Genomic DNA, 55,147 nt, shown 5'->3' on the forward strand with positions numbered 1-55,147 from the left:
TCACCCGGCCGGCCATCGCGCTTCTGGTCGCGACCGCGCGCAAGACCTACGCCTCCGCCCCCGAAGATGAGGCCGGGTTCGCCCGCGAGATGGCCGAACGGCCCGTCGCCGAACACACCGACGCCGCCAACCAGCAGCACTACGAACTGCCGGCCCGGTTCTTCCAGCTCTGCCTCGGCGCGCACCGGAAATACTCAAGCTGCTTCTACGAGACGACGGACGCCTCGCTTGACGATGCGGAGGCGTCAGCCCTGCGTCTGACCTGCGAACACGCGGACCTGAAGGACGGTCAGGCGATTCTGGAGCTCGGCTGCGGCTGGGGCTCGCTGTCGCTGTGGATGGCCGAACACTACCCCGCCTCGACCATCACGGCCGTGTCGAACTCCCGCAGCCAGAAGGACTTCATCGACACCGAGGCGGCCGCGCGCGGCCTGACAAACCTGACCATCGTCACCGCCGACATGAACGTCTTCGATATCGACCGGACCTTTGACCGGATCGTGTCGGTGGAGATGTTCGAGCATATGGCCAATTGGCGCGCCCTGCTGACCCGTGCGCAGACCTGGCTGAAACCGGACGGCCGGATGTTCCTGCACGTCTTCAGCCACATCGACGCGCCCTACCGGTTCGAGGTCTCCGACGACGCAGACTTCATCGCCCAGCATTTCTTCACCGGCGGCGTGATGCCCAGCCACAACCTGATCCGGCAGTACGCCGACCTGTTCGAGGTCGAACAGGACTGGCGCTGGAGCGGGACCCACTATCAGCGCACGGCCGACGACTGGCTGGACAATTTCGACAACAACGTCGACGAGATCCGGGGTCTGATGAAGGATGTCTACGGCGTCGACCACGCTCTGTGGATGCGACGCTGGCGCCGCTTCTTCATGGCGACGGCCGGCCTGTTCGGTGACAGTGATGGAACGGTCTGGGGCGTCAGCCACTACCGCCTGAAGGGGGTCTGAACCGATGCGTTATCTCGCTGCTTTCGGCACGTCGGCCGTCGTCATGCTGGCGCTCGACGCCGTCTGGCTGACGGTCATGGGCGACCGCCTCTATCGCCCCGTGCTGGGCGACTGGATGAGGGAATCCTTCCTCCTGCCGCCGGCGATCGCCTTTTACGTCCTGTTCCTGTCCGGCGTGACCTACCTGGCGACCGTTCCGGCGCTCCAGCAGGGTTCATGGAAGCGCGCCGCGATCAACGGCGCCGTCTTCGGCCTGGTCGCCTATGCCACCTATGACCTGACAAACCAGGCGACCCTGACCCGCTGGTCGATGACGATCACCCTGGTCGACATGACCTGGGGCACCTTCCTGGCGACCACCGCGGCTCTGGCCGGCTATTTCGGGTCGCGCTGGATGGTGCGCTGAGTTTCATCGTCAAGCTGCCTGGCAGCCTGTCATCGTGATCTGGCTATTCAGGGGGAAAAGGCGGGCGTTGGACTGACATCGCCGCCCGCACTCAGGTTTCGTCTGCGATGACCGCCGTGCTCTCGATCTCTACCCGCGCCGCGTCCTCGATCAGGCCCTTGACCTCGACAACCGCCATGGCCGGATAGTGGGGTCCGATCAGCTCGCGCCAGATCGCGCCGACCTCGCGTAACGCCGACAGATACTCACCCTTGTCGACGACGTACCAGGTCATGCGGACAATATCCTGAGGCCCCGCCCCGGCCTCGGCCAGGACCGCCAGGGTGTTGACCAGGGTCTGACGCACCTGGGGCACGAACCCGCCGTCCGGAAACACCCCCTCGGGCGTCCAGCCGATCTGGCCGGCGACAAACACCATCCGGCCCTCGGCGGCGACACCGTTGGAATAACCCCTGGGCCGGGGCCAGCCTTCGGGGAGCAGAGCGCGGTTCATGCGGCGGTCTCCAGAAAGGGCGCGATGCCGGCGCGCAATTCGTCGGGCCAGGGTTCGGGTTTTAGCGAGGCACCCACGAAGACGAGGGTCTGGGTCGCCTCGAAGCGAAGCGCATCGCCGGCATGAAACCGGTGGCGCAGGCTACAGGACGCGCCGCCCAGCCGGGTCGCGGTCAGGGTGGCGGTCAGGGCGTCTTCCAGCCGCGACGGGGCGATGAACCGGGCCTCGATGGCCGCCGTCGGAACGCTGACGCCCCGGTCCATGTGCAGCTCACGGAAGGAAACGCCGAGCGCCTGGGCGAACCAGTCCTCGACCACGCCGTTCAACATCTCGAAATAGCGCGGGAAGAAGACGATGCCCGCCGCGTCGCAGTCGGCGAACCGAACACGGCGCTCAACCGAGAAAACCTGACCGATCATGCCGTATCCTTCAGCCGGAAGCGTTGCAGCTTGCCGGTCTGGGTCTTGGGCAGGCTCTCCACGAAGTCCAGCGCACGTGGGTATTTGTAGGGGGCGATGACGCCTTTCACGAAAGTCTGGAGTTCCGCGCGCAATTCCGGGGACGGATCGATGCCGAAGTTCAGAACGACGAAGGCCTTGCAGATCTGGCCGCGTTCCTCGTCCGGCGCGCCGATCACGGCGGCCTCGGCCACGGCGGGGTGGCGCAGCAAGGCGTTCTCCACCTCGGGCGCGCCGATATTGTAGCCGGACGAGACGATCATGTCGTCGGCCCGGGCGACGAACCAGAAATAGCCGTCCGTATCCAGATGATAGATATCGCCGGTCAGGTTCCAGCCGTCCCGGACATAGTCCGCCTGGCGGTCGTCATCGAGATAGCGGCAACCGGTCGGACCGCGCACAGCGAGGCGGCCGGTCCCGCCGGGCGGGACCGGCTTGCCGTCGGCGTCGATGATACGGGCCTCATAGCCCGGCACAGCCTTGCCGGTCGCGCCGGGGCGAATGTCGTCGCCGCTCGCCGAGATGAAGACGTGGATCATCTCGGTCGAGCCGATGCCGTCGATGATGCGGACACCGGTCGCCTCATGCCAGGCGTCGGAGGTTGCGGCGGGCAGGGCCTCACCGGCGGAGACGCAGGTGCGGAGGCTCGACAGGTCGTGGTCGCCGGCCAGCTTCAGCAGGGCCCGGTAGCCGGTCGGGGCGGTGAGCAGGGCCCTGGCCCTGCAGCGCGCGACCGTCTCGGCCAGCGCGTCGAAGCCGGGCCGGTCGGGGAAGGCGGTCGCGGCGCCCACGGCGGCCGGGAAGACCACCAGCCCGCCGAGGCCGAAGGTGAAGGCGATCGGCGGCGTGCCGACCACGATATCGTCCCTCGTCAGTCCGACGATATGGCGGCCGAAAGTGTCGGCCATGGCGAGAATGTCGCGGTGGAAATGGACGCAGCCCTTGGGCTTGCCCGTCGTGCCAGAGGTGAAGGCGATCAGGGCGGGATCGTCGGCGGCCGTATCGACGGCGGTGAAACTGATGCCAGGCGGCAGGGCCTGCGCGGCGGTCTGCAGCGCGGCGGAGTCCATCACGCGCGTCAGCAACGGGGCGAGGGCGCACGCCTCGGCAACCACGTCACTGAACATCTGATAGACCAGGGCATGGCTGACCCGGGCCTTGTCGATGACGGTGGCCAGTTCGGTCGCCCGGAGCATCGGCATGGTGGCGACCACGACGCCGCCGGCTTTCAGGATCGCGAACCAGGCCATCACGGTCCAGGAACTGTTGGGGCCGTGCAGCAGGACGCGGTTGCCGGGCACCAGGTCCATGTCATCGATCAGCACCCGCGCCATCCGGTCCGAGATGGCGTCCACCCGGCTCCAGGAAAACTCGTGGTCGAAATCGATCAGGGCGCGGGCGTCGGGACTCGCAGCGGCGATGGCCCGGCGCAGCAGTTCGACGCCGGCGTTGAGTCGCTCGGGATAGACGAGTTCCGGCAGGTCGAAGATGAGGTCGGGCCGCTGGTCAGCCGGCGGCATGTGGTCGATGACGAACCGGTCGATGTGTCCGCTGGCCCCCATCAGACGCCTCCACCCATCCCGGCGAGAACCTGCCGTGCGATGACGATCTTCTGCACCTCCGACGCGCCCTCATAGATGCGCAGGGCGCGGATCTCGCGATACAACCGCTCGACCGGATGGCCGGAGACGACACCGAGGCCGCCGAACAGCTGTACCGCCGCGTCGATGACCTGCTGGGCCTCGTCAGTGGCGTAGAGTTTGGCCATGGCCGCCTCGCGGGTGACCCGCGGCGCGCCCTGATCCTTCAGCCAGGCGGCGCGATAGATCAGCAGGGCCGAGGCGTCGATCTTCAGCGCCATATCCGCCAGCGCAGCCTGGACCAGTTGCAGGTCGCTCATCGGCGCACCGAACAGCCGGCGGCTGCTGGCACGGCCGGCCGCCTCGTCGAAGGCGCGGCGCGAGAAGCCCAGCGCCGCCGCGGCGACCGTCGAGCGGAACACGTCCAGGGTCGCCATGGCGATGCGGAACCCCTCGCCCGGCGCGCCGAGGATGCGGTCGCCGTCGATGCGGCAGGCGGTGAACCGGATCGTCGCCAGGGGGTGGGCCGCCATCAGCGGGATGCGCTCCACGACCTCGAACCCCGGTGTGTCGGCATCGACGACGAAGGCGCTGAGGCCCCGCGCCCCTTCCCCTTCACCGGTCCGGGCGAACACAACATAGCGGTCGGCCAGACCGCCGTTAGAGATGAAGGTCTTCACCCCGTCCAGCACCCAGCCGTTCCCGTCGCGACGTGCAGTGGTGGACAGTGCCGCCACGTCCGAACCGGCATCGGGCTCCGACAGGGCGAAGGCGGCGATGGTCTCGCCCGCCGCCACGCCGGGCAGCCAGCGGGCCTTCTGATCGTCGGTTCCAAACAGGCTGATCGGGCCGGAGCCCAAACCCTGCATGGCGAAGACGAAATCGGCCAGACCCGAGCGTCGGGCGAGGGTCTCGCGGGTCAGGCACAGGGTGCGCACGTCCAGTTTGCCGTCCGCGTCGGGCACGGCATTGCGCAACCAGCCGCCGTCGGCCAGCGCCTTCAGTATCCTGCGGCAATCTCCGTCCAGATCATGATCGCCGTGCAGATGCAGCGCGTCGCCGTTGGCCTCGGCCCAGGCCTCGATGTCGGCGGCGAAGGCGCGGTGGCGGTCATCGAAGAACGGCCAGTCGAGAAAGGTGCGGTCCGCCATGGTCAGTTCCCCTCGAACACCGGCTCGCGCTTGGCGGCGAAGGCCTCGTAGGCGCGGCGGAAGTCGTTGGTCTGCATGCAGATGGCCTGGGCCTGGGCCTCGGACTCGATGGCGGCGTCCAGGCTCATGTCCCATTCGATGTTGAGCTGGTTCTTGGTCATGCCATGGGCGAACGTCGGTCCTCTCGCCAGAGCCAGCGCCAGTTCCAGGGCCGTCGGCATCAAGGCCTCCGTCTCGACGATGCGGTTGTGGAAGCCCCAGCGTTCGCCCTCTTCGGCGGACATGACGCGGCCGGTGAACAGCAGCTCCGACGCCCGCCCCTGGCCCACCTGGCGGGGCAGGATAGCGCAGGCTCCCATGTCGCAGCCGGCCAGGCCGACCCGGGTGAACAGGAAGGCGGTCCTGGTCTTCGGTGTGGCGATGCGCAGGTCCGAGGCCATGGCCATGATCGCCCCGGCCCCGACGCAGACCCCGTCCAGGGCCGCGATGATCGGCTGGGGGCAGCCGCGCATGGCCTTGACCAGATCGCCGGTCATTCGGGTGAAGGTCAGCAGGGCCGGCATGTCCATTTCGGTCAGCGGACCGATGATTTCATGCACGTCGCCACCGGAGGAGAAATTCCCGCCCGCGCCGGTGACGATGACGACCTTGCAGTCGTCGGCATGGACCAGGGCGCGGAACAGGTCGCGCATCTCGGCATAGGACTCGAACGTGAGCGGATTCTTCCGCTCAGGCCGGTTCAGGGTCAGGGTCCCTACCCTGTCGTCATCGACGGACCACAGAAAATGCTCGGGCCGATAGTCGCGCGCCTTCATCGGTTCAGATCCTCAGGGGTGACGGCGTGGAGCGAGTGTTTGGCGCGCTCCAGCAGATGGGTCAGGTCTTCGGCCTCGGCCTCGCTCAGATCGGCGAACAGGGTCTCGATCCAGCGTTCGTGCGCGGCGGCCATCAGGGCGAAGCGCGATCGGCCGAGCGGCGTCAGCCGGAGCCGCTGCACCCGCCGGTCCGGCCCATCCATGGCCTCGATCAGCCCGTCGGCTCTCAGCCGCACCGCCAGGCCGGTGACATTGCCGTTGGACACCATCAGCTTGCGCGAGGCCTCGCCCATGGTCAGGCCGGTCGCGCCCGCGCGGTCCAGCGCCGACAGCAGATCGAAGCGCGGCAGGGTCGAGCCGAACTCATCCCTCAGCCGCTGGGACACACGTTGTTCGATCGCCGTCGAGCAGGTCAACATCCGCAGCCACAGCCTCAGCGACCGCTTGCCGTCCGGCGCGCCGCCCAGTCTGTCAGGCAGGGGGGCGGCGGCGCTCACAGTTCGCCTCCGGCCACCGGCAGGGCCACGCCGTTGACGCCGGACGCCGCCTCGCCGCAGAGCCAGACGATCGTCGCGGCGACTTCGTCGGGCGTGATCAGCCGGCCCTGGGGGTTGGAGGCGGCCAGCGCCGCGCGCGCCTCCTCCCCGGTCCGCCCGGTCTTGCCGACGATGGCGTCCACGGACCGCGCCACCAGAGCGGTATCGGTGAACCCCGGGCAGACCGCGTTGACGGTGACGCCCTTGCTCGCGACCTCCAGCGCGAGCGCGCGGGTCAGGCCGACCAGCCCATGCTTGGCCGCCACATAGGCGGAGACATAGGCGTAGCCCTTCAGGCCCGCGGTCGAGGCGACGTTGACGATCCGGCCCTGGCGGCGCGTCAGCATGCCGGGCAGGACCAGTCGCGCGGCCTCGGCGGGGGCCTCCAGGTTGAGGGCCAGCATGGCGCGCAGATCGGCGGCGCCGGTTTTCAGGAACGGCGCAGAGGACGCCCCGCCGGCGTTGTTGATCAGGATGTCGACCGGACCGAACCGGTCCCGCCCGGCCTCGATGGCGGCGGCCAGGGCTTCGGCGTCGGTCACGTCGGCCGGGGCGGCGAATGCGGCGTCGCCGATACGGTCTGCGCTCTCGCTCAATCGTCCGGTATGGCGACCGATCAAGGTGACCCGGCACCCCGCCTCGACCAGCCGTTCGGCGGTCGCCCGTCCGATGCCGGATCCGGCGCCCGTCACCACCGCATGGCGTCCGTCCAGCGCGGCGCTCATACCGGACCCGCCTGCGACTGACGTTCCAGGTTCCGGGCCAGCTGGGCGAACCCTGCGCGGTACTGGACCGGCGGCTGGATGCCGCGCCAGCCCAGCTCGGCGGCGGCGCGCAGGCTCCACGACGGATCGGCCAGATGCGGCCGGGCCAGGGCGCACAGGTCGGCGCGGCCGGCGGCCAGGATGCTGTTGACGTGGTCGGTTTCGTAGATGTTGCCGACGGCCATGGTCGCCACCCCCGCCTCGTTGCGGATGCGGTCGCTGAACGGGGTCTGGAACATGCGGCCATAGACCGGCACCGAGTCCGGCGAGGTCTGGCCCGCCGACACATCGATCAGGTCGCAGCCGGCCTCGGCGAAGGCGCGGGCGATGGCGACGGAATCCTGCGGCGTCAGCCCGTCCTCGACCCAGTCCGTCGCCGACAGACGGACCGACATCGGCCTGTCTTCGGGCCAGGCCGCGCGCATGGCGGCGAAGACCTCCAGCGGAAACCGCAGCCGGTTCTCGACCGACCCGCCGTAGTCGTCCGCGCGGTGGTTCGACACGGGCGTCAGGAAGGACGACAGCAGATAGCCGTGGGCGCAGTGCAGTTCGACCATGTCGAACCCGGCGTCCCCGGCCCAGCCGACGGCACGGACGAAGTCGTCACGCACGCGGTCCATGTCGTCGCGGGTCATCTCGCGCGGCGTCTGATCCCCGTCCGACCAGGCGATGGCCGAAGGTGCGATCAGGGGCCAGCCGTCTTCGACCAGCGGCTGGTCGGCGCGCGGTCCCCAGGGGCGTTCGACCGATCCCTTGCGACCGGCATGGGCGAGTTGCAGCGCGATGCGCGAGCCCTGCGCGTGCACGAAATCGACGATACGCTTCCAGGCGTCGCGGTGCTCGGGCCGATACAAACCGGCGCATCCCGGCGTGATGCGCGCGTCGGCGGAGACGTCTGTCATCTCGGTGAAGACCAGACCCGCCCCGCCGAGTGCCCGGCCGCCCAGGTGCACGAGATGGAAATCACCCACCAGGCCGTCCTCGGCCGAATACATGCACATGGGCGAGACCACCACGCGATTGGGCAGGGTGAGGCCGCGCAGGGTCAGAGGTGCGAACATCGGCGGCGGCGGATCCTTGCCCGGATCCGCGCCGGCCGTCTCGGCGAACCAGCGCTCGACGCCGGTCAGGAAGGTCTTGTCCCGCAGACGCAGGTTCTCGTGGCTGACCCTCTGGCTGCGCGTCAGCAGGCTGTAGGCGAATTGAAGCGGCTCCAGACCGACGTAGCGGTCCACCGTCTCAAACCATTCGGTGGAGTTGCGCGCCGCGCTCTGCAGCTTCAGGACCTCGACGCGCCGTTCGGCGTCATAGGCGTCGAGGCGGGCGTCGAGGTCGCCCGGTTCAGTCAGGGCCTGGGCCAGACGGATGGCGTCCTCGAACGCCAGCTTCGTGCCCGAGCCGATCGAGAAATGCGCCGTGTGGGCGGCGTCACCCAGCAGCACGACATTGCCGTCGCGCCATCTGGAACAGGCCACGCGCGGGAAGTTCAGCCAGGCCGAGCCACGCAGGTGTCTCGCATTGCTCATCAGCGCATGACCGCCCAGCCAGTCGGCGAACAGCGCCTCGGCCGCGCGGCAGGTCTGGTCCTGATCCATCGTCTCGAAGCCGAGGCCGCGCCAGGTCGCATCGGCGCATTCGACGATGAAGGTCGAGGCACCGGGCTCGAACTGATAGGCGTGGGCCCAGATCCAGCCATGCGGCGTCCGGACGAAGGCGAAGGTGAAGGCGTCGAACGCCTGGGTCGTGCCCAGCCAGATGTATTTGTTGGTCCGCACTTCGATATCGAGGCCGAACACCCCGGGCGTTTCATTGCGGACCCGGCTGTTCAACCCGTCGGCGGCCACGACCACGTCGACGTCCAGCGCGCGAACATCCTCAACCTCGCTCTGGAACCGCAGATCGACGCCCAGCGACCGGGCCCGGTCCTGCAGGATCGTCAGCAGCCGCTGCCGGCCGATGCCTGCGAAGCCATGGCCGCCCGAGCGGACGGTCTGGCCGTGGATATGCACGTCGATGTCGTCCCAGTGGACAAAGGCGGCCTCGATCACGGCGGCGGTTTCGGGGTCGTTGGCCTTCAGATTGGCCAGGGTCTGGTCGGAAAACACCACGCCCCAGCCAAAGGTGTCGTCCGGCCGGTTGCGCTCATGCACCACCACGTCCAGCAAGGGGTCGCACAGCTTCAGCGAGATGGCGAGGTAGAGCCCTCCGGGCCCGGCCCCGACGATGGCGATGCGTTTGACGACTTGGCGCGACGACATATTTTAAGCTTAAAATGGATTGGCGGCGGCGTCCATACCCCGACCCCGTCAGCGGACAGGCCCCCGAACGAGGGGCGGATGAGTGAACAACCTCCTGCGGCGGTGACCGACCCGGGACGCGATCGACCTCCGCGTTAACGTCACATCCACGGCCCCTGTGCAGGATGGTGGCTATGACCAGCGCCATCGATATCGGCCGTGCGACGGCGCTTTCCGACGCCGGCGAGAACGCCGCGCGGCTCGACGCGCCGGGCCTTCAGGCTCTCGCCGCCCGGTCCGTGACCAGATCGAAGGCCGACGGGGCCGCCCGACGCGGACCCTTTCGTCCCGAGGTCTGGCTGAACGCCCGCCAGCGTCACGCCTCCCGTCTGGCCGTCCACTGGTTCCGCAGCGCTGACGTCGCCGCCGTGTCGATCATCACGGTCGCCATGGTCTGCGCCATGACGCCCGGCGGCCTGCTCGCTGCGCCGCTGTCGGCCGTCCTGCCGCTGCTCGTCGGCGCCGTGATCGTGCTCGGCCTGATGCGGTCTCTCGGCCTGTACCGGTTTGCACGGGGTCAGAAGGCACCCCTGCATCTGGCCGCCGTCGCCGGTCTCGCCTTGACCGGAGGCGTCACGGCCGTCGTGCTGGATGCCGTCCTCGCGGGCGGAGCGATCCTGTCCGCCTACATCATCTGGACCGCCCTGGTGACCGTCAGCCTCTATGTCCTGCACATGGGCTGGAGCGACCTCGTCGCCGGCTGGCGCGCCAGGGGGGCGTTGACGCCGAACATCGTCCTGGTCGGTGCCACCCGTCACGCCGAGACCCTGATCAAGGATGCGCTTCAGCGCCGGGACATCAATGTGCTCGGCGTGTTCGACGACCGTCTGGCCCGCTCGCCCGACAGTGTGGTCGGCGTGCCGGTGCTGGGCGACGCCGAAGCCCTGATGACTCACCGGATGACGCCCTACGTCGATCGGATCGTCCTCGCCATCGACCCGCGGGCCGAGAAGCGCGTCCGCGAACTGACTGCCCGCCTGTCCGCCCTCCCGAACGAAGTCACCCTGCTGGTCGATCCGGTCGACGAGCGTGAACGCAGCGCCGCTCTCGACCGGCTGGCGAGCGCGCCCCTGGCCTCGCTCGACGGTCGCGTCGACGACGACCGGCGCGCCTTCAACAAGCGCATCCAGGACATCATCATCGGCACGGTCGCCCTGATCCTTCTGGCCCCCGTGATGGCCCTGACGGCGCTCGCCATCCGCCTCGACAGCCCCGGCCCCATCTTCTTCCGCCAGCGTCGCCACGGCTTCATCCACGAAGAGATCGTGGTCTGGAAATTCCGCTCGATGCGCCAGGAGGCCGCCGACGCGACCGCCAGCCGTCAGGTCACCACCGATGACGACCGCGTCACCCGCGTCGGCAAGCTGATCCGCTCGACCAGCCTCGACGAACTGCCTCAGATCTTCAACGTCCTGAAGGGCGAGATGTCTCTGGTCGGGCCCCGCCCCCATGCCATCGGCATGAAGACCGGCGCGGTCGAAAGCGCCCGCCTCGTCGCCGAATACGCCCACCGTCACCGCATGAAGCCCGGCATGACCGGCTGGGCCGCCATCAAGGGCTCGCGCGGCCCGCTCCACTCCGCCCAGGACGTGCGCCGCCGGGTTCAGCTCGATATCGAATACATCGAGCGTCAGTCCGTGTGGCTCGACCTCTGGATCATGTTTGTCACCATCCCTGTCCTGCTCGGCGACCGCGCGGCGGTGCGCTGATGTTCTGGCGCGGCGTATGGGGCTATCTGCCCGCCAACATCATCCAGGGCCTGGTCGGGTTCGGGGCCATCGTCGTCTTCACCCGCCTGCTGTCGGCCGAGGATTTCGGCCGCTACGCCATCGCCTTCTCGATCATGACCCTGGTCCATGTCATGATCTTCAGCTGGCTGGAAGCCGCCATGGCCCGCTTCTGGGCCGCCGAGGAAGGCCAGTCGCTGGCCGACCACTTCCTCACCCTCTACCGAACCGCCGCCGTCATGAGCCTGGCCGCCCTGCCCCTCGCGGGCCTGCTGCTCTGGGTCACGCCCATCGGCCCGGGACTGAAGCTGGCCATCGCGGCGGGTCTGGTCGGCATCCCCATCCGCTGCCTCGCCAAGCTGGCACAGGAGCGGTTCCGGGCCTCGGGCGAGGTGACCAAGTCGGCCGGGATGGATATCGCCGTCACGCTCGGCGGCTTCGCCATCGGGGCCGTCTGCGCCTTCCAGGGAGTCGGCGCGGCCTCGCCGCTGATCGGCCTCGCCGTCGGCCCCCTGCTGGTTCTGCCCTTCGTCCTGCCCAACGAACTGAAACAGGCGCGCGGCGGGGTCCTCTATCGCGACCGCTTGGGGTCCTACGCCCGCTACGGCTACCCGATCGCGGCGGGTCTCGGCCTGTCGCTGATCATGGCCTCGACCGACCGGTTCCTGCTCGAGATCTACATGGGTCCGGCCGCGGTCGGCGCCTATCACGCGGGCTACAGCCTCGCGAACCGCACCCTCGACGTCCTGTTCATCTGGCTGGGCGCGGCCGGCACGCCCGCCCTGATCATGGCGTGGGAGCGCGGCAGCCGTGAGGCCTTCATGAAGGCCGCCCGTGAACAGGCCTCGACCTTCATCCTGATCGGCCTGCCTGCCGCCGTCGGCGTGGCGCTCGTCGCACGCCCGCTCGCCGACTTCATGATCGGCGAGGACCTGCGCTCCGTCGCCGCCTCGGTCACGCCGTGGATCGCCCTGTCGGCCCTGCTGTCCGGCTCGACCGCCTACTACCTCAGCCAGTCCTTCGTTCTGGGCCGCCGCACCGACAGGCTCCTGCTGACCCTGTGCATCCCGGCAGGCTCGAACGTGATCCTCAACCTGATCCTCGTCCCCACCATGGGCGTTCACGGTGCGGCGATCGCCACGGCGACCAGTTTCGGCATCGGCGTCCTCGCCTCCATCGGCATGGGGCGCTCCATCGTCGCCATGCCCATCCCCTGGGACACCCTGATCCGCTGCAGCATCGCCTCCGCCGCCATGGCCGCCGCCGTCCTGCCGCTGCCGGCCCTCGGCGGCGTCGCCGAACTGGTCCTCAAGGCCGGGGTCGGCGCGATCGTCTACGGCGTCGTCGTCATGGTCCTGAATGCCGCCGGGGTCCGCGACCTCGCCTCCCGCCTGATCGGCGCCCGCCTGACCCGGAGAGCGACCGCATGAGCCGTCCCGTCATCACCGACAACGCAAAGCGACGCGGCGCAAGGCCCGCCGTCTCGGTCCTGATCCCCTTCCTGCGCGACGACCCGTCCGAACTGCTCCAGCTGCTCGACGAGGAGGCCGGCGCCGTCGACCGCGCCGTCGAGATCATTGTCATGGACGACGGCACCAACGACCCCGACCTGACCGCCCGCCTGCAAGCCCGGATCAGGGCCATGGCCCTCCCCGCCCGCCTGATCACCCTCAAGACCAACGAGGGTCGGTCAAAGGGCCGCAACCGCCTGGCCACAGCGGCGCGCGCGGGCTCGCTGCTGTTCCTCGACAGTGACATGCGTCCCGACCACCGCCGTTTCCTGTGGACCTGGGCCGAGCTCGTCGCGCGCGAGGACCCGGCCGTGGCGTTCGGCGGCTTCTCCCTGTTGCAGGCCCCGACCGACGCCCGCTTCCAGGTCCACCGCTCCATGGCCGCAAAGAGCGATTGCGTCCCCTACCAGGAGCGCGCCCGGACGCCTGAGAAATATGTCTTCACCTCCAACCTCCTGGTCCGTCGCGACGTCTTCGAGGCCGAGACCTTCGATGCCGAATTCTCCGGCTGGGGCTGGGAGGACGTCGAATGGGCCATGCGCGTCTCGCGCCGCTTCACCGTCGTCCACGTCGACAATCCGGCCACCCACATGGGTCTGGACACGGTCGAGGCCCTGGCCGGGAAATACGAACAGTCCGCCGGCAATTTCGCCCGCGTCGTCGCCAGACACCCTGACATCGTCGGGACCTATCCCAGCTACAAGGCCGCCCGCCTGTTGAAGAAGATCCCCGCGATCGGCCAGATCCGCCCCTGGATCAAACGCGTCGCCACCACGCCCTGGATGCCGACGAAAGCCCGGGCCTTCTCGCTGCGCCTCTATCGCGCCGCCCTCTACGCCGGAGCCGTGTGATGCAGCCGGTGTCGGTCATCGTGCCGACGATGCGCCGCCGGGAGAGTCTGGAGCGGGCGCTGCGGTCCCTGTTCGCCCAGACGGCGCCGATGGCCTCCATCGTCGTCATCGACAACGACCCGTCCGGAACGGCGCAGGAGACGGTCGCCCGCCTGACGCCAGACAGCCCCTGCCCCCTGATCTATGGCCACGAGCCGCGTCCCGGCGTCGCCACGGCCCGCAACGCCGGCCTGTCGCTGACCGATGCCCGCCTGATCGCCTTCCTCGACGACGACGAGGCCGCCGCGCCCGGCTGGCTGGCCGCCCTCCTCGCCGCCCTCGACCAGACCCGGGCCGACGTCGTCTTCGGTCCCATCGCCGGTCGCGTGCCCGACGATACCGGCTGGGCCACGCCTTACCTCGAGGCCTTCTTCGGCCGCGAAGGCCCGGCGACGACCCGGCGCATCGACAAGCCCTGGGGCTGCGGCAACTCCCTGATGATCCGCGCCACGGCCCTGCCCGGCTCGACCCCGTTCGACGCCTCGGCCGACCAGTCCGGCGGCGAGGACGATGCCCTGTTCGCCGCCCTCCAGTCGCGCGGCGGGACCTTCGGCTGGGCCGCCGACGCCTGGGTCGACGAGTTCGCCCCGCCCCACCGCGCGACCCTGCGCTACGCCCTGTCCCGTGCCTTCGCCTATGGTCAGGGCCCCAGTCAGACGGCCGCCAAGGCCCGGAACTGGCCCGCCGTCTCGCGCTGGATGGTCATAGGCAGCGTCCAGGCCTTCGTCTGGGGCCTCGCAGCCATCGCCCTGACCGTCGTCGCCCATCCCTCACGCGCCCGCACGCTGGACAGGGCCGCGCGCGGTCTCGGAAAGATCTTCTGGATGAAGGGGTTCGAACCCCGGTTCTACGGCGCGCGCGAACTGGCGCGCCTGAACGCCGCCGACACCGTCTGACCCACCCCTCTTTCCGTCATCCTTGGGGCGCGAAGCGAACCCGAGGACCCAGCCGTGCGATATCGCTGTCAGCGCTGCGTTCAAGCCTGTGCGGCTGGGTCCTCGGATCTCCGCTGCGCTCCGTCCAAGGATGACGGAGGGGTGGGGGTTACCCCGTCAGCCGCCTGAGGAAGGCCGGGGGCCTATAGGTCGAGCGATTGACCACCACCCCCGCGATCCGGCCACCGACCGCCTCGATCTCGTCGCGCAGGATCACCGGCTCGTTCGCCGCAGTGCTCTCCGCCGCCACGATCAACACCGTCGCGTCGACGTAGGGGGCCAGGGTGATCGCCAGATCGCTGCGGTCCGCCGCCGGGGCGTCGATGACCACCGTATCAGCGTGTTTCCGCAGCGCATCCCAGTAGCGCGGGTCCGACAGAGGTTCGGCCCTCTGCCCCGAGCGCAGGAGCTCCACCCGGAACCGTGTGATCCACAGCCGTCCGCCGAGGCAGGGCCGCGCCGTCATCAGCCGCGCCGGCGCGATGGGCTTCCCGTCCCGGCCCATCACAGGCGGCGTCACGGCGAAAAAACTCGACCCGTTCGGCGACGACGCCGCTGCCGCCCCCAGCCGTCCGAACCGCTCCGGCTCCCCGGCCACGGCTTCCTGCTGCGAGGGTTGGGCCATGTCCGCGTCGATCAGCCAGACGGGTTTCCGCGCCCGCACCGCCGCCAGCCGGGCGAACTCGCGCGCGACGGTCGAGGCCCCCTCTCCGGTATTGGCGCAGGCGAACTGGATGACCCGTCCACGGTGAGCGGGGGCCGATCCCAGCGCGGCCCAGAGGCCCGCCATTTCTGATGTGAGATCGACCATTCGAATCGGCTACGCGCTGCAACTTGGCCCGAAGGCTAACACGACGATCTCAGTGGGCCTTCATCGGGGCCACGGCCAAAACCGGCATCTCCAGCGTCCGCCCGGCGATCGCCGGCGTCGCATAGCCCCGCCGCGTGAATACCCGCAGCAGGCCGACGCACAGGGCCGTAAACCCGGCGAACAGGATGACCAGGGCGAGCAGAGGCAGTTTCATGCTTGTCCCCCGCGTCGGCGCCGCCGCCCGCTCGATGATCCGCACATTGTCGTCCCCGGCGGCCACCAGTCCGTTGTCGGCCCGGCTCTGGGTCTCGCGCTGCTGGAACTCGCGGATGGAGGCGGCCAGCACCTCCTTGTTGGAGATGAAGGTCGAGTTCTGGGACTCCTCGCGCGTCATGATCGCCTGACGATCCAGAATATCCGCAAGCTGCCCGGTCAGCGATGACAGCCGCGCCGACAGCGAATCCCGTTCCGCCTGGGTCGTAATCCGGGTCGTTTCCAGTTCGGTCCAGACCGGGTTCGGCCCCACACGGACCTCCTTGGCACCGACGGTCGTGCCACTGGCGACATACTCCTGAAGCCCTGCGATCCGCGCCTCAATGTCGAGGATCGGCTGGCTGTCCGGCTGATAGCGGGCCAGCAGCTGCTCCCGCTCGGTCCGCAGCTGCAGGATCTGGTCGGTCGCCGACACATTCAGATCCTGCTGCAGCGTCACCTCGGCGGGCGTCCTCTCCTGCTGCGCCTCCAGCGTCTGCAGACGCCGTGCGGCCTGGTTCAGCTGGTTCTCGACCGAGAACTTCTCCGTCAGCGTCGCCTGATAGAGGGTCGCCAGCGCTGTCTTGGTCGCGGCGAAGTCGCCGATGTCGTTGGACGACAGGAACTGCTCGTAGCCGCGATCCACCTCAGCCAGCTCGTCCTCGAACACCCGGCGCTGCGTCTGGATGGCGGGGGTGGAGCGGTCCTGGAACACCTCGCGACGATAGATCAGATACTGGTCGATGATGGCGTTCAGCACCCGGGCCGACTTCTCGGCGCTGTCGCTCTCGAACCCCAGGCCGATGGTCGCGCCCTGCGGCGTGGTGCCGATGCTCAGCCCGTCGTTGATGAATTTGATCGCGTCGCCTTCCTGTTTGGCCACGGGATCGGTCGAGACCGTGCCGGGCTTCTGGAAGAACGGCAGGCCCAGCGCCCGCACGGCCCTCAGCTTCACTTCGCGCGTGCCGATGATGCCGGCCTCGGCCTGGGCCACCTCGCCGACGGCGGGCGGCTGCGACTGGCGATCCGCCAGCCCGCCGACGCGGGGCTGATAGACATACTCCTGACCGGCGTTGACCAGCAGGCTGGCCCCCGCAGTGTAGGTCTTCTTCAGGGTCATGACCGCCGCAGCGCCGATGGCCAGCACCACCACGAACACCAGGATCATCACCAGCAGCTCGCGGAACAGCAGGCCGATCACATCGAACAGCCCGTAGCGCGGTCGCGCCGGGACATAGGCTGTCGTTGAGGCCGAACGCATGGGAACTGGCGAATCCGTGGCAGAGTGAACCGTCTCCGATCCTTCGCCTGTCGGCGTTAACCATCCATTACCCATAACTGGCGAGGGTCATCACATGTTCGATCGGCGTCAGATTCTGTGGACCATGGGGGCCGCCCTGCTCGCCTCCTCGGCGGCCGGTTGCGCCTCGGGTCAGTCTGCGCCGCGCAGCCAGCGGGTCGAACGCGGCAATTTCAACGACATCGCCTTCGCCGACTGGACCGAGGCCGAGCCGGAGTATCTGCTCTACCCCGGCGACGAGATCGAGGTGGCGACACCGACGGCGACCGAGCTGACGCGCACCCTGCGGGTCGGACCGGACGGCCGGATCGCCCTGCCCCTGATCGGTCAGGCCATGGCGGCGGACCGGACGCTGGCGGAACTCGAGTACGAACTCTCGACGGCCTACGCTTCGCAACTGGTCCGACCGGTGGTCGAGGTGACGTTGAAGACAGCGGGTCCGATGAAGGTCTGGGTCGACGGCGAGGTGCGGACACCCGGCGTCTACGACCTGATCGGCGACAGTGACGCCTATCAGGCCATCATCCAGGCCGGCGGCTTCCTGCCCAGCGCCAAACCGCAACTGGTGGCGCTGATCCGGCGCGGTCCGGGCAGCGTGCGCATGATGCGGGTTTTGGATCTGCGCCAGCGTCGGGGAGAGGTCATCGCCCTGCGTCGCGGCGATATTCTGTATGTGCCTCGCTCGACACTCGGCGAGCTGGCCAACTTCTTTACGCAGGTCCGGAACGCCCTGCCGATCGGCTTCAACTACTCGATCAACGGCCAGTACCAGCAGTTCTAGAGCGGCGTTGCCCTGATCTGCGTCATCCTCGGGCTTGACCCGAGGACCCAGCCCCACCGCTCTCAACGCCTGCACCATGCGGTCACAGCGACCGCGCGGCTGGGTTCTCGGGTTCGCCTCGCGCCCCGAGAATGACGGACGGCGGGGGGGGAGAGCAGAATTTATTCTTACGCGCCTCTTGCGGCCGCCGGCGCAGGCTCCCCATCTAACGCTGAGGTCTTTGACAACTCGATCATACGCGCCGACCCGCCCGGACAGGAGAGTCCAACAATTGCACCACAGTGCAATCCGTCCTCACACGCAATCTTGATACTTTTCAACGCGTTCGCGTGGAAAGCTCTACGATCTGGACTCTTGCACCCTGTTTTTTCCGGAGTGCAAAGGTCTCGACGACCTCAGGCCGCCAGCTTGACCACGCCGGCGTCGATGTAGCGACGGGCGGCGCGCTGGGCCTCGGCGATCTCGTCGCGTTCCATCTCTTCGGACATCTCGCGGCGATAGACCCGGGCTTCGATCGAGCCCTTCATGGCCGCCAGGTTGAAGATCATGTGAGCGGAGACCCGGTCCATTGGGCAGCCGCCCGATCCCGAGGAATACATCATGCCCAGCCGGAACAGGGCGTCGCCGTCCATGTCGGCGGTGGGCAGGGGCAACGGGGCCGCTTCGACCTCGTTGTGCAGTTCCGGCGCGGTTTCTTGCGCGTTCATCACGGTCGTCCTTTGCGATGGCGGACGTCCGTTCTGGACCCGCCCCTCGACCGTGATCAAATACCTCCGGTTTGAAGTTAAAGTTAACAGCGCCGGGAGCCGCAAAGTCTTTTCAGTAAAGGGAAAATGAATACTCGGCTATCGATTCAGACTTGCGAAATATACCGTCAAGACGCCGTTTACCGACCTTCTTGAAAGCCTAACGCGCGCGCTGTCCGAACAGGACCTTGCGCGCCTCCTCCGCCGCCTTGCCGGAGGCGGCCAGGTTGCCCCTCAGCGCCTCTCCCAGCGCCCGGCCGGCCTTCACCGCAGGCCGCGCGCCGACTCGCTCCATCCAGGCCGCGAGGTGCGGGAAATGCGCCAGGTCCTGCCCCTGATGTTCCGGCAGCACCCAGGGCCAGGCCGCCACGTCGGCGATCGAATAGTCGCCTGCCAGATACTCCCGATCTGCCAGCCTCCGGTCCATGACTCCGTACAGCCGATGGGTCTCGTCAGTGTAGCGCCGGACGCCATAGGCGATCTGCCTCTGATCCTTGATGATCGCCGGCGCGTACTGACGGAAGTGATGGGTCTGCCCCGCCATCGGGCCCAGACCCCCGACCTGCCAGAACAGCCACTGGTCGATCTCGACCCGGGTCCGGACGTCGGCCGGATAGAACTGGCCCGACTTGTTCCCCAGATACTGCAGGATCGCGCCGCTCTCGAAGATCGACAACGGCGCTCCGCCCGGCCCGTCCGGATCGACGATGGCGGGCATCCGGCCGTTCGGGCTGATCGCCTGGAACCCGGGCGTGAACTGCTCGCCGATACCGATATTCACCGGCTTCAGTTCATAGGGCAGACCCATCTCCTCCAGGGCGATGGAGACCTTCCAGCCGTTGGGCGTCGGCCAGTACCAGAGCTCGATCGGGGCGGTCATGGCGGCGTCTCCGGCGGATGAGGTCAGGCCTCTGATCTGGACCGCTCCATCCCTGGCCGCAAGCCCGTCACGAACCGTCAGAAGCGCCTGAACCGTCGTTCAGCCACCGTTCATGGACGACCGCAGAGTTTGATCACGAGCAGCCGCGTATCGGCGAGCGGGGAAGACTAGACATGAAATCGATGCTGACGGCATTCGCCGCCATGGCTGCGCTGGCTCTGCCGGCGGGCCTGCCCACCCTGGTTGCGGCACAGGATCAGGAGCAGGAGCAACAGGCCGACCCGTCCCCACCCCAGAACGACTCGGGCGCGCGGTACCAGTCCGACGAATCGTCTCGGGCTCCGTCTGTCAGTAACTGGGTATCCGAGAGGCCAGCCGAGCAACCGGCCGACCAGGATCGTGGCCGCGGCGGTCGTGACGACGGCGGCAACGACGGCGGCGATCAGGACCGGGGCGATGATGACCGCGGCGGCGACGGCGGTGGCTGGAACCGGGGCGACGATGACGGCGGCAACGGCGGCGGCTGGACTCGCCCGGATCAGCCGAACCCGCCTCCGGAGGATACACTGCTTCCTCCCCCGCCCCCGACCCAGGACTATGGCGGCGGCGGCTGGAACCCGGACGGCAATGACGACGGGAACGGTGGCCGGGACAGGAACCGTGGCGGAAACGACGGACAGAACTGGAATCGCGGCAACGATGCACGCGATAGCCAAGGTGGCTGGAACGACCGTGCCCAGGAAAGTGCCCCGGCGATAGACGACGGCAACGGCCCCCAGAGAGTCGCGCCACGCGGCAGTTTCGCCGACAGTTGCAGCGGCTCGTATGTGAATCAGGGCCGGCTCTATGCTGACTGTCGCGACACGCGCGGCAATGTGCGCGGCACGTCCATCGAACTGGCCCGCTGCTCCTCCAGCGACATCGGAAACGACAACGGCCTGCTGGTCTGCCACAATGTTCGCGGCGACCAGGAGGGCCGAGGCCGCAACAACGGCGGCGGATGGGGCAACGGCGGCGGATGGGACAACGGCGGCTGGGACCGCGACCGCAACAACGGCGGCCGCAACTGGTACGGTGATCGCTACGGCCGGCGCGACTACGGCGGCTTCCAGAACCGCTGGAACCAGAACGACTGGCGCCGCGACTGGAACCGGGGCCGCTCGAACGACTGGTGGCGCAACGATCGCAGCTTCCGGGGCTACTCCGGCTATCGCTTCGGCTACTATTTCGCGCCGAACTACGGCTACTACTCGGTGCCGCGGAACTACTGGGGCCAGCGCTGGAACCGGGGCGACTACCTGCCCTCGACCTTCTGGCGCTACAGCCTGAATGACTACCGCACCTACGGCCTGGGCTACCCGCCGCCGGGAACCCAGTGGGTCGCCGTCGACACCACGATCTATCTGATCGACCGCTACGACGGCTACATCCTCGAGGTCATCCGCGACGCCTGGCGCTGGTAGGCACAGGGCGGGCCGGGGTCAGCCGCAGTCGACGCTGCGGATGATCCCGGTGGCCTCGTCGAAGCGGATGTTCAGCCGATAGGGGCGATAGTCCTCGGTCGCCGAACAGGTCGTGCAGACGAACCTGACATCAGCCCCGGCCGCGAAATCGACCGCGCCGCGATGGCTCCCGATCAGGGACCGGGCAGCCGCCACATCGCAACGCTGTGGCCCGGTCGGTCCGGGTGCCGGCGTCGGCGCGCACGCCGTCAGCAGGGCTCCACCAACCATCAGTGCGGCGGCTACCCGCATCGGACCTGCTCCACGAGCTGGGTCCGGGCGTTGTAGAAGATGTTCAGCCGATAGGGCGAGAAGTCCATCGTCACCGGGCAGGTCGTGCAGACCACCCGGCGGTTGACTACCTCGACAGGCACAGGGATCTCGTTCCTGTGCTTGCCCACCAGATACTGGAAGTCGGCAGCCCTGCAGAGGTCGGGGTCCCCGTCCGGCATATGCGATCCGACCGGCTGGTTGACCTCGGCCTCGGCCACCACCGACGGCGCAGGAACCTCGGCGACCGGCGCGGGCGTCGACGAACACGCCGCCACGAACAGCAGCCCGATCAGGCCGCCTTTTCCCAGCGCCCCTCGTCCGACTGTTTCCAGTAGGCGAGATTGGCTCCCTGCCCCTTCAGCGACTTCCAGCGTTCCCGCGCCTGATGCAGCGCAGTCTCGTCGCGACCGTCGAAGATGATGAAGCACCGCTCGAACTCCTCTGCCAGGCTCATATCTGAGCCGTCGACGATGAACAGCGCCTGAGACCCGTTCGGGTTCTCATGTCCTGCCGTCAGCAGGATTGGCTGGCGCTCCGGATGGGGTTGGTCAGACAGGCCGTGGGCCAGAAAGCTTTCGTCCCGCCAGGTCCACAACCGCTCGTCCATGGCCTCGCGCGCGTCCGGGTTCGCGACCCGCACGCGTGCGCGCCATCCCCGCTGCAGGGTGCGGTCCAGCAGCTCGGGCAGGACCTGATCCAGCGTGGATCGCTCCAGGTGGTAGAACCAGATCTCACCCGGGCCGTCGGCCCCCACTTCACCCACAGACCTCAGCCTTCGTAGGTATCGGCCACCATGCGATCCAGCAGACGGACGCCCCAGCCCACCGGGCCGTCGGGAACCGTCGTCCGCGTCGACTTCGAGACCCAGGCGACCGGCGCGATGTCGATGTGGGCCCACGGCACGCCGTTGGTGAAGCGCTGCAGGAACAGGCCGGCGGTGATCGACCCACCGTCGCGGCCGGCCGAGTTCTTCACGTCGGCGTTCACGCTGTCCATGATCTTGTCGTACTGCGGCGGCAGCGGCATGCGCCAGACGTTCTCGTTGACCTTGGGGCCGGCCGCCAGGATGGCGTCGGCCAGCTCGTCGGAGTTCGAGAACACACCGGCGTAGTCCAGGCCCAGGGCGATGATCATGGCACCGGTGAGGGTCGCGAGATCGACCATGAATTTCGGCTTGAAGCGGTCCTGTGTGTACCAGAGGGCGTCGGCCAGAACGAGCCGCCCCTCGGCGTCGGTGTTGATCACCTCGACGGTCTGACCCGACATCGACGTGACGATGTCGCCCGGGCGCTGGGCGTTGCCGTCGGGCATGTTCTCGACCAGGCCCAGCACGCCGACGGCGTTGACCTTCGCCTTGCGGCCCGCCAGCGCGTGCATCAACCCGGCCACGGCGGCCGCCCCGCCCATGTCCCAGATCATGTCTTCCATTCCGGCGGCCGGCTTGATCGAGATGCCGCCCGTATCGAAGCAGACGCCCTTGCCGACGAAGGCAATCGGGGCATCTCCTGCCTTTCCGCCGTTCCACTGGATCACGGCCAGCTGGCTTTCGCGCACCGACCCCTGGCCGACGCCCAGAAGGACGTGCATGCCAAGGGCTTCCATTTCCTTTTCGCCGAGGATCTCGACCTTCAGGCCCAGACGCTCCAGTTCCTTCACACGGCGGGCGAACTCGGCCGGATAGAGGATGTTGGCGGGCTCGGCGACGAGATCGCGCGAGAAACAGACGGCGTCGGCGACGGCGTTGAGCGGCTCCAGCGCGGTCTTGGCGGCTGCGACGTCCCCGGTGACGATGCTGACGGTCGTGATCGACGGAATCTTGTCCGGCTTTTCCCTGGTCCGGTACTTGTCGAACCGGTAGGCGGCCAGACGGACGGCGAACGCCGCGCGCGCAGCCTCGGCGGCGGACAGGTGCCCGAGATCGATCGTCAGGGTCTCTGCGCCCGACAGCTTCACGGCATTGTAGGCGGCGCCGGCGGCAGTCTCGAGCGCCAGGTCGTCGAACTTGCCGGCCTCGCCGGCACCGACCAGCACGATGCTGTCGGCCTCCACGCCCGAGGGCGCAGCCACGATCAGGCTGGAATTAGTCCCGCCGGTGAAGCGGCTGGCGGACATCGCCCGGGTCAGGGACCCGCCTGCGGCGGCGTCGTGATCGCCGCCCGCCCCGGCCAGGCTGCGACCGTCATGGACGAGGATGGCGAGAGCGCCTGCTGCGCCGGCTTCGGCGACAAAATCGATCTTCATGGAAAAGCCTACTCCAGCCGGGATGGACTCCCGGTCATTGAACTGTGTGTGGTCACACCTGCCATTGTCGGCGGTGCGCCCGGATGTGTATTAGATGCGCCGCAACGTCCGCGCCCGCAACCGGGTGATTTCATCGCCCGCATGACCCTGATCCAACGCTACCTTTTCCGACAGATCAGTTTGCCCGTCCTGGCGGCGTGCGGCTCGCTGGTCGGAATCGGCCTTCTGAGTCAGAGCCTGGATCAGCTCGAGGTCATCGTCGAGCGCGGCCAGAGCGTCTGGGTCATGCTGAAACTGACCCTGCTGGCGGTGCCCCAGCTGTTCAGCGTTATCCTCCCGATCGGCCTGTTCGTCGGTGCCCTGATCGCCCTGACCCGACTGCAGCGCGAACAGGAACTGACCGCCGCCTACGCCAGCGGCATGTCGCGCTGGCAGATGATCGCCCCCTCGGCCCGACTGGCCCTCGCGGTCGCCCTCGTGGCCCTGGTCACCAATGTCCTGATCCAGCCCTGGGCCCAGCGCACCTCGCGCGAACAGGCGTTCGAGATCCGCACGGACCTCGCCGCCCTGCTGGTCGAGGAGGGCCGGTTCGTCCAGGGTCCCAACGGCCTGACCGTCTATGTCCAGCAGATCGAACAGAACGGCCTGCTGAAGAACCTCTTCATCTACGTCCAGGACGGCGAGCGATCGACGACCTGGGACGCGGCAGAGGCTCGCTTCGGCCGCGTCGACGGCCAGCCGGTCCTGACGATGAAACAGGGTTCCTGGCAGCAATATGATTCCAAGGGCGTGCTGAACCAGCTGTCCTTCGACGGCAACGTGTTCCCGTTGGGTCAGTATGTCAGCGACGACGAGCACATCCGCTACAAGCCCGCCGACCTGTGGATCACCCAGCTGCTCGACCCGACGCCGCAGCTGATCCGCGACACCGCCCCGCGCGGCGAACTTCTGGCAGAGGCGCACAGCCGCCTGTCCTCGCCCCTCTACGCCCTGACGGCCATGGCCATGGCCCTGGCCGCCATCATGGGCGGGGCCTTCAGCCGCACGGGCTACGGCTCGCGGATCGCCAAGGCCTCGGCTGCCTTCCTGCTGGTGCGTATCTTCGGCTACGCCGTCGTCGCCGCCAGCGCCTGGAACAGCTGGCTGAACGTCTTCCAGTATTTGCTACCCGTCTTGGCCACGGCTCTCGCCCTGCGTCTCCTGTTCCGGGCGCTGAAGCCTCGGCGGTCGAAAGGCTGGTCGCCTCTGGCCCGATTCAAGGCGCGTTTCGCATGAGCGGCTTCGGATCCATCGCCGACGCCCCCCGGCACCTGCTGAACGGCCTGCGTATCGGACGGATCGAGCGCTATGTCCTGATCCAGCTCGGGCGTTCGCTGGGCGTCGCGCTCGCGGTCATCGCCGCCCTGGTGATGCTGATCGACTTCGTGGAGATTTCACGGGGTCTGGGCTCCGACACCGACCTGTCGGGCCTGCGCATCCTCGGCCTGATGCTGCTGAAGTCGCCGGCCGTGATCGTGCAACTTCTGCCGTTCGTCTTCCTGTTCGGCACCCTGGCGGCCTTTGTCGGATTGAACCGTCGCTCCGAGCTGGTGGCCATGCGCGCGGCGGGCGTCTCCGCCTGGCGGTTCGTCCTGCCTGCGGCCGGCGCGGCACTCGTGCTCGGCGTGCTCACAGTGACCGTGATCGGCCCCGTGGCCGCCTCGGCCGACGGCCTGTTCCAGCGCGAGCGCGCCCGCATCTCCGGCTCGGTCGTAAGCGGAGAGGAACAGGAGGCCATCTGGCTGCGCGAGGGCGAGGGCCCGCGCCAGATGGTCATCCGCGCCGGTCGTCAGGACCGCGCCAACGCCCGGCTGCTGGACGTGACCTTCTTCATCTACGCCACCGATCCGCAGGGACAACGCCAGTTCACCGAGCGGATCGACGCCCCGTCCGCCAGCCTCAGCGCCGGCCGTTGGCGGCTGTTCGATGCGGTCGGGGCCCAGACCGGCCAGCGCGCCGTCCGCTACGCCACCCTCGACCTGCCTTCTGCCCTGGCCGACGAAGAAGCGTTCGAGCGTTTCGCCAGGCCCCAGTCGACGCCCTTCTGGTCCCTGCCCGGCCAGATCCAGCGCATTGAGGCCGCAGGTTTTTCATCGACCGCCTATCGGCTTCGGCTTCAGTCACTGCTGTCCACGCCCCTGGCCTTCGCCGCCATGACGATCCTGGCTGCAGCCTTCTCGCTGCGACTGATGCGGCTGGGCGATCTCGCCCGCATGGCCGTGGCCGCCGTAGTGCTGGGCTTCGCCTTCTTCTTCCTGAACCAGTTTTCCGCCGCCATGGGCTCGGCCGAGGTGGTGCCGCCGTTCGTCGCGGCCTGGCTGCCGGCGATCCTCACGGCGCTCGCCGCCTTCACCTTGCTGTTCTATACCGAAGACGGCTAAGCGACCCCCGGCGGGGGCCTGTAAGGAACGGTTGGATTTGATGCGGGCTGAAGGCACCGTTTCTCGCAAGACCTTGCTGCGGAACCGGCTTCTGGCCGGAGCGGTCGCGCTCGCCTGCGCGCCCCTGCCCGCTTTGGCCCAGACCGTGCCCGCGCCCGCTCAAACCCCGCCCCCCGCAGTTCAGGCCGACGGCCTGACCCCGGACGCCATCTACATCGAAGCCGACACTGCAGGACGCCAGGGCGACGTCATCAGCGCGACTGGCGACCAGGACCGCGTCTACGCCCGCTTCCAGGGCCACACCCTGCGTGGCCGCGCGGTCACCTTTGACATCGCCCGGGGAATCGGCACGGCGGACGGCGACGTCGAACTGGTCGATCCCGACCGCAACACCGTCTTCGCCAGCCACCTCGAGCTCGATTCGGATCTGCGGGCCGGCGTCGCCGTCGACTTCGCCACCAGCACGGCGACCGGTGCCAGCCTGATGGCCGCGACGGCCGTGCGGCGGTCCGAAAACGTGAACGAGTTGAACTACGCCCTCTTCACCCCTTGCCCGATCTGCGACGCAGAGGGCAATCCGAAGACGCCCAGCATCTCGATCCAGGCCGAGAAGGTGGTGCAGGACGAAGAGCTGCGGGCGGTCCTGTATCGCAACGCCGTGTTCAAGGTCGGCGGCGTGCCGGTGCTGTGGACGCCGTTCTTCGCCCATCCTGATCCCACGGTAGAGCGGGCGTCAGGCTTCCTCATCCCGATCTTCAACTATGACGACGGGCGCGGCCTATCGGTGGAGACGCCCTATCTGAAAGTGATCTCCCCGTCCGAGGACTGGCTGATCAGCCCGCAGTTCAACACCCGGGTCCTGCCGTTCCTGAACCTGCAATGGCGCCGCCGCTTCGCCGAGGGGACCATCGTGGCCCGCGGCGGCTATACCTACGCCCAGAATTTCGGCAACTTCGATCTGAACGGCGACGGGCAGGCCGAGAGCAACGTCGATTTCGGCGACCGCACGAGCCGCAGCTATTTCCTCGGTTACGGCAAGTTTGATCCCGCCGGTCCGTGGCGCTGGGGCTTCACGGCCGAGCGGACCTCGGACAAGACCCTGTTCGACCGCTACGACATCATCGACCCCTATCAGGACAACGGCCTCTACTACGGCGACCAGCGCAGGCTGATCAGCCAGGTCTATGCCGAACGCCAGACCGGACGCTCCTACCTGTCGGTCGCCGCCTTCTCGATCCAGAGTCTCCGCGTCGCCGAGTTCAGCGATGTGACTCCTGCCCTGAACATCTTCGAGTCCGACGGCACGCTTCCGGTAGTCGCCCCCCTGATCGACGCCCGGTGGGAGCCGTCAGACCCGGTTCTGGGCGGCCGCCTGCGTCTGCGCGGCTCGGCCGTCTCCCTGTATCGCGACGAGTATTTCGGCAGCCCGGTCCTGCGTCCCGAGATCATCCCGACGCAGGCGACGACCTTCGGCCTGCCTGGTGTCGACAGCCGACGCGTGAGCGGTCAGATGGACTGGCGGCGCAGCTTCACCGCCCCGGCCGGCATCCGCTATGAACCTTTCGTCGACGGACGGGTCGATGTCTATTCCGTTGCCGACCTGCCGCCAGTCCTGGGCCTTGCCGACGAGACGATCACACGCGGCCGCGCCACCCTCGGCCTGGACGTCAGCTATCCCCTGATCCGACGCCTCAGCGACGGGGCGGACGTCATCATTGAACCGCTCGGCCAGATTTCGATCTCGACCGACCCGGATCTGGACTTCCGCATCCCGGTCGAGGACGCCCAGACCCTGGAGCTCGACGAATCGTCCCTGTTCCGGATCGACCGCTTCCCCGGCTACGACCTGCTCGAGGGCGGTGTCCGCCTGACCGCCGGCGTGCGAACCACCCTGCGCTGGAGCGAGGGACGCACCGCCAGCCTGTTCGTAGGACGCAGTATGCGAGATGCCGAACAGGACGCCTTCCGCATTCCCGTCCCGGACGCGCCGAACAATCTCTACGACCCGTCCGGCCTGGCCGCCCAGACGTCTGACTGGGTGGTTCAGGGCAGTTTCCAGCCCTCTGATCGCGTCCGGGGCTGGGGACATGCGACGGTCGACGGTTCCGGCGATATCCGTCGGGCCGAAATGGCGGTCGACGGGCGCTGGGGTCGCCGCAACCTCGCTTCAGCCAGCTATATCGTCGATCGTTCCAATCCGCTGGATGGGCCACTCAACCGCAACTACGAGTTTGTGCAGCTGGCGGCCCAGCAGTTCGTCTACGGCAACTGGGGCGTGGCCGTCGCCGGCATCGCCGATCTGGAGCGCGACCTGATCACTCGCTCCGAAGTCGGTGTGGTGTTCGACGACGACTGTTTCCGCATTGAAGTGGGTTATCGGCGCGACAACACCCGTGTCAGCCCCACCGGCCCGTCCGACGGCGTTTACTTCCGTCTAAACCTCGCCACTTTTGGAGGGTCAGGCTATGGATCAAACGGCTTGCGTTAGGCATGACGCGTAAAGGCGTGCGCCAACCCGGTGAAGAATCGGGGCAGCAGGCTCGAAGGAATCAGGACTGACCATGCGTTTGATGCGTTTTACGGCCGGGGTCGCGATGGCCGCGCTGGTCGCGGGATCGGCGATTGCCCAGACCGCCCCTGCGGGTCAGGCGGCCGGCACTCTCGATCCGGCCTCCGAACAGGCGCCCGCCACCGCCGCCGCTGCGGAACCGGAGTTCACCCTGGCCGACGGCATCGTCGCCACGGTCAACGACCAGATCATCACCGGCTTCGACCTGCGCCAGCGCATGTTGTCGGTCATCGCCATGAGCCAGGTGCAGCCGACCGAGGAGAATATCCCCGCGATCCAGCAGCAGGCCCTTCAGGCCTTGATCGAGGAGCGCCTGCAGGCGCAGGAGATCGCCAAATACGAGACCCTGAGGGTTTCCGACGAGGAAGTGGATCGCGAAATCGCGGCGATGGCACAGGAAGCCGGCACGACGCCCGAGAACTACATAGCCTTCCTGGCCCAGGGCGGCATCCGCCCCAACGCCATGCGCGAACAGCTGCGCACCGAGATCGGCTGGCGTGAACTTGTTGGCGGCCGTTTCAACAGCCGCGCCCGCGTGAGCCGCGGCCAGGTGGAACAGACCCTGCGCCAGATGACCGAGGCCGCGTCCAAGCCCCAGTATCTGATCGGCGAAATCTACCTCGAGGCCAACCGCGTCGGCGGCCAGCAGGCAGCCCTGAGCGGCGCCGAGCAACTGGTCGCGCAGTTGGTCCAGGGCGCACCCTTCCAGGCCGTGGCCCGCCAGTTTTCGGCCGCCCCGTCGTCCGCGCGCGGCGGCGACGCCGGCTGGGTCGTTCAGGGCACCGTCCAGCCCGCCCTGCAGACCGCGCTCGACGGCCTTCAGGTGGGTCAGCTGTCGCGACCCATCCCGGTCGAGGGCGGCGTCTACATCGTCTACATGCGCGACAAGCGTTCGGGCGCGGCCACCAGTCTGGTTACGCTGAAACAGGCCATGGTCGAACTGCCGGAGACGGCCAGCGAAGCCGATGTCGCCGCCGCCACCCAGCGTCTGGAGGCCCTGCGCCCCAGCCTGACGTGCGACAACATCCTGCAGCGCACGACCTCGGAAGCGGGCCTGCTCGGCTCCGACCTCGGCGAAAGCGACGTGGCCAACCTCGCGCCCCAGTTCCAGCAAGTCGCCCGCTCGGCCGAGGTGAACACGGTGTCGAACCCGGTTCGCACACCCCTGGGCGTGCACCTTCTGGCCGTCTGCGGCCGCCGGGTCGGCGGGGTCGACGTCCCGGCCTATCGCGAGGTCGAAGGTCGACTCCAGAACCAGAACCTGGCCATGCTGGCGCGCCGCTACATCCGCGATCTTCGTGCGGACGCCCTCATCGAAATGAAGTGATCGGGTGGCGGTGGATCCCAACAGGACGGGGCCGCTCATTCTGACCCTCGGCGAACCGGCGGGCGTCGGCGCGGAGATCATCGCCAAGGCCTGGACGGCCCTCTCCGATCAGGCGCCGTTCGTCGTCCTCGGCGACATGGGACTGCTCGAGGCCCAGGGCGTGCCGGTCCGCGAGATCGGCGACCTGTCCGATGCGGCGACCTTCTTCTCCCGCGCCCTGCCGGTGCTGAACCATCCGGCCCCGGCGGCGATCACGGCCGGAACGCCGGATCCGCGCAACGCCGGGGTCGTCGCCGACTGGATCGAACGCGCCGTCGCCCTGGCGTTGTCGGGTGAGGCCTCCGGCGTCGTCACGGCCCCGATCGCCAAGGCTCCGCTCTATGCCGCCGGCTTCCGCTTCCCCGGCCACACCGAGTTCATCGCCGAGCTGACGGCCGACGCCCCCTATGCCGGGACGCGCGGTCCGGTGATGATGCTGACCGCGAAGGACCTCCGCGCCTGTCTGGTGACCATCCACGTCGCCCTCGATCAGGTGCCCGAACTGGTCACCGAGGAGCGCGTCGCCCGCACCGCCCGGGTCGTCCACGAGGTCCTGCGTCGCGACTTCGGCATTGCCCGCCCGCGTCTGGCCCTGGCCGCCCTGAACCCTCACGCGGGCGAGGGCGGGGCGCTGGGCCTGCAGGAGATCGCCGTCCTGCGGCCGACTGCGGAGGCCCTGCGCGCCGAGGGCGTCGACATCACCGACCCCCTGCCCGCCGACACCCTGTTCCACGACGAGGCTCGAGCCGGGTACGACGCCGCCATCTGCCTCTATCACGACCAGGCCCTGATCCCGGTGAAGACGCTGGACTTCTGGGGCGGGGTCAACGCCACGCTGGGCCTGCCGATCATCCGCACCTCGCCCGACCACGGAACAGGCTTCGACATCGCCGGAAAGGGAATCGCAAGGCCCGACAGCCTGATCGCCGCCATCCGCCTGGCCTCGGAGATGGCGGCGCGGCGAGCGGCGGGCTAACAACCATCCGGTGACCGACCTCCCCCCCTTGCGCGAATCCCTCGAAGCCCACGGCCTGCTGGCCAAAAAGAGCTTCGGCCAGCATTTCCTGCTGGACCTCAACATCACGCGAAAGATCGTCCGCCTCGCGGGGCCGTTCGAAGGCCGGGCCGTGATCGAGGTCGGGCCGGGCCCCGGCGGCCTGACGCGCGCCATTCTGGAGAGCGACGCCGGCAAGGTCGTCCTGATCGAGAAGGATCCGCGCTTCCTGCCCCTGCTGTCGGAGCTGGACACCGGCGACGGGCGGCTGACCATCGTCGAGGCCGATGCGCTGAAGGTCGATCAGGGGACGCTGGTCGAAGGCCCGGCCCATGTGGTTTCCAACCTGCCCTACAACGTCGGCACGCCCCTGCTGATCGACTGGCTGACGGGCGCGTGGACGCCCGTGGCCATGACCCTGATGTTCCAGAAGGAGGTCGCCGAGCGGATCGTGGCCGCGCCGGGCGACGACGCCTACGGCCGCCTCGCCGTCATCTCCCAGGCCGTGGCCGAGGTGAAGATCGTCATGCATCTGCCGGCCGCCGCCTTCACCCCGCCGCCCAAGGTGGCCTCGGCCGTGGTCCATGTCGTGCCTCGCGCCGACCGGCCCGACGCCGCGACCCTGAAGCGGCTGGAGCGGGTCACGGCCGCCGCCTTCGGCCAGCGCAGGAAGATGCTGCGCTCCAGCCTGAAACAGCTGGGTGGCGGCGCCCTGTGCGAAGCCGCCGGGATCGACCCGGACGCCCGCGCCGAGGTCATCGACATCGCGGGCTTCCTGCGCCTCGCCGGAGCCCTGACATCGTGAGCGAGATCGAGCCCTTCCGCGCCATCACCATCAGCCGCCTGGCCCACGCCCTGAAGGCCGAGGGGCGGTCGGTGATCCATATGGAGTTCGGCCAGCCCTCGACCGGCGCCCCGCCCGCCGCCATCGCCGAGGCCCACCGCGTGCTCGACGCCGACAGTATGGGCTACTGGGAGAGCGCACCGCTGAAGGCGCGGATCGCCCGTCTGTACGACGAACGCTATGGCGTCACGGTCTCGCCGGACCAGCTGCTGCTGACCAACGGGGCGTCACCCGCCCTCGTCCTGGGTCTGTCGTCGTGGTTCTCGCCGGGCAACCGGATCGCCATGGCCCGCCCGGGCTATGTCGCCTACCGCAACACGGTGAAGGCCCTGCGGATGATCCCGGTCGAGATCGCCTGCGGGCCCGACGAACACTACCAGCTGACCGCCGCCGCGCTGGAGGCACTGGATCCGGTGCCCGCAGGGGTGATCATCGCCAGCCCGGCCAATCCGACGGGGTCAGTCATCGCGGCCGACGAACTGGCCGCCATCGCCGGGGTCTGCGCCCGCAAGGGGATCCAGATCCTGTCCGACGAGATCTATCACGGCCTCTCCTACGTCGGGCCCCAGCCGTCGCTGCTGCAGTTCGCGCCGGACGCCATGGTGATCAACAGCTTCTCCAAATACTGGAGCATGGCCGGGTGGCGGCTGGGCTGGCTGCTGGTCCCGCACGACCATATCGAGACGGCCCGGGCCTATATCGGCAACCTGTTCCTGACCCCGCCGTCGCTGAGCCAGCACGCGGGCCTGGTCGCCATGGACCAGCACGCGGTGCTCGAAGGCCATATCGAGACCTATGCCCGCAACCGCGCCCTGATGCTGGACGCCCTGCCGGCCCTGGGCCTGAAGTCGATCGCCCCGCCCGACGGTGCCTTCTACATCTGGGCCGACATCGGCCACCTGACCGACGACAGCGTGGCCTTCTGCGAGCAGCTTCTGAGGGACACGGGTGTGGCCACGGCGCCCGGCGTGGACTTCGATCCGGTCGACGGCCATCGCTTCATGCGTTTCAGCTTCGCCGTCTCGACGCCGGAGATCGAGGAGGCCCTGCGCCGCCTCACGCCCTGGTTCGAGAGCCGGGCCGCCTGAGGAGGTTGCACTGTTTCCGGAAACGGAGTGCAAGACAGTGCAGCGCTCTAAACAAAGACGTTATTTTTCAGATACGTGTGAATCGCATCCGTTTGCACTGTTCCGAATTAGCGGAAATTCGGCGACCTCCCCGGTGCCGTCCGCCGCTCTCGCCCTGTCAAAGACCAAGGCCTGAGGTGGGAACGTCTGGACCGGAGGCAAGCCCTCGATCCGACTATTTTCCTATCTTCCGGTTTGGCCCGTGAAAACGGGAGGGGCCCTAAACGTCCTCGGCCAGCAGGGCCGACTGGTAGCCGCCGACCCAGATGTTGCGGAACTGACGGCTGCGTTCGGCGTGGTAGATGTGGGCCAGCTCGGCATAGGAACGGTCGAAATCGTCGTTGACGAGGACGTAGTCGAACTCTCCGCAGTGCTCGATCTCGCCCTTGGCGTTGGCGATCCGCTGCTCGATGACGTCGTCGGCATCCTGTGACCGGGTCACAAGGCGGCGCTTCAACTCTTCAAGGCTGGGCGGCAGGATGAAGACCCGCACGGCGTCGTCCGGGCATTTCGCCGCGATATCGCGCGCGCCCTGCCAGTCGATGTCGAACAGGACGTCACGACCCTCGGCCAGGGCCTTGTCGACCGGGGCGCGAGGCGAACCATAGCGGTTGCCGTGGACGTCGGCCCATTCGAGGAAGGCGTCGGCGTCGATCAGGCTCTGGAAGTCTTCGGGCGAGACGAAGTGATAATCGCGGTCCGCCACCTCGCCCGGCCGGATGCCGCGCGTAGTCATGGAGACCGACAGCGCCAGCCCGCCGTGGTCGGCCATCAGGCGACGGCACAGCGACGTCTTGCCGGCCCCCGACGGACTGGCGACGATCAGGAGGACGCCCCGACGGGGCGTGCGTTCATTCAACATTCTGTACTTGCTCTCGAAGCTGCTCGATGACCGCCTTCAGGTCGAGGCCCGTGGCGGTCAAGGCGGTCGTAGCCGATTTCGAGCAGAGGGTGTTCGCCTCGCGCATGAACTCCTGCATCAGGAAGTCCAGTTTCCGGCCGGCGGGCGGTTGATCCAGCAGGGCGCGGGCGGAGGCGACATGGGCCGTCAGCCGGTCCAGCTCCTCGCGCACATCAGCCTTGGTGGCGAGGGCGGCGGCTTCCAGCACGATCCGGTCCTGCAGCCCCGGGGCATCGGGGGCCAGCTCGGCCATTCGCCGGGCGAAACGGTCCCGGACGGCCTCGGTCTGGGCGGCGGCCCCGGTCTCGGCCGTGGCGACCAGAGCCTCGATGCGGGAGACGAAATCCTCGATCACGGGCCGCAGCTGGGTGCCTTCGCGTTCGCGGGAAATCTTCAGGGCGTCCAGCGCCTGTTCCACCGTGGCGGCCATGGCGGCCTCGATCGGGGCGCGCGCCTCGGGATCCTCGGCCTCCTCGTCGGCGTCGAGAACGCCGCGCAGGGCCAGCAGACCGTCGGCAGACGGCGGGGTCGCCCCCTCCTCTGCCAGCTGGTTGGCGAGCTGCAGGTAACGGGCCAGAACGGCCTCGTTGACCTTCAGCGCCGAGGCGTCGCCCGGAGCCCTGCGCGCCTGGATGCCGATCGTGACCTGGCCCCGGCTGAGGCGTGCCTGTCCGGCGGCCTTGGCCAGCCGCTCCAGGTTGTCGAACCCGTTCGGTCCCCGGAAACGGACTTCCAGATTGCGGCCGTTGACCGAACGCGCCTCGACCGACCAGGTCCAGCCGTCGAGCGCTCCGTCGGCCCGGCCGAAGCCGGTCATACCTGAGAGGATGGGGCCGGAGAGCACGCTCACTGACCCGCCGCCGGCACCGTCGCCGGAGCCGCAGGCGTTGGACGCAGGGTGCGCGACGGCGTCACCGTTCCCGGTGCCTGCATGGTGATCACGGCCTCGCCGGTCACGGTCGGCGGCGCGACGGCGGCGCCCTCGGGCGTGCCCTGTCCGGGCGGTGGTGCGCCGGGGACCGTGCCGGGCGGCAAGGTCTCGGCCGGCGGGGCCTTGCCCGCCTCGATCGCCCGCCAGCGCGACACGTTCATCAGATGCTCTTCATAGGTCCGGGCGAAGGCGTGGCCGCCCGTCCCGTCAGCGACGAAGAACAGGTCCTGGGTCGCGGGCGGATTGAGCACGGCCTCCAGCGCCTGACGGCCCGGATTGGCGATCGGCGTCGGCGGCAGACCGTCGATAAGATAGGTGTTCCAGCCCGTGTCGCGCTGGAGCTCTGACAGGCGGATGCCGCGGCCGAGCGGTCGCCCCCTGGTGATGCCGTAGATGATGGTGGGGTCGCTCTCCAGCCGCATGCCGAGACGCAGCCGGTTGGTGAACACGGCCGCCACGCGGGGCCGTTCGCGCGCCAGGCCGGTCTCCTTCTCCACGACAGACGCCAGGATCACGGCCTCCTCGGGGGTGCGAACCACCGTATTCGGGCTGCGGGTGGCCCAGAGACGGGCGAGGTTGTCGGCGGCGTCGCGCTGCATCCGTGCGATCACCGAGGCCCGCGTCTCGCCGCGAGAGATCTCGTAGGTCTCGGCCCACAGGGAGCCTTCCTCAGGCACTTCGTCGATGGTCCCGGTCAGGATCGCCTCGGCATTCAGGATGTCCACCGCCTGGGCCGAGGACCAGCCCTCGGGGATGGTCACGAAATGGCGCACCACCCGTCCATCGGTCAGCAGGCCGATGACAGACTTCAGCGAGGACCGCGTCGGCACCTCGTACTCCCCGGCCCGCAGACGACGGTCGGCACCGGTCAGGGTGGCTGCGGCCTTGAACATGTCGACCGAACGGATCACGCCCGCGTTCTTCAGGGTCGCGGCGATGGCCGAAACCCCCGAACCGGACGGCAGGGTGACCACCGTCGTGTCGCCCTCACGCGCTGTCGGACCCGGCGAATAGTAGACGCTCCAGCCCCAGGCCAGGGCCGCGATCAGGAACAGGCTGAACGTCGCCGACGCCGCCAGCAGCGCCACGACCAGACCCGGGCGTTTCCCCTTCGGTGCCCCCTCGCCTTGCGTCACGATCAGGCGACCTTGCGGAAGATGATGGAGGCGTTGGTGCCGCCGAAGCCGAAACTGTTGGACATCACAACATCAATTTCCATGGGCTTGCCCCTGTGTGGCACGAGATCGATGGCGGTTTCGTGTTCCGGATCGTCCAGGTTGATCGTCGGCGGCGCGATCTGGTCGCGGATGGCCAGGATGCTGAACACAGCCTCAATGGCCCCGGCGGCACCCAGAAGGTGGCCGGTCATCGACTTGGTCGAGGACATGGCCATGTCCTTGGCGTGGTCGCCGACCAGCCGCTCGACGGCGCGCAGCTCGATCCAGTCGGCCATGGTCGAGGTGCCGTGGGCGTTGACGTAGTCGATGTCCTCGATCGCGATCCCGGCCCGTTTCACCGCCATCTGCATGGCGCGATAACCGCCGTCGCCGTCCTCGGCCGGAGCCGTGATGTGATAGGCGTCGCCGCTCATGCCGTAGCCGACGACCTCGGCATAGATGGTCGCGCCGCGTGCCTTGGCGTGTTCGTACTCCTCCAGCACCACGATGCCCGCGCCCTCGCCCATGACGAAGCCGGAATGGTCCTTGTCCCACGGCCGCGAAGCCTTTTCGGGCGCGTCGTTATAGGCGGTGCACAGGGCCTTGCAGGCCAGGAAGCCGGCGATGCCGATGGGGACGATGGAGCTTTCGGCGCCGCCCGCGACCATGACGTCGGCGTCGTCGAGCATGATCATCCGGGCCGCGTCGCCGATGGCGTGGGCGCCGGTGGCGCAGGCGGTGACGACCGAGTGATTCGGGCCTTTGAGGCCGTGACGGATCGAAATCTGGCCCGAGGTCAGATTGATCAGGGCCGAGGGGATGAAGAAGGGGCTGACCCGGCGCGGACCCTGCTCCTTGAGGATGACGGCGGTGTCGGCGATGGGGCCCAGGCCGCCGATGCCGGAGCCGACCATGACGCCGGTGCGCTCGCGCTGTTCCTCGGTCACCGGCTTCCAGCCGGCATCGGCCAGGGCCTCGTCGGCGGCGGCAATGGCGTAGACGATGAAGTCATCGACCCGTTTCCGATCCTTGGGCGACATGACCTTCTCATGGTCGAACACCCCCGGCTGGCCCGGGGCCCCGCCGCCGCGGCCATCCACCGACGGAATCTCGCCCGCGATGGTGCAGCCATAGCCTTCGGTGTCGAAATTGGTGATCGGGCCGATGCCCGAGCGACCCTCGAGGATGCCCTTCCAGTTATGCTCCACGCCCCAGCCGAGCGGGGTGAGCAGACCGAGGCCGGTGACGACGACACGGCGCATGCGACGGTCCCTTTTAGTGAATCTCTCCCAGAGAATAGGGGGTGGAGCCGCGCAGGGCTAGGCGGGAGTGGGAGGCGGAGAGTTCCCGGGACGGCAGACCCGATCCGAACGCAGGAGATGATGGCCTGCGGCCGGCAGCTGTCCCATCCTAGGCTGCCCAATACGGGGCTAGGCCCCCCCGATCGATTCGTCCCGGTCGGGGTTCGCCGCGGACAGGGCGCGGGCGCGATACTCCGACGGCGTCTCGTCCTGATGAGCCCGGAAGGCGCGGTTGAAGGTCGACAAGCTCTGGTACCCGCTGTCCATGGCGATCGTGAGGATGGAGGTTCCGGCGGCGGCGGGATCGGCCAAGGCGGCACGAGCGTCGGCCAGACGATACCCGTTCAGGAAGGCGGCGAAGTTGCGGTGGCCGAGCGTTTGGTTGATCAGGGCGCGAAGCCGGTGTTCGGGAAGACCGACCCGCTGCGCGAGGGCGCGCACCGACAGCCCCGGCTCCCGATAGGCTCTCTCCTCCTCCATCACATCGATCAGGCGGGCGTAGGCGGCAGCCTGTTGCGCCCTGACGACCGGCCGCTCGGGCGGACCCGATCGGGCCTCGGGGAACACCTTCCATGGCCGAAGCTGTCCCGCCCAAAGCAGGATCGACACATTGATCGCGATGGTGGTCGAATCGTAGACGACGCCCCGCCATGCCCTGGACGCGCCGGCGAGCTCGAGCCCGATCAGGACGGCGTAGCTGAACAGCACGAACAGCAGGAACCAGCCACGGATGATGCGGCGGGTGTCGACCAGGTCGTCGCGGAAACCCGAGACGGCGATCCAGCACATGTGGGCCATCACCGCCAAGGAGGCGGCGAAGGCGAGCCGCTCTATGGCCGCAAGACCCGGCCAGGCCAGTCCGAATATCTCGGCGTCCGCCGCGAGAGTCAGGGCGCCGAGGCCGGCGAAGATCGTCCATTCCAGCCGACCCGGCCGGAAACCGTCCTCGATCAGGGCGCGCCCGAACAACCAGCCAAGGCCCAGGGTGAAGACATTGAGGACAACCGCCGCCTGTAGCGCGGGCACCGGCAGCACGAGCGATCCGTTCAGAAGGACCAGCGAGTAGCCGATCGAGCACAGGAAGAGCGGGATGGCGATGCGCGCGGCCAGGATGGTCCGGGCGTCGCGCATAAGCAGGACGACCACCAGCAAGGTCAGGGCGTTGCCCAGGGTGGCCAGGCTCGTCTGCAGCAGCATCATCCCGATTGCTCGTTACCGTTCTCCACCAGGGCCATCCTCGGCCCCTCTCTCTGAGAGGCAAGCGCATTTCTGAAATTTCGCCCGCGCTTTCGAAATCGCCCGGTGATCGCGAGAAAATGCGCAGACCGACCGCACGCCGCCTCGCAGGTTGCGCCTTGGAACCGCCGACCTGTGTCCGGCGGAAAGGAGTTCGATACCGCCGATGCGCCGACACCACCTGATGCCCCTCGCCATCGCCACCGCGCTGGCCGCTACCTCTCCCGTCGCCGCCTTGGGTGTGAGCCCTTCCGGCATGGGCGCGGAAGCGGCCCAAGCCGCGCCGCCGCCGTGGGTTCCGTCGGCGGACGAAATCGACCGCTTGCGCGCATCGCTCGACGTCCCGGGCCTTGCTCTGGTGGCGCTGATCGGCTGCGAACCGAGCGCTCCGGTCAACGTCGGAGTCGCCTCGTTCCAGCCGGAGATCCCCGTCACCAACCGGACGGTGTTCGAAGCCGCCTCGCTGTCCAAACCGGTCTTCGCCTACCTCGTGCTCCAGCTCGTCGACGAGGGAGTCATCGACCTCGACCGTCCGCTGGCTGCGGATCTGGCCTGGCCCCGGATCGCCGACCAGGCGCTATACCGAACGCTGACTCCGAGGATGGTGCTGACCCACCAGACCGGCCTGCCCAACTGGGCCGGGGACACGGCCGATCCGGACCGCACCGATCCCATCACCTTCGCGTCCGCGCCGGGTGTCGGCTACAGCTACTCCGGCGAGGCATTCGAGCTCTTGCGCGCGCTTGTGGAGCTCCGGACGGGACGGACGCTGGACCAGCTGTTCCGCGAACGGCTCGGCGAGCTGATGCCCCTGTCCACGTTCGCGCCCCCGCTGCCCCCGGAGGCAGCGCCCGCGCGCGGTTATATCAGCGCCCGCGCACCGGACTCCGGGAAGGCCGCCGACAACACCGGCGGCGCGGCCGGCGGTCTGCTCACCACCGCGGCGGACTACGCCGCCTTCGTCGGGCGGGTCTGCTCGGGGGAAGGACTGTCGGCCACGACCTACGCCAGCATGCTGGAGCCAGTCACGCCGGTCACCAATGGAGACTACCCCGGGCCCGCCGCCTTCGGCCTGGGCTGGGCGGTAACGCGTCTCGGCCCGGAAAAGATCGTCATGCACGGCGGCGACAATTACGAGTTTCGCAGTCTCGCCGTGTTTCTGCCGGACAGCGGGGACGGCGTCGTCATCCTCACTAACGGCCGTTACGGCGGCGACCTGATCGACGCCATCGTCGAGCGCATGCAGTGAAGGGCGCCCAGACCGTGCGCCGCTTTTGCACGATACTTTTGCTCGTCGCCGGACTCGCCAGCCCGGTTCACGCCGCCGGTCCGGCTGATGATCCGGAGGCGGCGTTCGAAGCCTTCTGGACCCTGTACGACGAGCACTACGCCCTGTTCGGGGTCAAGCGCGTAGACTGGGATGCGGTCCATTCCGTCTATCGTCCGCGGGTGACCGAAAAGACGTCCCGTGACCAGCTATTCGACCTGTTCAGCGAGGTCATCGACCTGCTCAACGACGTCCACGTCTCAGTCCGTGACGAGCACGACGGGGACCTTTCACGCTCGGGAGGGCGCAGCATCGGCACCGGACCGCTCGACAACGGGGAGTTCTCTCTCGATCTCATCGCGACCGCCTATGCCCCCGACGGGCTCGAGGCGCGCGCCGCCGAGCTGATCCACTACGGACGGCTGAACGGGGGCGCGGGCTATTTGCACATTCGCAACTTCAGACACCCGACCTCGACTGCGGCGGCACTGGACGAGATCATTGCCGCCTTCGTGGACGCCCCTGCGGTGATCATCGATGTCCGGCAGAATGGCGGCGGAAGCGACCTGATCGGCCGGCTGGTGGCCGACCGCTTCGCCGTGGAGCCCGCGCTCTACATGACAGTGGCGGAGCGCCTGCCGGGACCGGATCGAGCCGCTTTCGCCCCGCCGATCAACTGGTCGATCCGGCCTGCGGAGAGCGGCGCCTTCACGGGTCCGGTCATCGTCCTGACCAACAGCCGTTCGATCAGCGCCGCCGAGAATTTCGTTCTCGCGATGCGGGTCCGGAGCGGCGCGGTGATCGTCGGCGACATCACGGCGGGGGCGATGGCCGACACGGTGCGGAGCGCCATACCCGGTGGTTGGACCTTCACGTTGCCGGTCAATCTCGTGCGCGACCCCCAGGGGGGCTCCTGGGAAGGCGTCGGGCTGGCCCCGGACCTCTGGGTCCGGAACGCGCCGGCGGACATCGCCGCCGGCAGGGATCGGGTGCTCGACCTCGCGATCGCGCTTGGCGGACCGGGCGACTGAGCCGAACCGCGACAGCCCTTGGAGCGCCACGGGGTTGTGTGCGGCTGGCATTAAGCGCCCGTTACGGACCAGCCATCAACGCAAAAGGCCACCGCGCGCCCTTCGGCGTCGCGGTGACCTCGTGTGCCGTCCGAACGGACCGGGTTTAGCCGGCCAGCTTCTCGTCGATGAACTTCACGGCGTCGCCGACCGTCTGGATGTGTTCGGCGGCGTCGTCCGGGATTTCGATGTCGAATTCTTCCTCGAAGGCCATGACCAGTTCGACGTTGTCGAGCGAGTCAGCGCCCAGGTCGTCGATGAAGCTGGCCTTTTCAACGACCTTTTCCGGATCGGCGTCCAGGTGGTCGATGACGATCTTGCGGACGCGTTCCAGGGTATCGGACATGGGTGTCTCTGCCTTCTAGGGCCGCCCGGGGCGGCGTTTTGTCTCGCTCTGCCGTGTCACGACAGCCCCGGTTGCGCAAGAGGCAACGCCTCATTGATCCACCCGGATGCCGACGCCTTTAGCACACCCCCCGTCAGGGGAAATAGGGCGTAGAGGGTCTTGTGCGCCCTAGTTGAGCCCGGAGGGTCGCCGGTTCACCCACCACACAAGTGCCCCACCGACCAGCGCCATCGGAGCCCCGTAGATCGCCCAGATGATCTGACCGGTCATGAAACTGCCGGGCAGGAGATTGAGGCCCTGCAGGACCCAGATAATCCCGATCAGGAGCAGCGGTCCGGCGAGGACGGTGGCCAGGTAGCGGAGGACGATCATCGGTCTGTTCCTTCGGCGATCAGATCATCGCCATGCCGCCGTTCACATGCAGTGTCTGGCCCGTGACGTAAGCCGCTTCGTCGGACGAAAGATAGACGGCGGCGGCGGCGATCTCGTCGCCCGTGCCCAGCCGACCGGCCGGGATATTGCGCAGGATGCCCTCGCGCTGCTGCTCGTTGAGCACGTCGGTCATCGGCGAGGTGATGAAGCCCGGGGCGATGCAGTTCACGGTGATGCCGCGCGAACCGACTTCCTGGGCCAGCGACTTGGAGAAACCGATCATTCCGGCCTTGGAGGCCGCATAGTTGGTCTGGCCGCCGTTGCCGGTGACGCCGACCACCGAGGTCACGCCGATGATCCGGCCCGAGCGACGCTTCATCATCCCCTTCATCGCCGCGCGCGACAGGCGGAAATAGCTCTCCAGATTGACGGTCAGGACGGACTGGAAGTCCTCGTCCTTCATGCGCAGCAACAGGCCGTCCTTCGTGATGCCCGCATTGGCGACCAGGATATCCAGACCCGCACCCGCGACCTCTTCCGCCACGCCGACGAGGGCGTCGACCGAGGCCGGATCGGACAGGTTGGCGGTGGCGAAATGCGCCCGCTCGCCCAGGTCTTTCGCCAGATCCGCCAGCACTGCCTCGCGCGTGCCGGACAGGACGACGGTGGCCCCTTGCGCATGCAGGGCGCGGGCGACGGCACCGCCGATGCCGCCCGTCGCGCCGGTGACGAGGGCGGTCTTGCCGGTGAGATCAAACATATCATTCTCCCTGTCCCTTCTCCCCTTGCGGGAGAAGGTGGCCCGAAGGGCCGGATGAGGGGTCTCACAGACCTCTCCGATTGGGTTGCGAGGGATCACCGGCCAGGCCGGTGTGACCCCTCATCCGTCAGCCCTGCGGACTGCCACCTTCTCCCGCAAGGGGAGAAGGAAATCAAAGTGACTTCGCGAACGCCTCGATTTCTTCGGGGCTGTTGAGCGCCAGGCTCTCTGCGTCCGGCGCGATTCGTTTGGCCATGCCGGTCAGGACCTTGCCCGAGCCGATCTCGACGAACCGGGTCACCCCACCTTCGGTGGCCATCCTGTCCATCGACTCGCGCCAGCGGACGCGGCCGGTGACCTGTTCGACCAGCAGACGGCGGATCGTGTCGGCGTCGGTTTCGGGCCGGGCGGTGATGTTGGCCACCAGCGGCACGGAAGGGGCGATCAGGGCGGCCGAAGCGAGGGCCCTGCTCATCTCGTCAGCGGCCGGCTGCATCAGGGGGCAGTGGAAGGGTGCCGAGACGTTCAGCGGGATGGCCCGCGCGCCCAGTTCCTTGGCCTTCTCGATGGCGCGGTCGACGGCAGCCTTCTCGCCCGAAATGACCACATTGCCGTTGTTGTTGTCGTTGGCGACGACGCAGACCCCGACCTCGGAGCCCGCTGCGGCGGCGGCCTCGGCCAGGGCCAGATCCGTCTTCGGCCCGATCAGGGAGGCCATGGCCCCCTGCCCCACCGGCACGGCGCGCTGCATGGCCTGGCCGCGCAGCTTCAGCAGCCGGGCCGTGTCCGCCAGCGACAGCGCACCTGCCGCCGCCAGGGCCGAATACTCGCCCAGCGAATGGCCGGCTACGAAGGCGGCCCCCGTCTTTCCTGGAATGGCGACTGACACCCCGAATTCCTTTTCCAGCACCCGCATGACGGCCAGGGACACGGCCATGAGGGCCGGCTGGGCGTTCTCGGTCAGGGTCAACTGGTCCTCGGGCCCGTTCCGCATCAGGCCGGACAGATCCTGTCCCAGGGCCTGGTCGATCTCGGCGAAGACGTCGCGGGCCGATCCGAAGGCGTCGGCCAGGGCCGCGCCCATGCCGGCCGCCTGGCTGCCTTGTCCGGGGAACAGGAGGGCGAGGGTCATCGACAGGGTCCGTGGTCAGTGTGAGAAGTGCGGAGGGGTAGGCCAACCTGTCCCTTGGCTCAAGGCCGACGGCAATCCGCAACCGTCGCCGTTCATCGGACACAATCGTCATCAACCTGAGGTTCAAGATGAGGTTCTTGGGGGGCGTTGCATGACGGGTGAACGGAAGAGCGCGTGCGCGCTGGCGGTGGCGGCCGTCATGGGTTGGAGCCTGATGGTTCCGGCTGCGGCCCTGGCCCAGGACGGAACCCCGGCCGCGGTCGATCCCAACGTCACCGCCTACCCGGGGAGCTTCTTCACCGAGTTCCGGCCGGTCACGGCCCTGGACATGATCGGGCGGATCCCCGGGTTCCAGTTTGACGGAGGAACATACGGACGAGGCTTCGCCGGAACCGTCGGCAACATTCTGATCGACGGCGAGCGCCCGCCGGTCCGCAGCGATTCGCTGCAGTCCATCCTGTCGCGCATCCCCGCCGCCCAGGTCGTTCGCATCGACATCGTCCGCGCGGGGGCCGGCGGCATCGACATGCAGGGCAAGGCGGTCGTGGCCAATGTGATCCGCAGCCCTGACGGCGGCGCGTCGGGCTCCGCTTCCGTCACCCTCCAGGACAGCACCCAGGGCCGTCTCCAGCCCAATCTGAACCTGCAGGCCCGCCGCCAGTGGGACGGTCGCTCGCTGGAAGGATCGCTGAGCGGCTATCTGGGGTCGGGCGACAACGAGGGCATTCGCGAGCGTCGATCGCCGACCGGGGCCCTGCTGCTGCTCGCCCGAAGCCAGGGCGTGTTCGACTTCCACGGCGTCTCGGGAACCACGGTCTACGAAGGGCCATTCGCCGGTGGACGCATCCGCCTGAACGGCCTCATCGACGTCAACGGCAGCGGCTATGAGGGCAGCGACCTGCTGATCGTCCCGTCCGGTCTTGAAACCTCCGTGTCGGACAGCACCCAGAGCAAGGGGGAGATCGGCCTGCGCTGGACCCGCAGCCTGCCGCTGGGGATGACGCTGGAGGTCCTCGGTTCGCAGCAGCTGATCGACAGCGACGGCACGGGTTCCTACGACACCCCCGATTTCACCTCGGCCACGGTCAGCGATGGATGGCGCGGGGAAAGCATCGGTTCGGGGTCTCTGAAGTTCGCTTCGCTTGCCACCCCCTGGGGATCGCTCGACTTCGAAGCCGGATCCGAGATCGCCTTCAACTTCGTCGAGAGCGGCACGGCCTACCGGCTCGACGGCTCGCCCTTTTTGCTTCCGGGCGACGACACACGGGTCGAGGAGCTGCGCAGCGAGAGCTTCGTCTCCGGCGTCTGGACGCCGCGCGACAACCTCAGCGTCACCGGTGCCCTTCGCTATGAGCGGTCCCGCATCACCGCGAACGGCAGCGCGGGGGAGGCCGAAACCGATCTCAGCTTCCTCAAACCCCGCCTGAATCTCGCGTGGACGCCCGCCGCCGGGCACCAGTTGGCCTTCAAACTGGAGCGCAACGTCGATCAACTCTCTTTCGGCGCGTTCCAAGCCTCCGCCGCCTTCTCGACCGGCATTTTCGGGCGCGGCAACCCGGACATCCGTCCGGCACAGATCTGGCTGACCCAGGCGCGCTACGAACGGGTCTTCGGCCGCCAGGGCTCGTTCGTCGCCGAACTGACCCACGAGGCCTACGACGACGTCCTGGGTCAGGTGGTCGTCTTCGAAACCCCGCCGGGCGCGGCGACGCCTCGCCGGTACAACGTCACCCGCAACGTCGGCACGGCGACCCGCGAGACCGCCAGGCTCACCGGCCGTCTGCCGCTGGATCGCTATGGCATGGCCGGCGGTATCGCCTCGGCCACGCTACAGCTGCGCCAGTCCGAAACCCGCGATCCGGTGACGTTCACGGACCGGCGGCTCTCGGGCGAGCAACCCCTGACGCTGAGTCTGGGCCTGAGCCAGAACCTGATCAGCCAGCGCATCAACTGGAGCGTCAGCGCATCCTCCGCCCAGCCCAGCCGTGGTTTCAGTCCCAGCAGCCTGTCGCGCTTCTCGACCGGCCCCTCGTTCAGCGCGAGCCTGAGCTGGCGGCCTGACGATCGCCTGAGCCTTGGCGGCGGGCTGCTCGTTTCCAGCGGATCGAACAGCGAGTTCGTCCTGTTCGGCGCGCCGCGCGATCGCGGCGTGCCCGTCTATTCCGAAACCTCGCGCTCCGACGGCACGATCAGCGCCTATATCAGCGCGCGCAGGAGCTTCTGAGCGACGCAGGCCTTCGTCCTTGCCCGATCGCCCCTTTTCCCCTATACGCGCCCGCTTTCCAGGGCTTCGGTCCTGATGCGGAACACCAAAGGGTTCGGGAAGTCATCCCGGCCGCCGCTTCAGGATCCATCGTGGTTCGGACTTTACCCGGTCCGTCTGCGCCGACGCCCTACAAGGGAGACTACCGAATGGCTCTTTACGAGCACACGGTCATGTCGCGCCAGGATATCAGCGCGCAACAGGCCGAAGCCCTCAACGACACCATCAAGGACCTCATCGTGACCGGCGGCGGTTCCGTCGCCAAGATCGAATACTGGGGCCTGCGCAACCTGACCTACCGGGTCAAGAAGAACCGCAAGGCTCACTATTCCCTGCTGGCGATCGATTGCCCGCCCCCCGCCATGGCCGAAGTCGAGCGTCAGCTCGGCATCAACGAAGACGTCCTGCGCTGGCTGACCGTCAAGGTCGAGGAACTGGACCTGGAGCTGTCGCCGCTGCTGGCCCGTCGTGAGCGCGAGCGTGAACGCGACCGCGAGCGCACGCCGCGTGAAGACGCCGACGTGGCCGCGTAAGGAGATCTGGAAACATGACTGACACCACCTCCTCGCCCAACGTTCCCGGCACCCCCGCCGGTTCGGGCTCCGCCGGCCGCCGTCCCTTCTATCGTCGTCGCAAGGTCTGCCCGTTCTCGGGCGAAGGCGCGCCGAAGATCGACTACAAGGACGTCAAGCTGCTGCAGCGCTACATTTCCGAACGCGGCAAGATCGTGCCCTCGCGCATCACTGCCGTGTCCCAGATCAAGCAACGCGAACTGGCCAAGGCCATCAAGCGCGCCCGCTATCTGGCCCTCCTGCCCTATGTGGTGAAGTAAGATGAAGGTCGTTCTGCTCGAACGCGTCGAGAACCTCGGCGCCATCGGCGACGTCGTCACCGTCAAGGATGGCTTCGCCCGTAACTTCCTCCTGCCCCGCGAGAAGGCGCTCCGCGCCACCTCGAAGAACCTCGAGAAGTTCGAACTCGATCGCGTCGCCATCGAGGCGCGCAACGAACGCAACAAGACCGACGCCGGCGCGATCGCCTCGAAGATCGACGGCCAGGTCTATGTGATGATCCGTCAGGCCGGCGAAACCGGCCAGCTGTACGGCTCGGTCGGCGGCCGCGACGTCATGGAGGCCATCCAGGCCGAGGGCGGCAAGGTCGAGCGTTCGCAAATCGTGCTCCACACGCCGATCAAGTCCCTGGGTCTCCACGTCGTGCCGGTTCGCCTGCACGCCGAGGTTTCCGCCACGGTCACGATCAACGTCGCGCGCTCGGCCGATGAAGCCGAACGTCAGGCGAAGGGCGAGGACGTGATCAAGTCGGCCTACGACGAAGACCGCAACGCGGCCGCCGAACAGGCCCGCGACATGGTCGAAGGCGGCGCCGGCCAGCAGGACGGTCTCGGCTCCGAGGCCTGATCCTGAAGATCGGTTCGTTGAACCGATAGAGACTCTAAAGGGCGTGTCCTCCGGACACGCCCTTTTTGCTGGCTTTTATGGCGTCGGCAAACATTCGGGCCACGGTAGGCCGCCCTCGCTAATGACGACCGACGGATAGATCGACCGCAGCTCAGTTGCGACCAGATCCAGCGCCAGCTTCAAGCTCTGGAAACTGGAGGCGCCGTACGCGCGGACAGACCCGTTTGCGGCTCCGGCCCAGTCAACCTGGCATTCCCACATCTCCAGAGTCGCGTGGGGCTTCGGCTTGCCCAGCTCTACGGTCAGTTCGCCGGCAAGGCGGCCGCTCTGATGCATCTGAAGCCGAAAGATCATTTGCCCTGCGCCTAACGGCAACCCGCTCGGCAGCCCCCGTAAGTGACTGAGTTTGCGGCATGGCAGATAGCTGCAGCGGCCGTAAAGCCCAAGCCTGAACAAACGATCGCCGCCGCGTCATAGATTTCATCACATATCTGTAGGCATTGTCCCAGTTCAGACGGACAGGTCTCGCTTTCGCCGGTATTTTTCGGATCATAGCCGCAGGCGATTTTAGTCTGCTTCAATCTGAATGTAGACGGTCCTGACGCCGTCGACGATTGACTTGAAGCTACGTCTTTATTGCTCTCTGGCTCGGCACTGCCACCTGCTCCCAAGCCCAGGACGATTGCGATCGCCGCCCCGAAACATTTCCAAGTTTTCATGTCAGCCTCGGTTTCGAAGAGACCATCACAAGTTTTCTGCAAATACAACCCTAGAGTCAGTTAATCGACCTATGCACGTCTGAGCGTTTTTGTGGTTCGGATGTTTCGCGCCGGTCAACAGGACGGTCTCGGCTCCGAGGCCTGATCCTGAAGATCGGCTCGTCGAACCGATAGAGACTCTAAAGGGCGTGTCCTCCGGACACGCCCTTTTTGCTGCGCTTGCCGAAAGTATGTCAAAATTGCAACAAGCCCGGTCGCTTGCGTTAACCTTGACTTGACCGCCCTCCCGGACGCATCCAGCTTGCACGAAGGGGGGGCGTCCGTGCCGGTCCGCGCAATAATTTTGCGCAGCCGGTCGGCCGGTAACCACGCGGCGAACAACGCCGGACTTTCGGACCTTCTCTCGCGCCACGCGTCCCGCGCTGGCCACAGCTCGTCAGGCTCGTCATGCACTTCAGAATCTCTCGCTCCGTCCTTCTCGGCTTCACCTCTGCGGCGACCCTGCTCGCCTGCCCGATCGCGGCCCTGGCCCAGACCGCGCCGCAGCAAGAGGCGACCGCCGTCGACGAGATCATCGTCACCGGCACGCGCACCGTGGGTCGCACCCGTCTGGACACCATCGCGCCGGTCGATGTGATCTCGGGCGAGGTCCTGACCCGTCAGGGCACGGGCACAGAACTGGCTGCCGCTCTGTCGGCAAACGCCCCTTCGATCAACTTCCCTCGCCCCGCCATCTCCGACGGCTCGGACCACGTCCGTCCGGCGACACTTCGTGGCCTGGCCCCTGACCAGACCCTGGTCCTGATCAACGGCCAGCGCGGCCACGTCAGCGCCCTGGTCAACGTCAACGGCAACCTCGGCCGGGGCTCGGCAGCCTTCGACCTGAACACCATTCCGTCGGTGACGCTGGGCACCGTCGAGGTGCTGCGCGACGGTGCCTCGGCCCAGTACGGCTCGGACGCCATCGCCGGTGTGGTCAACCTGCGCCTCCGGGAGGCCGACAACGGCGGCGGGATCACGGTCAACTACGGCCGCTACGACACCGAATATGATACGGCCCGCGGTTCGCACAGCCGCACGGATGGGGAAACGTCGTCCGTGGCCGGCTGGATCGGTCTGCCGCTCTTCAGCGAAGGCTTTCTGACCCTGTCGGGCGAGCTGCAGCGTCGCGATCCTACCAACCGGTCCGACTATGCCACACCCGCTGCCACGCCGACCGGATCGACCACCACCGTTTCCGGCCGCTTCGGCGACCCGTCGGTCGAGTCGCGCGCGATCTGGGCCAACGCCGGCCACGCCCTGTCCGGCGGCTGGGAAGCCTATGCCTTCGGCGGTTTCGTCGACAAGGATACGGAATCGGCCGCGACCGCCCGTGCCTTCAACAACGCCAACAACGTGCTGGCGGTCTATCCGAACGGTTTCCTGCCGATCATTGCCACTCACATCAACGACTACAACGTCTATGGCGGCATCCGCGGCCCGGCCTATGGCATCGACTGGGATATCTCGGCCAGCTGGGGTCGCAACGCCCTCGATTACCGGGTCGAGAACACGATCAACGCCTCCTTCGGGGCGGCGTCTCTGCGCAGCTTCCGTGCCGGCGGTCTGGAATACGAGCAGTTCACGCTCGCGGTTGACGGCGTGAAGCCGCTGGATGTCGGCCAGCCCGACCCCTGGAACCTGGCCTTCGGGCTCGAGTACAGGTCCGAGGACTTCTCCCAGTCGGCCGGACAGCTCCAGTCGTGGATCCGCAATCCCGGCAGCACCCAGGGCGGCGGAGCCCAGGGCTTCCCGGGCTTCAGCCCCGCCAACGCGACCGAGCGCGATCGGAACAACGTCGGTGCCTACGTCGATCTGGAAGGCAAGTTGAACGAGGCCTTCACCTTCGGCCTGGCAGCCCGCTACGAAGACTATTCCGACTTCGGCGACACCCTGACCGGCAAGATCTCCGGCCGTCTGGACGTTCGACCGGAATTCGCTCTGCGCGGGTCCATCTCGACGGGCTTCCGTGCGCCGGCGCTGCAACAGCAGTATTTCAGCTATATCGCCACCAATCTGGTGACGACGGTCGTCGGGGGCGTGCCCGTGACCAATCTGATCCAGTCCGGGACCTTCCGGGTCGACGATCCTGTCTCCATCGCGCTCGGTGCGCGTCCGCTCAAGCCTGAAACATCGGTCAACTATTCGTTTGGTGCCGTCATTCGCAACGGTCCTTTCGAACTGACCATCGACGCCTATCAGATCGAGGTGGCCGACCGGATCATCCTGTCCGAGAATCTCGGCCCGACCCGTCCCAGCCAGTCTGCGGCGACCATCGCAGCCGTGCTCGCGATCATCCAGCCGCTGGGCGTCTCGTCGGCCCGCTTCTTCACCAACGGTCTCGAGACCTCGACCAAGGGGATCGACATCGTCGGCCGCTACCGCCTTCCGACCGACAGCGCGGGGCGCTTCGACTTCACCCTGGCGGCCAACTTCAACGACACCACGGTGGATCGCGTCCCGGGGATTCCGGTCGTGACGATCCCCGTGTCGCCGAACTTCCTGTTCGATCGTTCCAACATCCGGGCGTTCGAGGACGGGACGCCGGAATCGAAGCTCGTCGGATCGGTCGACTGGTCGCTGGGCGGATGGTCGGCCACGGCGCGGGCGACCCGGTACCAGAGCGTGCTGATCGCCAACAATGTGTCCACCCTGGATTATGAGACAGGCTCCGACACATTGGTGGATCTGGAAGGTCGCTATGAGTTCCCGATGGGGGTGACGGCGGCGTTGGGGGTGAACAACGCGTTCGACGAATATCCCAACTTCACCCCGGCAACCCTGAACGCGCCGACGGGTTCGGTGGGCTTCCCGCAGTTCTCGCCCTACGGCTTCAACGGTCGCTTCGTTTACGGCCGCCTGAGCTACGCCTTCTAGGACCGACGGCCCTTTCGACATCGGACGGCGCGGAGAGCGATCTCCGCGCCGTTTGTCGTCGGGACGTCATGATTTGGCCATCAGCGCCGGGAGAACTCACGGTCCAACATCTGGGTGGTCCGCATGAAATCCGTCGTCGCCGTCGCGCTTGTGGCGTCCACCCTGCTGAGCGCCGGTTCGGTGAATGCGCAGGCGAGAACCCTCGACGTCTTCGTCACCGAAGCCAATCGTGTGCCGTTGAACCCGACCTCGGCCCTGCGCTCCGACGCCCGCCGGCTGATGGGTGAGGCCAACACCGCCTTCAGGACTGTCGCTGCCGAGGTGCGCACCGCTCGCGAGGCCGGACGCACGCCGCCGTTCTGTCCCCCCGAACGCATTTCGGTGAACCCGCGGCAGCTGCTGGCCCATCTCAACTCCATCCCCCAGACGCGCCGCGTCCGCATGACGCCGACCGACGGCATCCGCGCCTGGATGGTCTCGCGCTATCCCTGCCCCGCCGTCTGATCGCCGCCTGAACTGATCCGTCTAGGGATTTTCCAGCGGTCCACAGTCGGTCCCAAACCATCCCCGGCCAAGGCCACGTCCAAACGTGTCGCAGGGGCGTGCGAGGGGTAAGCGTTAACGCGATGAACGCTTTCTCTCCCTTCAACGACGCCGTCGCCGTGCCGTCGCTCCCGCACAACCTCGAGGCCGAACAGGCGCTGCTCGGCGCCCTGATGTTCGACAACGCCATCTTCGAGCGCCTCAGCGACCGTCTGCGCGGCTCACACTTCTACGAGCCCTTCCACCAGCGGCTCTACGACGCCATCGAGGATCACATCCGCCAGGGTATGCTGGCCGAGCCGACCATCCTGATGGAGCGGTTCAAACAGGATCCGGCCTTCGCCGAGTTCGGCGGCCTGCGCTACCTCGCCGACCTGATGGACCGCGCCCCCCTGGGAGCCAACGCGCCGGACTATGCCCGGGTGGTCTATGATCTGGCCCTGCGCCGCGAACTGATCCGCATCGGCGGCGACATCGTCAGGGACGCCCCGAACCCCGAGACCGCCGCCATCGACCAGATCGAGCAGGCGGAACTGACCCTGTATTCGCTGGCCGAGACAGGGGCGCCCTCGTCCGGCTTCGTCAGCTTCTCGACCGCGCTCGCCGGTGCGGTGCAGATGGCGGGCGAGGCCTATCAGCGGGACGGCAAGCTTGCGGGTCTGGCGACCCACCTCGACGACCTCGATTCCAAGCTCGGCGGCATGCACCCGTCCGACCTCCTGATCCTCGCGGGCCGTCCGTCGATGGGCAAGACGGCCCTGGCGACCAACATCGCGTTCAACGTGGCCCGCAACTACCGCTGGGAGCCGACCCCGGACGGCCGCAAGACGGTCTCGGGCGGGGTGGTCGCCTTCTTCTCTCTGGAAATGAGTGCCGAACAGCTGGCCATGCGGATCCTGGCCGATGCCTCGGGCGTCTCGTCCGACCGCCTGCGCAAGGGCGAGATCGACGCCTCCGACTTCGGCAAGGTCCGCGACGCCGCCATCGAGATCGGCGAGAGTCCCCTCTACATCGACGCCACCGGCGGCCTGGCCATCTCCAAACTGGCGGCCCGCGCGCGCCGCCTGAAGCGGATGGAACAGGGTCTCGACCTGATCATCGTCGACTATCTCCAGCTCATCACCGTCGGCGACGGCAATGCGCAGAAGAACCGGGTGCAGGAAGTGTCGGAGATCACCGGCGGCCTGAAGGCCCTGGCCAAGGAGCTGAACCTGCCGATCATCGCCCTGTCGCAGCTGTCGCGTCAGGTCGAGAACCGCGAGGACAAGCGGCCCCAGCTGTCCGATCTGCGCGAATCCGGCTCGATCGAGCAGGACGCGGACTGCGTCATGTTCGTCTATCGCGAAAGCTACTACCTCGGTCGCACCGAGCCACGCGAAGGCACGGAAGAGCATCTGAAGTGGCAGGAGGACATGGATCTCCTGGAGCATCAGGCCGAGGTCGTCATCGGCAAACAGCGCCACGGCCCCATCGGCATCGTAAAACTCAGCTTCGATGCGGACACGACGCGCTTCGGCAACCTCGCCCGCAGCGGCTACAGCAACTTCAGCGACATTCCGGAGTAATCCTCCCTCTCCCGGAGGGAGAGGGTTTGAGCGCACGACGGCTTGCCGTCGTCCTTGCGCGAAAGGGTGAGGGGTTAGTCGCCAACCGGTGAGGGCACGCCCCTCACCCTTTCGGCTAAAGAGACGCATCGCTACGCTCTGCGAGCCTCAAGCCCTCTCCCGGCGGGAGAGGGGCAAGGTTCAGTCGTCGCGGTGAACCCGTTCGCGGCGCTCGTGGCGTTCCTGGGCTTCCACAGACATGGTCGCAGTCGGACGGGCTTCCAGTCGGGCCAGACCGATGGGCTCGCCGGTGTCCTCACAATAGCCGTAGGAACCGTCCTCGATCCGACGCAGGGCGTCCTCGATCTTGGAGATCAGCTTGCGCTGACGGTCGCGGGTCCGCAGTTCCAGAGCCCGATCCGAGGCCGACGAGGCGCGGTCGAGAAGATCCGGATGGTTTTCCGTCTCAGCCTTCAGGTTGACGACGGTGCCCTTGGATTCGCGCAGGATGTCATCCCGCCACGCCATGAGCTTGTGCTTGAAATAGGCGAGCTGACGTTCATTCATGAACGGCTCGTCGTCGGAAGGTCGGTAGGCGACCGGTTCGTCAGACACGATCGAGGCCAATGCGGTCATCGCACTCACACTCTAGAACAACGCCCCCCATGGCGCACGACGGCGTATAGGCAGGCCGGAGAGTCGCGGCAACAACCATCGCGCTTGTGTGATCATGACAAAGCCTGGTTGCCAGCGACACCGTGACATTTCGTCCTCACTTCGTTCACGGAACGGGGGAATGAGACTGATTTTCCGGCACTTATGCTGCGTTGCGGCGAACTTCCGCCTTGGCCAGCTCAACAGCCGCGCGCAGATCGATCTGTTCCAGCAGTCCGGTGAGGCCCGCGTCCTCGTCCCCGGGCCGCTCCTCGCGCAGCGTTCGGCCCAGTCGCTCCAGAGCGCTCTCACCGGTCTCGCCCGACAGCATGGCGATCTTCAGCTCGTCCAGACGGTCCAGCAGGGTTCCTCCGCGACGGATGGCGCGGCGCCTGCGTTCTGTCGCCGTCTCGACGCCCTGCAGCGCCATCAGGGCCGAGACATCGCCGACTGCGGACGTCGGGGCCGTCGCCGCGGCCGCCGCAGAAGGAGCAGCGCCGGACATCTGCGGCATCGAGAAGCCGGCGGCCGAACGTACCGCACGCTGACCGCCTGCGGGGGCGGCACCCGACGGGCCGTTGACCTTCATGAGCGGAGACTCCGGGACTTTCCGCACCATCGTCGGGTGACCGTCACTGTTTGGTTAACAGCAGGGCAGGATTTGCCGGGCCAGACGCCTTCATGCCCGGCACCGTCCCTGATTTCACTGGCCTTTCCGTCCGGCACGATCTTCGCAACGCCCGCACTGAACCCTCGCGGAAAGACGGCCCAGTGCAAAAGTTTCTCACCGCCTTCCTGATCCCTGTCGCCCTCGGCGCCCTGATGGCCGCCCCGGCCTCGGCCCAGTCGCGCATCAAGGACATCGCTTCGATCGAGGGCGTCCGCACCAACCAGCTGGTCGGCTACGGCCTGGTCGTCGGCCTGAACGGCACGGGCGACAGCCTGCGCAACTGCCCCTTCACCCGCCAGTCGCTGGAGGGGATGACCGAGCGTCTGGGCGTCAACATTCGCGGGACCAACGCCAACTCCAAGAACCTCGCGGCTGTTATGGTGACCGCCGAACTGCCGCCCTTCGCCACGCCCGGTTCGCGGGTCGACATATCGGTCTCCAGCCTTTGCGACGCCAAGAGCCTGCTGGGCGGCACGCTTCTGGTCACCAGCCTCCAGGGCGCCGACAGCCAGGTCTACGCCGTGGGGCAGGGCTCGATACAGACCGGTTCGGTGTCGGGCTCGGGCGGTTCAGGCTCGTCGGTGACGCGTGGCGTGCCGACTGCGGGCCGCATCGCCTCGGGCGCCACGGTCGAGCGTGAGACGGGCTTCCAGCTCGACAGCCTCACCGAAGTGCGGCTGACCCTGCGCAACCCTGACTTCACGACGGCCCAGCGCGTCGCCGCCGCGATCAACGCCACCTACCCCGCGACCGCCCTGGCCGAGAACGGCTCGGTCATCGCCCTGCGCGCGCCGGCCCAGCTGGGCATGGCCGCCTTCATCAGCCGGGTCGAGAACATGCCGGTCGCAGTCGACACCCCGGCCCGCGTCATCATCGACGAGGTCAACGGCGTCATCGTCATGGGCGAGAACGTCCGCATCTCCACGGTCGCCATCGCCCAGGGCAACCTGACCATCTCGGTCCAGGAAAACCCGCAGGTCAGCCAGCCCGCCCCCTTCAGCCAGGGCCAGACCGCGGTCGTCCCGCAGTCCGATGTCACGGTCGAGGAGGAGCTGGGCCGCGAGATCCGGCTGGTCAACGGCGCGACGTCCCTCTCGACCCTCGTCAACGGTCTGAACGCACTGGGCGTCTCGCCTCGCGACATGATTTCCATTCTTCAGGCCATCAAGGCGGCGGGCGCCCTGCAGGCCGATATCGAGGTGCTGTGATGAGCGACCTGGCCGTCTCCCCCTCCCTTCTGACCTCCGTCATCGCTCCGAGTGCCGAGACGCCGCGCATGCGCGAGACGGCTGAGAAGTTCGAAACCTCCTTCC

The 55,147-nt window shown here is 67.6% G+C and carries 54 protein-coding genes (2 of these 54 running past the window's edge); 26 read left to right on the forward strand and 28 right to left on the reverse strand.

The features are described from left to right. Together ACW18A_RS09765 and ACW18A_RS09770 are read left to right on the forward strand one after the other, a co-directional pair. Window positions 1-965, forward strand: the 3' portion of a protein-coding gene (locus ACW18A_RS09765) for an SAM-dependent methyltransferase (RefSeq protein ID WP_492021530.1). It extends 58 nt beyond the left edge of the window; 965 of the gene's 1,023 nt are visible here — the last part of the coding sequence; its start codon lies off the left edge, out of view; the stop codon is at window positions 963-965. 4 nt (window positions 966-969) lie between these two features. Beyond that, window positions 970-1,371, forward strand: coding sequence for a DUF2177 family protein (locus ACW18A_RS09770; RefSeq protein WP_492021531.1), 402 nt, complete (start codon window positions 970-972; stop codon window positions 1,369-1,371). A 91-nt stretch (window positions 1,372-1,462) separates the two neighbouring features. Here ACW18A_RS09770 and ACW18A_RS09775 read toward each other — a convergent pair whose 3' ends face one another. The 8 genes from ACW18A_RS09775 to ACW18A_RS09810 are packed head-to-tail and all read right to left on the reverse strand — an operon-like array spanning window position 1,463 to window position 9,426. After that, on the reverse strand, window positions 1,463-1,864 hold the full coding sequence (locus ACW18A_RS09775) for a RidA family protein (RefSeq protein ID WP_492021532.1): 402 nt from the start codon (window positions 1,862-1,864) through the stop codon (window positions 1,463-1,465). Further along, window positions 1,861-2,283, reverse strand: a complete 423-nt coding sequence (locus ACW18A_RS09780; RefSeq protein WP_492021533.1) for an acyl-CoA thioesterase — start codon at window positions 2,281-2,283, stop codon at window positions 1,861-1,863. The genes ACW18A_RS09775 and ACW18A_RS09780 overlap by 4 nt, the downstream gene beginning before the upstream one ends. Continuing rightward, window positions 2,280-3,884: an AMP-binding protein gene (locus ACW18A_RS09785; protein WP_492021534.1), complete on the reverse strand. Its 1,605-nt coding sequence runs from the start codon at window positions 3,882-3,884 to the stop codon at window positions 2,280-2,282. The genes ACW18A_RS09780 and ACW18A_RS09785 overlap by 4 nt, the downstream gene beginning before the upstream one ends. After that, window positions 3,884-5,053: an acyl-CoA dehydrogenase family protein gene (locus ACW18A_RS09790; RefSeq protein ID WP_492021535.1), complete on the reverse strand. Its 1,170-nt coding sequence runs from the start codon at window positions 5,051-5,053 to the stop codon at window positions 3,884-3,886. Before ACW18A_RS09790 ends, ACW18A_RS09785 begins: the two co-directional genes overlap by 1 nt. 2 nt (window positions 5,054-5,055) lie before the next feature. Further along, complete coding sequence (locus ACW18A_RS09795) at window positions 5,056-5,868, reverse strand: enoyl-CoA hydratase family protein (protein ID WP_492021536.1); 813 nt, start codon at window positions 5,866-5,868, stop codon at window positions 5,056-5,058. Further along, on the reverse strand, window positions 5,865-6,365 hold the full coding sequence (locus ACW18A_RS09800; RefSeq protein ID WP_492021537.1) for a MarR family winged helix-turn-helix transcriptional regulator: 501 nt from the start codon (window positions 6,363-6,365) through the stop codon (window positions 5,865-5,867). Before ACW18A_RS09800 ends, ACW18A_RS09795 begins: the two co-directional genes overlap by 4 nt. Next, window positions 6,362-7,129 (reverse strand): SDR family NAD(P)-dependent oxidoreductase, encoded by a 768-nt coding sequence (locus tag ACW18A_RS09805; protein WP_492021538.1) that lies wholly within the window; start codon window positions 7,127-7,129, stop codon window positions 6,362-6,364. The genes ACW18A_RS09800 and ACW18A_RS09805 overlap by 4 nt, the downstream gene beginning before the upstream one ends. Next, complete coding sequence (locus ACW18A_RS09810) at window positions 7,126-9,426, reverse strand: bifunctional salicylyl-CoA 5-hydroxylase/oxidoreductase (RefSeq protein WP_492021539.1); 2,301 nt, start codon at window positions 9,424-9,426, stop codon at window positions 7,126-7,128. Before ACW18A_RS09810 ends, ACW18A_RS09805 begins: the two co-directional genes overlap by 4 nt. A 173-nt stretch (window positions 9,427-9,599) precedes the next feature. Between ACW18A_RS09810 and ACW18A_RS09815 the strand changes: the two genes are divergently transcribed. Genes ACW18A_RS09815 through ACW18A_RS09830 form a run of 4 tightly spaced genes read left to right on the forward strand, consistent with a single transcriptional unit; the run spans window position 9,600 to window position 14,489 of the window. After that, complete coding sequence (locus ACW18A_RS09815) at window positions 9,600-11,174, forward strand: exopolysaccharide biosynthesis polyprenyl glycosylphosphotransferase (RefSeq protein ID WP_492021540.1); 1,575 nt, start codon at window positions 9,600-9,602, stop codon at window positions 11,172-11,174. After that, window positions 11,174-12,622, forward strand: coding sequence for an oligosaccharide flippase family protein (locus ACW18A_RS09820; protein ID WP_492021541.1), 1,449 nt, complete (start codon window positions 11,174-11,176; stop codon window positions 12,620-12,622). Before ACW18A_RS09815 ends, ACW18A_RS09820 begins: the two co-directional genes overlap by 1 nt. After that, complete coding sequence (locus ACW18A_RS09825; protein ID WP_492021542.1) at window positions 12,619-13,554, forward strand: glycosyltransferase family 2 protein; 936 nt, start codon at window positions 12,619-12,621, stop codon at window positions 13,552-13,554. Before ACW18A_RS09820 ends, ACW18A_RS09825 begins: the two co-directional genes overlap by 4 nt. Continuing rightward, window positions 13,554-14,489 (forward strand): glycosyltransferase, encoded by a 936-nt coding sequence (locus ACW18A_RS09830; RefSeq protein ID WP_492021543.1) that lies wholly within the window; start codon window positions 13,554-13,556, stop codon window positions 14,487-14,489. The genes ACW18A_RS09825 and ACW18A_RS09830 overlap by 1 nt, the downstream gene beginning before the upstream one ends. A 148-nt stretch (window positions 14,490-14,637) precedes the next feature. Here ACW18A_RS09830 and ACW18A_RS09835 read toward each other — a convergent pair whose 3' ends face one another. Together ACW18A_RS09835 and ACW18A_RS09840 are read right to left on the reverse strand one after the other, a co-directional pair. Continuing rightward, window positions 14,638-15,339, reverse strand: coding sequence for a P-loop NTPase family protein (locus ACW18A_RS09835; protein ID WP_492021544.1), 702 nt, complete (start codon window positions 15,337-15,339; stop codon window positions 14,638-14,640). Window positions 15,340-15,388: 49 nt separating this feature from the next. After that, window positions 15,389-16,852 (reverse strand): GumC family protein, encoded by a 1,464-nt coding sequence (locus tag ACW18A_RS09840; RefSeq protein ID WP_492021545.1) that lies wholly within the window; start codon window positions 16,850-16,852, stop codon window positions 15,389-15,391. Window positions 16,853-16,946: 94 nt separating this feature from the next. Here ACW18A_RS09840 and ACW18A_RS09845 point away from each other — a divergent pair, with 94 nt between their 5' ends. After that, window positions 16,947-17,672 (forward strand): polysaccharide biosynthesis/export family protein, encoded by a 726-nt coding sequence (locus ACW18A_RS09845; protein ID WP_492021546.1) that lies wholly within the window; start codon window positions 16,947-16,949, stop codon window positions 17,670-17,672. Window positions 17,673-18,067: 395 nt separating this feature from the next. Here ACW18A_RS09845 and ACW18A_RS09850 read toward each other — a convergent pair whose 3' ends face one another. After that, entirely contained in the window at window positions 18,068-18,379 is a 312-nt protein-coding gene (locus tag ACW18A_RS09850) for a sel1 repeat family protein (RefSeq protein ID WP_298163465.1), read from the reverse strand. Window positions 18,380-18,578: 199 nt separating this feature from the next. Beyond that, on the reverse strand, window positions 18,579-19,298 hold the full coding sequence (locus ACW18A_RS09855; protein WP_492021547.1) for a glutathione S-transferase family protein: 720 nt from the start codon (window positions 19,296-19,298) through the stop codon (window positions 18,579-18,581). 173 nt (window positions 19,299-19,471) lie between these two features. On the opposite strand from ACW18A_RS09855, the gene ACW18A_RS09860 reads away from it, so the two are divergent. Beyond that, window positions 19,472-20,761, forward strand: a complete 1,290-nt coding sequence (locus ACW18A_RS09860) for an RcnB family protein (protein ID WP_492021548.1) — start codon at window positions 19,472-19,474, stop codon at window positions 20,759-20,761. 18 nt (window positions 20,762-20,779) lie between these two features. Here the strand turns inward: ACW18A_RS09860 and ACW18A_RS09865 are convergent, their stop codons facing one another. From ACW18A_RS09865 to ACW18A_RS09880, 4 genes are read right to left on the reverse strand one after another with little or no spacing between them, the layout of a single operon-like run. Beyond that, complete coding sequence (locus tag ACW18A_RS09865) at window positions 20,780-21,052, reverse strand: hemolysin (protein ID WP_492021549.1); 273 nt, start codon at window positions 21,050-21,052, stop codon at window positions 20,780-20,782. Further along, on the reverse strand, window positions 21,043-21,348 hold the full coding sequence (locus ACW18A_RS09870) for a hypothetical protein (protein WP_492021550.1): 306 nt from the start codon (window positions 21,346-21,348) through the stop codon (window positions 21,043-21,045). Before ACW18A_RS09870 ends, ACW18A_RS09865 begins: the two co-directional genes overlap by 10 nt. Window positions 21,349-21,362: 14 nt before the next feature. Beyond that, window positions 21,363-21,836 carry a DNA polymerase III subunit chi gene (locus ACW18A_RS09875; RefSeq protein ID WP_492021551.1) on the reverse strand — a complete coding sequence of 158 codons (474 nt, stop codon included), beginning with the start codon at window positions 21,834-21,836 and terminating at the stop codon, window positions 21,363-21,365. Window positions 21,837-21,841: 5 nt separating this feature from the next. Further along, window positions 21,842-23,314 carry a leucyl aminopeptidase gene (locus tag ACW18A_RS09880; RefSeq protein WP_492021552.1) on the reverse strand — a complete coding sequence of 491 codons (1,473 nt, stop codon included), beginning with the start codon at window positions 23,312-23,314 and terminating at the stop codon, window positions 21,842-21,844. A 141-nt stretch (window positions 23,315-23,455) separates the two neighbouring features. Here ACW18A_RS09880 and ACW18A_RS09885 point away from each other — a divergent pair, with 141 nt between their 5' ends. The 7 genes from ACW18A_RS09885 (at window position 23,456) to ACW18A_RS09915 (ending at window position 32,595) form a co-directional block, all read left to right on the forward strand. Continuing rightward, window positions 23,456-24,589, forward strand: coding sequence for an LptF/LptG family permease (locus ACW18A_RS09885; protein WP_492021553.1), 1,134 nt, complete (start codon window positions 23,456-23,458; stop codon window positions 24,587-24,589). Beyond that, entirely contained in the window at window positions 24,586-25,734 is a 1,149-nt protein-coding gene (lptG, locus tag ACW18A_RS09890; RefSeq protein ID WP_492021554.1) for an LPS export ABC transporter permease LptG, read from the forward strand. The genes ACW18A_RS09885 and lptG overlap by 4 nt, the downstream gene beginning before the upstream one ends. Window positions 25,735-25,774: 40 nt before the next feature. Continuing rightward, window positions 25,775-28,222, forward strand: coding sequence for an LPS-assembly protein LptD (locus ACW18A_RS09895; RefSeq protein ID WP_492021555.1), 2,448 nt, complete (start codon window positions 25,775-25,777; stop codon window positions 28,220-28,222). A gap of 73 nt (window positions 28,223-28,295) precedes the next feature. Beyond that, a complete protein-coding gene (locus tag ACW18A_RS09900) occupies window positions 28,296-29,630 on the forward strand; it encodes a peptidylprolyl isomerase (protein WP_492021556.1) in 1,335 nt (444 codons plus the stop codon). A gap of 10 nt (window positions 29,631-29,640) precedes the next feature. Continuing rightward, on the forward strand, window positions 29,641-30,645 hold the full coding sequence (gene pdxA, locus ACW18A_RS09905) for a 4-hydroxythreonine-4-phosphate dehydrogenase PdxA (RefSeq protein WP_492024377.1): 1,005 nt from the start codon (window positions 29,641-29,643) through the stop codon (window positions 30,643-30,645). 10 nt (window positions 30,646-30,655) lie between these two features. After that, the gene (gene rsmA, locus ACW18A_RS09910) at window positions 30,656-31,468 is read left to right on the forward strand and encodes a 16S rRNA (adenine(1518)-N(6)/adenine(1519)-N(6))-dimethyltransferase RsmA (RefSeq protein WP_492021557.1); all 813 of its coding nucleotides are present in this window, start codon (window positions 30,656-30,658) and stop codon (window positions 31,466-31,468) included. Further along, window positions 31,462-32,595: a pyridoxal phosphate-dependent aminotransferase gene (locus ACW18A_RS09915; RefSeq protein ID WP_492024378.1), complete on the forward strand. Its 1,134-nt coding sequence runs from the start codon at window positions 31,462-31,464 to the stop codon at window positions 32,593-32,595. Before rsmA ends, ACW18A_RS09915 begins: the two co-directional genes overlap by 7 nt. A 259-nt stretch (window positions 32,596-32,854) precedes the next feature. Here the strand turns inward: ACW18A_RS09915 and gmk are convergent, their stop codons facing one another. From gmk to ACW18A_RS09940, 5 genes are all read right to left on the reverse strand, one after another. Continuing rightward, window positions 32,855-33,496: a guanylate kinase gene (gene gmk / locus ACW18A_RS09920; RefSeq protein WP_492021558.1), complete on the reverse strand. Its 642-nt coding sequence runs from the start codon at window positions 33,494-33,496 to the stop codon at window positions 32,855-32,857. Next, complete coding sequence (locus ACW18A_RS09925) at window positions 33,486-34,352, reverse strand: YicC/YloC family endoribonuclease (protein WP_492024379.1); 867 nt, start codon at window positions 34,350-34,352, stop codon at window positions 33,486-33,488. Before ACW18A_RS09925 ends, gmk begins: the two co-directional genes overlap by 11 nt. A gap of 29 nt (window positions 34,353-34,381) precedes the next feature. Then, a complete protein-coding gene (gene mltG, locus ACW18A_RS09930) occupies window positions 34,382-35,602 on the reverse strand; it encodes an endolytic transglycosylase MltG (RefSeq protein ID WP_492021559.1) in 1,221 nt (406 codons plus the stop codon). 2 nt (window positions 35,603-35,604) lie between these two features. Then, window positions 35,605-36,885 (reverse strand): beta-ketoacyl-ACP synthase II, encoded by a 1,281-nt coding sequence (gene fabF, locus ACW18A_RS09935; protein WP_492021560.1) that lies wholly within the window; start codon window positions 36,883-36,885, stop codon window positions 35,605-35,607. 168 nt (window positions 36,886-37,053) lie between these two features. Further along, complete coding sequence (locus ACW18A_RS09940; protein ID WP_492021561.1) at window positions 37,054-38,124, reverse strand: AraC family transcriptional regulator; 1,071 nt, start codon at window positions 38,122-38,124, stop codon at window positions 37,054-37,056. 202 nt (window positions 38,125-38,326) lie between these two features. On the opposite strand from ACW18A_RS09940, the gene ACW18A_RS09945 reads away from it, so the two are divergent. Together ACW18A_RS09945 and ACW18A_RS09950 are read left to right on the forward strand one after the other, a co-directional pair. Further along, window positions 38,327-39,409 carry a serine hydrolase domain-containing protein gene (locus ACW18A_RS09945; RefSeq protein ID WP_492021562.1) on the forward strand — a complete coding sequence of 361 codons (1,083 nt, stop codon included), beginning with the start codon at window positions 38,327-38,329 and terminating at the stop codon, window positions 39,407-39,409. Continuing rightward, window positions 39,406-40,458 (forward strand): S41 family peptidase, encoded by a 1,053-nt coding sequence (locus ACW18A_RS09950; protein ID WP_492021563.1) that lies wholly within the window; start codon window positions 39,406-39,408, stop codon window positions 40,456-40,458. Before ACW18A_RS09945 ends, ACW18A_RS09950 begins: the two co-directional genes overlap by 4 nt. 145 nt (window positions 40,459-40,603) lie before the next feature. Here ACW18A_RS09950 and ACW18A_RS09955 read toward each other — a convergent pair whose 3' ends face one another. The 4 genes from ACW18A_RS09955 to fabD form a co-directional block, all read right to left on the reverse strand. Next, the gene (locus ACW18A_RS09955) at window positions 40,604-40,843 is read right to left on the reverse strand and encodes an acyl carrier protein (RefSeq protein WP_055830235.1); all 240 of its coding nucleotides are present in this window, start codon (window positions 40,841-40,843) and stop codon (window positions 40,604-40,606) included. A 168-nt stretch (window positions 40,844-41,011) separates the two neighbouring features. Then, a complete protein-coding gene (locus tag ACW18A_RS09960; protein ID WP_492021564.1) occupies window positions 41,012-41,215 on the reverse strand; it encodes a hypothetical protein in 204 nt (67 codons plus the stop codon). 19 nt (window positions 41,216-41,234) lie between these two features. Beyond that, a complete protein-coding gene (gene fabG / locus ACW18A_RS09965) occupies window positions 41,235-41,975 on the reverse strand; it encodes a 3-oxoacyl-[acyl-carrier-protein] reductase (protein WP_492021565.1) in 741 nt (246 codons plus the stop codon). 172 nt (window positions 41,976-42,147) lie between these two features. Beyond that, complete coding sequence (gene fabD, locus ACW18A_RS09970) at window positions 42,148-43,107, reverse strand: ACP S-malonyltransferase (RefSeq protein ID WP_492021566.1); 960 nt, start codon at window positions 43,105-43,107, stop codon at window positions 42,148-42,150. 151 nt (window positions 43,108-43,258) lie between these two features. On the opposite strand from fabD, the gene ACW18A_RS09975 reads away from it, so the two are divergent. The 4 genes from ACW18A_RS09975 to rplI all read left to right on the forward strand — a co-directional run bounded on the left by ACW18A_RS09975 (window position 43,259) and on the right by rplI (window position 46,788). After that, window positions 43,259-45,331: a TonB-dependent receptor plug domain-containing protein gene (locus ACW18A_RS09975; protein ID WP_492021567.1), complete on the forward strand. Its 2,073-nt coding sequence runs from the start codon at window positions 43,259-43,261 to the stop codon at window positions 45,329-45,331. 188 nt (window positions 45,332-45,519) lie between these two features. Next, window positions 45,520-45,903, forward strand: coding sequence for a 30S ribosomal protein S6 (rpsF, locus tag ACW18A_RS09980; protein ID WP_492021568.1), 384 nt, complete (start codon window positions 45,520-45,522; stop codon window positions 45,901-45,903). A 14-nt stretch (window positions 45,904-45,917) separates the two neighbouring features. Next, window positions 45,918-46,202 (forward strand): 30S ribosomal protein S18, encoded by a 285-nt coding sequence (gene rpsR, locus ACW18A_RS09985; protein WP_428152313.1) that lies wholly within the window; start codon window positions 45,918-45,920, stop codon window positions 46,200-46,202. 1 nt (window position 46,203) lies between these two features. Further along, window positions 46,204-46,788 carry a 50S ribosomal protein L9 gene (gene rplI / locus ACW18A_RS09990; RefSeq protein ID WP_492021569.1) on the forward strand — a complete coding sequence of 195 codons (585 nt, stop codon included), beginning with the start codon at window positions 46,204-46,206 and terminating at the stop codon, window positions 46,786-46,788. Window positions 46,789-46,863: 75 nt separating this feature from the next. Here rplI and ACW18A_RS09995 read toward each other — a convergent pair whose 3' ends face one another. Next, the gene (locus ACW18A_RS09995) at window positions 46,864-47,142 is read right to left on the reverse strand and encodes a DUF6968 family protein (RefSeq protein ID WP_492021570.1); all 279 of its coding nucleotides are present in this window, start codon (window positions 47,140-47,142) and stop codon (window positions 46,864-46,866) included. 812 nt (window positions 47,143-47,954) lie between these two features. Between ACW18A_RS09995 and ACW18A_RS10000 the strand changes: the two genes are divergently transcribed. The 3 genes from ACW18A_RS10000 (at window position 47,955) to ACW18A_RS10010 (ending at window position 52,531) form a co-directional block, all read left to right on the forward strand. Then, complete coding sequence (locus ACW18A_RS10000; RefSeq protein WP_492021571.1) at window positions 47,955-50,423, forward strand: TonB-dependent receptor plug domain-containing protein; 2,469 nt, start codon at window positions 47,955-47,957, stop codon at window positions 50,421-50,423. A 123-nt stretch (window positions 50,424-50,546) separates the two neighbouring features. Next, on the forward strand, window positions 50,547-50,927 hold the full coding sequence (locus tag ACW18A_RS10005) for a hypothetical protein (protein ID WP_492021572.1): 381 nt from the start codon (window positions 50,547-50,549) through the stop codon (window positions 50,925-50,927). 122 nt (window positions 50,928-51,049) lie between these two features. After that, complete coding sequence (locus ACW18A_RS10010) at window positions 51,050-52,531, forward strand: replicative DNA helicase (protein WP_492021573.1); 1,482 nt, start codon at window positions 51,050-51,052, stop codon at window positions 52,529-52,531. A gap of 180 nt (window positions 52,532-52,711) precedes the next feature. Here ACW18A_RS10010 and dksA read toward each other — a convergent pair whose 3' ends face one another. Beyond that, entirely contained in the window at window positions 52,712-53,146 is a 435-nt protein-coding gene (dksA, locus tag ACW18A_RS10015; protein ID WP_492021574.1) for an RNA polymerase-binding protein DksA, read from the reverse strand. 181 nt (window positions 53,147-53,327) lie between these two features. Beyond that, on the reverse strand, window positions 53,328-53,753 hold the full coding sequence (locus tag ACW18A_RS10020; RefSeq protein WP_492021575.1) for a flagellar assembly protein FliX: 426 nt from the start codon (window positions 53,751-53,753) through the stop codon (window positions 53,328-53,330). Between the two features lie 233 nt (window positions 53,754-53,986). Here ACW18A_RS10020 and ACW18A_RS10025 point away from each other — a divergent pair, with 233 nt between their 5' ends. Together ACW18A_RS10025 and ACW18A_RS10030 are read left to right on the forward strand one after the other, a co-directional pair. Beyond that, entirely contained in the window at window positions 53,987-55,042 is a 1,056-nt protein-coding gene (locus ACW18A_RS10025; protein ID WP_492024380.1) for a flagellar basal body P-ring protein FlgI, read from the forward strand. Continuing rightward, on the forward strand, window positions 55,042-55,147 hold the start of the coding sequence (locus tag ACW18A_RS10030; RefSeq protein ID WP_492021576.1) for a rod-binding protein. It continues 227 nt past the right edge of the window; the window shows 106 of its 333 coding nt (coding positions 1-106); its start codon is at window positions 55,042-55,044; its stop codon lies beyond the right edge, outside the window. Before ACW18A_RS10025 ends, ACW18A_RS10030 begins: the two co-directional genes overlap by 1 nt.

Source organism: Brevundimonas sp. AVps5, assembly GCF_058681515.1.

What these genes read in the sequence shown, in the direction of transcription:
- ACW18A_RS09775 (WP_492021532.1), bottom strand. Translation starts at nt 1,864, where the DNA reads ATGAACCGCGCTCTGCTCCCCGAAGGCTGGCCCCGGCCCAGGGGTTAT.
- ACW18A_RS09845 (WP_492021546.1), top strand. Translation starts at nt 16,947, where the DNA reads ATGTTCGATCGGCGTCAGATTCTGTGGACCATGGGGGCCGCCCTGCTC.
- ACW18A_RS10005 (WP_492021572.1), top strand. Translation starts at nt 50,547, where the DNA reads ATGAAATCCGTCGTCGCCGTCGCGCTTGTGGCGTCCACCCTGCTGAGC.
- ACW18A_RS09940 (WP_492021561.1), bottom strand. Translation starts at nt 38,124, where the DNA reads ATGATGCTGCTGCAGACGAGCCTGGCCACCCTGGGCAACGCCCTGACC.
- ACW18A_RS09785 (WP_492021534.1), bottom strand. Translation starts at nt 3,884, where the DNA reads ATGGGGGCCAGCGGACACATCGACCGGTTCGTCATCGACCACATGCCG.
- ACW18A_RS09850 (WP_298163465.1), bottom strand. Translation starts at nt 18,379, where the DNA reads ATGAACGCGCAAGAAACCGCGCCGGAACTGCACAACGAGGTCGAAGCG.
- ACW18A_RS09860 (WP_492021548.1), top strand. Translation starts at nt 19,472, where the DNA reads ATGAAATCGATGCTGACGGCATTCGCCGCCATGGCTGCGCTGGCTCTG.
- rpsR (WP_428152313.1), top strand. Translation starts at nt 45,918, where the DNA reads ATGACTGACACCACCTCCTCGCCCAACGTTCCCGGCACCCCCGCCGGT.
- dksA (WP_492021574.1), bottom strand. Translation starts at nt 53,146, where the DNA reads ATGACCGCATTGGCCTCGATCGTGTCTGACGAACCGGTCGCCTACCGA.
- gmk (WP_492021558.1), bottom strand. Translation starts at nt 33,496, where the DNA reads ATGTTGAATGAACGCACGCCCCGTCGGGGCGTCCTCCTGATCGTCGCC.
- ACW18A_RS09770 (WP_492021531.1), top strand. Translation starts at nt 970, where the DNA reads ATGCGTTATCTCGCTGCTTTCGGCACGTCGGCCGTCGTCATGCTGGCG.
- ACW18A_RS09945 (WP_492021562.1), top strand. Translation starts at nt 38,327, where the DNA reads ATGCGCCGACACCACCTGATGCCCCTCGCCATCGCCACCGCGCTGGCC.
- ACW18A_RS09820 (WP_492021541.1), top strand. Translation starts at nt 11,174, where the DNA reads ATGTTCTGGCGCGGCGTATGGGGCTATCTGCCCGCCAACATCATCCAG.
- ACW18A_RS09960 (WP_492021564.1), bottom strand. Translation starts at nt 41,215, where the DNA reads ATGATCGTCCTCCGCTACCTGGCCACCGTCCTCGCCGGACCGCTGCTC.
- ACW18A_RS09780 (WP_492021533.1), bottom strand. Translation starts at nt 2,283, where the DNA reads ATGATCGGTCAGGTTTTCTCGGTTGAGCGCCGTGTTCGGTTCGCCGAC.
- ACW18A_RS09925 (WP_492024379.1), bottom strand. Translation starts at nt 34,352, where the DNA reads ATGACCGGCTTCGGCCGGGCCGACGGAGCGCTCGACGGCTGGACCTGG.
- ACW18A_RS09805 (WP_492021538.1), bottom strand. Translation starts at nt 7,129, where the DNA reads ATGAGCGCCGCGCTGGACGGACGCCATGCGGTGGTGACGGGCGCCGGA.
- ACW18A_RS10020 (WP_492021575.1), bottom strand. Translation starts at nt 53,753, where the DNA reads ATGAAGGTCAACGGCCCGTCGGGTGCCGCCCCCGCAGGCGGTCAGCGT.
- ACW18A_RS09955 (WP_055830235.1), bottom strand. Translation starts at nt 40,843, where the DNA reads ATGTCCGATACCCTGGAACGCGTCCGCAAGATCGTCATCGACCACCTG.
- ACW18A_RS09855 (WP_492021547.1), bottom strand. Translation starts at nt 19,298, where the DNA reads ATGACCGCCCCGATCGAGCTCTGGTACTGGCCGACGCCCAACGGCTGG.
- ACW18A_RS09975 (WP_492021567.1), top strand. Translation starts at nt 43,259, where the DNA reads ATGACGGGTGAACGGAAGAGCGCGTGCGCGCTGGCGGTGGCGGCCGTC.
- ACW18A_RS09795 (WP_492021536.1), bottom strand. Translation starts at nt 5,868, where the DNA reads ATGAAGGCGCGCGACTATCGGCCCGAGCATTTTCTGTGGTCCGTCGAT.
- fabD (WP_492021566.1), bottom strand. Translation starts at nt 43,107, where the DNA reads ATGACCCTCGCCCTCCTGTTCCCCGGACAAGGCAGCCAGGCGGCCGGC.
- ACW18A_RS10025 (WP_492024380.1), top strand. Translation starts at nt 53,987, where the DNA reads ATGGCCGCCCCGGCCTCGGCCCAGTCGCGCATCAAGGACATCGCTTCG.
- ACW18A_RS09810 (WP_492021539.1), bottom strand. Translation starts at nt 9,426, where the DNA reads ATGTCGTCGCGCCAAGTCGTCAAACGCATCGCCATCGTCGGGGCCGGG.
- ACW18A_RS09815 (WP_492021540.1), top strand. Translation starts at nt 9,600, where the DNA reads ATGACCAGCGCCATCGATATCGGCCGTGCGACGGCGCTTTCCGACGCC.
- ACW18A_RS09995 (WP_492021570.1), bottom strand. Translation starts at nt 47,142, where the DNA reads ATGATCTTTCGGCTTCAGATGCATCAGAGCGGCCGCCTTGCCGGCGAA.
- ACW18A_RS09880 (WP_492021552.1), bottom strand. Translation starts at nt 23,314, where the DNA reads ATGAAGATCGATTTTGTCGCCGAAGCCGGCGCAGCAGGCGCTCTCGCC.
- ACW18A_RS09790 (WP_492021535.1), bottom strand. Translation starts at nt 5,053, where the DNA reads ATGGCGGACCGCACCTTTCTCGACTGGCCGTTCTTCGATGACCGCCAC.
- ACW18A_RS09895 (WP_492021555.1), top strand. Translation starts at nt 25,775, where the DNA reads ATGCGGGCTGAAGGCACCGTTTCTCGCAAGACCTTGCTGCGGAACCGG.
- ACW18A_RS10010 (WP_492021573.1), top strand. Translation starts at nt 51,050, where the DNA reads ATGAACGCTTTCTCTCCCTTCAACGACGCCGTCGCCGTGCCGTCGCTC.
- ACW18A_RS09825 (WP_492021542.1), top strand. Translation starts at nt 12,619, where the DNA reads ATGAGCCGTCCCGTCATCACCGACAACGCAAAGCGACGCGGCGCAAGG.
- ACW18A_RS09900 (WP_492021556.1), top strand. Translation starts at nt 28,296, where the DNA reads ATGCGTTTGATGCGTTTTACGGCCGGGGTCGCGATGGCCGCGCTGGTC.
- ACW18A_RS09830 (WP_492021543.1), top strand. Translation starts at nt 13,554, where the DNA reads ATGCAGCCGGTGTCGGTCATCGTGCCGACGATGCGCCGCCGGGAGAGT.
- lptG (WP_492021554.1), top strand. Translation starts at nt 24,586, where the DNA reads ATGAGCGGCTTCGGATCCATCGCCGACGCCCCCCGGCACCTGCTGAAC.
- fabG (WP_492021565.1), bottom strand. Translation starts at nt 41,975, where the DNA reads ATGTTTGATCTCACCGGCAAGACCGCCCTCGTCACCGGCGCGACGGGC.
- ACW18A_RS09840 (WP_492021545.1), bottom strand. Translation starts at nt 16,852, where the DNA reads ATGCGTTCGGCCTCAACGACAGCCTATGTCCCGGCGCGACCGCGCTAC.
- ACW18A_RS09885 (WP_492021553.1), top strand. Translation starts at nt 23,456, where the DNA reads ATGACCCTGATCCAACGCTACCTTTTCCGACAGATCAGTTTGCCCGTC.
- fabF (WP_492021560.1), bottom strand. Translation starts at nt 36,885, where the DNA reads ATGCGCCGTGTCGTCGTCACCGGCCTCGGTCTGCTCACCCCGCTCGGC.
- rplI (WP_492021569.1), top strand. Translation starts at nt 46,204, where the DNA reads ATGAAGGTCGTTCTGCTCGAACGCGTCGAGAACCTCGGCGCCATCGGC.
- ACW18A_RS10000 (WP_492021571.1), top strand. Translation starts at nt 47,955, where the DNA reads ATGCACTTCAGAATCTCTCGCTCCGTCCTTCTCGGCTTCACCTCTGCG.
- ACW18A_RS09835 (WP_492021544.1), bottom strand. Translation starts at nt 15,339, where the DNA reads ATGGTCGATCTCACATCAGAAATGGCGGGCCTCTGGGCCGCGCTGGGA.
- rpsF (WP_492021568.1), top strand. Translation starts at nt 45,520, where the DNA reads ATGGCTCTTTACGAGCACACGGTCATGTCGCGCCAGGATATCAGCGCG.
- ACW18A_RS09865 (WP_492021549.1), bottom strand. Translation starts at nt 21,052, where the DNA reads ATGCGGGTAGCCGCCGCACTGATGGTTGGTGGAGCCCTGCTGACGGCG.